The following is a 44,946-nucleotide window of genomic DNA, read 5'->3' on the forward strand; positions in this document are numbered from 1 at the left end:
GTCAGCTCGAACGTGCCCAGCGGCTTGTTGTCCCGGGTGAACTCGCGCTCGCCCTGGAACACCTGGATGGCCACCGACGGCTGGTTGTCCTCGGCCGTGGAGAAGATCTCGCTCCGCTTGGTCGGGATCGCCGTGTTGCGCTCGATGAGCTTGGTCATCACGCCGCCCTTGGTCTCGATGCCGAGGGACAGCGGGGTGACGTCGATGAGCAGGATGTCCTTGCGCTCACCGCCGATGACACCGGCCTGCAGGGCGGCGCCGACGGCGACGACCTCGTCCGGGTTGACGCCCTTGTTGGGCTCCTTGCCACCGGTGAGCTCGCGCACGACGTCGGCCACGGCCGGCATGCGGGTGGAACCACCGACGAGCACCACGTGGTCGATCTCCGAGATGGAGACGCCCGCGTCCCGGATGACCGCGTGGAACGGCTCCTTGGTGCGGTCGATGAGGTCCTGCGTCATCTGCTGGAACTGCGCGCGGGTCAGCTTCTCGTCCAGGTGGACGGGGCCGTTCTCGCTCATGGACAGGTACTGCATCGAGATGTTGGTGCTCGTCGCGGACGAGAGCTCCTTCTTGGCCTGCTCGGCCGCCTCGCGCAGACGCTGCAGGGCGATCTTGTCCTTGGACAGGTCGACGCCCGCGGAGTTCTTCACCTGCTTGATGAGGTGCTCGACGATGCGCTGGTCCCAGTCGTCACCGCCGAGGCGGTTGTCACCGGAGGTGGCGCGCACCTGGATCGTGGAGAAGTCGTCCTCGTCCTTGCCCACCTCGAGCAGGGAGACGTCGAACGTGCCGCCACCGAGGTCGAAGACGAGGATGAGCTCGTCCTCCTTGCCGCGGTCGAGCCCGTAGGCGAGCGCCGCGGCGGTCGGCTCGTTGACGATGCGCTGCACGTTGAGGCCGGCGATCTGGCCGGCGTCCTTCGTGGCCTGGCGCTCGGCGTCGTTGAAGTACGCCGGGACGGTGATGACGGCGTCGGTGACGGCCTCGCCGAGGTACTCCTCGGCGTCACGCTTCAGCTTGCCCAGGATGCGGGCGCTGATCTCCTGCGCGCTGTACTTCTTGTCGTCGATCTCCTGCGACCAGTCGGTGCCCATGTGGCGCTTGACCGAGCTGATGGTGCGGTCGACGTTGGTGACGGCCTGCCGCTTGGCGACCTCACCCACGAGGACCTCGCCGTTCTTGGAGAACGCGACGACGGACGGGGTGGTGCGGGCGCCCTCGGCGTTCGCGATGACGGTGGGCTCGCCGCCCTCCAGGACGGCGACCACCGAGTTGGTGGTACCGAGGTCGATGCCGACTGCACGAGCCATGGTGGTTGCTCTCCTTCGTGACGTGGATTGAGTCGTCTGCACTCAACTTAGGACGCGGAGTCGGAGGTGTCCAGCCAAGGCGGTCAAAGTTGAGTCTGCTTCACTCAACCTCCACCGCGCGGCGACTATTCCACCTGCTGGGAGCACGTGTTCGCTGTGAGCGAACTGCGGCGCAGCCGCAGGGGCCGAGGCCCGGCGTCGGCAGCCGAGTCCCGGCCGGAGCAATGGCACGGCGAGAGGTGTGCGCGCGGCGGTACTCGTGACGGCTGTGCGCACCTCAGATCACGCTGTGCATGAATCTCACGCGCAGCGCGATTGACGTGCGCTGCGCGTGAGCCAGTCACGCCGAGCGGACACCTCTGATCCGCACACCGACAACCCCGCGCCGCGGCACGGCGACGCGCCGGACCCAGTCACGCCGCGCCCGCGGTCCGGGCAGCGTCTGCCGCCACCTCAGGCGACGCTCACACCAGCTCGACGCCGTCGGCCTGCGGCCCCCGGTCGCTCTGCCGCACCTTGAAGCGGACGCGGTCGCCCTCCTCCAGGATCTCGTCGCCCCGCACGACCGACACGTGCACGAACAGGTCCGCGCCCCCCGAGTCGGGCGAGATGAAGCCGAAGCCGCGGTCCGCGTCGTAGCGCGCGACCGTGCCCTCGCCGCCGCGCACCGGCCCGCCGGACCGCGCGGGGCGGCTCGTGCGACCACGGTCCGCGGCCCGGTCGCCGCCACCGCGCCCACCGGAGCCACGCACGAGCCGCACGTTGCGGGCGTTCGGCCCCTTGTCGCCGTCGACGACGTCGTACGTCACGCGCGCCCCCTCGGTGAGCTCGCTCAGCCCGCCCGCGAGCGCCTTGGCGTGGACGAAGACGTCCTCCCCGCCCGCCTCGGGGACGATGAACCCGAAGCCCTTGGTGCCGTCGTAGAAGGTCACCGTGCCGTCCGCGCCGTCCGCGGGGGCGGCGTGCCGGGCGGCTCGAGCCCCGAGCGGGACCAGGTGGTCCGCCTGCGGCCCCTTCTCCCCGTCGACGACGAGGAACGCCACCTGCTGCCCCTCCGTGATCACGCCGCCGGTGACGATGGCCGAGCTGTGCACGAAGATCTCGCCGCGACCGTCGTCGGGCGTGACGAACCCGTACCCCTTGGCCGGCTCGTACCAGGAGACGGTGCCGAGCACGCCCACGGGCGCGTCGGCGGCCACGTCGCCCGTGACACGCACGCGGCGCGCCTGCGGGCCCCGGTCACCCTCGCCCACCTCGAACTCGACGACCTGCCCCTCACGGAGCACCTTCGGCCCGTCGTCGCCGACGATCTCGGACGCGTGCACGAACAGGTCGTCGCCCTCGTTCCCGAGGTCGATGAAGCCGAACCCTCGGTCGGCGTCGAACCATCGGACTGTTCCCTGGGACACCTGGGACTCCTCACATCGGCAGACATTGCTGTCTCCCAGTGTCCCCGACGGAACCGCGGCCAGGCGGCCCCAGCCCCTTCCCGGGGCGAGACACTTCCCACGGTGTCGCGGCAGGCGCGGGCGGTAGCATCCAGACCTGTCCGGTGCGCCACCCCGTGTCCTGCAGCCAGCCGAGGAGCCCCTCCCGTGTCCGACATCCTGGAGCACATGGCCGTGGCCGTGCAGGCCGCCCCCGAGAACGCGCCCCTGCGCGTCCAGTACGCCCGCCTGCTGCTGGAGCACGGCCGCCACACGGAGGCGCTCGAGAACGCCAGCACGGCCCTGCGTCTCGACCCGGCGGACGGCGCCGCGCTCGCCCTCGTCACCGAGGCCGCGACCGCGCTGACGACCCGAGCACCGGCGGACCCGCCGGCGCCGGCCGAGGACGCGACGTCGTCGGGCGCTCGTGGTTTCGACTGGGATCGGGTGGAGGCCGAGCTGGGCGTCGACGTGCCGCAACCGTTCGTGGACGACGCCGTACCCGCGGGCCCGGCCGACGAGCCGTCCCTCGTCCCCGCCCGCGACGAGACCCCCTCGGCCGACGGCCTGCTCGAGGTCTCCCACGAGACGATCACGCTGGACGACGTGGGCGGGCTGGAGTCCGTGAAGAAGCGCATCCGCGAGGCGTTCCTCGAACCGATGCGCCACCAGGCCATCGCCAAGGCGTTCGGCAAGTCGCTGCGCGGCGGGCTCCTGCTGTACGGGCCGCCCGGGACGGGCAAGACGTTCATGGCGCGGGCGATCGCCGGCGAGCTCGGCGCGCGGTTCCTCACCGTGACCCTCGCGGACGTCCTCGACAAGTTCCTCGGACAGAGCGAGCAGAACCTGCACTCGCTCTTCCAGCGCGCCCGGGCGCTGGCGCCCGCCGTCCTGTTCCTCGACGAGGTCGACGCGATCGGGGGCAAGCGCACCCAGTACACCGGGTCGTCGGGCATGCGGACGGTCGTCAACCAGCTCCTGCAGGAGATGGACGGCATGGGGTCGGACAACGACGGGCTGTTCGTGCTCGGTGCGACCAACCACCCCTGGGACGTCGACAGCGCCCTGCTGCGGCCCGGCCGGTTCGACCGCATGATCCTCGTGCTCCCGCCCGACGCGCCGGCACGCCGCTCGATCCTGCACCACTACCTGGAGGGCCGGCCCGTCGCGGGGATCTCGCTGTCCACGATCGTGGACCAGACGGACGGGTTCTCGGGTGCCGACCTGGAGCACCTCTGCGCCTCCGCCGCCGAGAAGGCGATGACCGACTCGATCTCCAGCGGCGAGATCCGCCCCATCTCCATGGACGACGTCCAGGCGGCCCTGACCGAGGTGCGCCCGTCGACGACGGCGTGGCTGCAGTCGGCGCGCAACGTCGTGTCGTTCGCCAACAACGACGGACGCTACGACGAGCTGGCGGCGTACCTGCGCTCGCGCCACATGCTGTGACCGCCGGGTCACCGCCCGGGCACGACCCGGTGGCCGGGCAGGTCACCCGTGCCGAGATGCTGGTCGACGCCGGCCGGCCCGAGCAGGCGCTCGACGGCATCACCGCGGCGCTGGCCGAGCACCCGGACGACGTCCGGCTGCACCTGACGTCGGGCTGGCTGCACCTGCGTCTGCAGCGCTCCGCGGACGCACGGCGGATCCTCGAGCAGGTCGTGGCCGGCGCGCCGGACCTCGCGCAGGGCCACGTGCTGCTGTCCGTCGCCCTGCAGAACTGTGGACGGCTGGCCGAGGCGCGTGCCGCCGTCGAGCGCGCGCTCGAGCTCCGGCCCGACGACGCCGCGACGCTCGTGCAGCACGCCGACGTCCTCCTGAGCGGCCGCGTGCGACACCGGGACCGTGGGCTGGCGAGGGACCGGGTCGCCCGGGCTCTCGAGCTCGAGCCGGAGAACCCGAGCCGGTTGCTCGGCGCCGCGTCGATCCACGTCCGGCTGGGGGAACGCGACCGTGCCCGCGCGCTCGTGCGCCACGGCCTGGCGGCGGCTCCGCAGCACGAGGGCCTGCTCTACGCCGACGCCCAGCTCTCGGTGGACGACGGGCAGCACTCCCGGGCGCTCGTCGGGATCCTCGCGCAGAACCCCGAGCACGCCGAGGCGGGCTACGTGCTGTTCCTGCGCGTCTGGCAGCGGCTGCTCGCACCGATGGACACCGCCGTCGCCGTGCTGACGGCCAGCGCGCTCCTCGTGGCGTGGTTCATGAGCGACTCGCTGCACGGCTCCCTGAGGGTCTGGGCCGTGGTGCTCGCCGTGGCACTCGGCGTCTCCGCGCTGCGGTCCTGGTCGGTGCTGCGCCACGTGCCCCGTGTGCTGGTGCGCCGCAGCCTGCTGGACGGCACCTGGTCCGGACGGCTCGGTGCGGCCGGGCTGGTGGTGGGCTGGGTGGGCTCGGTCCTCGCGCTGGCCGCCCTCGTCGGGCTGCGCGACGCCGTCGCCGTCCGGTGGTTCCTCGTCCTCCTCGCGCTCACCCTCCTGGTCGCGGGGACCGGGTCGGCCGTGCTGGCGGGCACCATGCTGCGGCACGCGCGGAGCTCCGGGTACCTCGCCGCCTCGGAGCTCGGCCTGGCCCGTACTAGCGCGCTGCGCGGCAGCTACCGCGCGGCCACGGTGCGCCGGGCCGTGGTGGTAGCGCTCGTCGCGCTGCTCAGCGCTGCCGCCGCGGCGGGAGCTGCACGGCCGGACGCCCTGCCCGTCGCGGCTCTCGGCGCCGTCGCGTGGCTCCTCCCGGGCGTCCTGGTCGTCTGGCGACTCCGTGCGCTCGCCACGGCGCTACGTCGGGAGGGAGCCGAACCCGTGGGCGCCGCGCGCACCGCGGTCGCCGGGCGTGCGCGCGGTGCCGGCGGCCTCGCGGTCCTCGCCCTGGTCACCGTGGCGCTCGGCGCGGCCGGGCTGGTCGCCGTCGCGCAGGTGCCCGTCCTGCCGAACGAGCACGACGCCGACGGGCGCTACGTCACGACGCCCGACTCCGGCGACTCGGACCCGACCTGCAGCGGGTCGCGCTACACCCGGATCAGCTGCGCCCTGCGGGACAACCGGGAGCAGATGGAGGACTGGGAGGATCGCGAGCCGATCGACATCCCGACCTTCGACCTGGAGGTTCCGGACATCCCGGAGCTCGACGTGCCCGACCTCCCGGAGGTCGAGGTCCCGGACATCGAGGTCCCGGAGGACACGACGAGCTGAGGCGGGCGCTCACCCGACGACGACGCGCCGGACGCGGGACGTGCCCCGACCGAGGGCAGGTGACATGTTGAGGACGGCGTCCGGACCCGCATCCCTCGACGAGAGGCACGCATGAGCACCGTCCTGTTCTGCCCGGTGATGTTCAACCTGGCCGAGACCACGCGGATGATCCAGGTCGCCCGCGCGCTCGACCCGGCACACTCGCCGATCTTCATGGGCTACGAGCACGACTACGTCGACCTGGTCCGCGACGCCGGCTTCAGCTACCGGGCGTGCGAGCCCGCCTGGACGCGTGCCGAGCGGGACCAGGCGCTCGCGTTCGACCAGGGGCGGTCGTTCCGCAGCCCGTTCACCACGGAGCTGGTGCGCGAGCGGGTGCGGGTCGAGCGGGCCCTCGTCCGCGAGACCGGCGCCCGAGCGGTGGTCACCGGCTCGAACCTCACGTCGTTCCTCTCGGCGACGGCGGAGGGCGTCCCGCTGTACTACCCCGTGCCGTTCGCGCTGACCGCTCCGCAGGTCCGGCAGACGCCGCGGATGGGGTTCGTCGCCGGTTCGAGCGGTCTGGCCAGGACCGCGGACCGGGCCGCGACGTCGGCCTTCCGCTGGGTCTACACGTCCGCACCACTCGCCCCGAGGGCGTTCGCCACCGTGGCGCGGGAGAACGGCGTCCCCGCGCCGCGCAGCGTCGCCGAGCTGATCCGCGCGGACCACAACCTGCTCACCGAGATGGACTGGGAGCTCGACGGCTTCGACCTGCCGGACGACTTCGAGCGGGTCGGCCCGATCTTCGCCCACCTCGACACCCCCGTGCCGCCCGTCGTGGAGGAGCTGGCCGCGGCGCCGGAACCCCTGGTGTACCTCGGGCTCGGCTCGTCGGCGAGCAGGTCGCTCGTGCTGCGGACGGCGCGGGCGCTCGGCGACCTGCCGGTGAACGTCGTCGCGCCGGTGCGGCACTACCTGCGGGACGACGACGTCCTGCCGCCCAACGTCCACGTCACCGACCTGCTGCCGGCCCACCGCCTCGGCGGTCTGGTCGGTGCCGCCGTGCTGCACGGCGGCCAGGGCACGGTGCAGACCGCGTGCGCGACGGGCGTGCCGTTCGTCGGCATGGGCCTGCAGCCGGAGCAGACCTGGCACGTGCGCCGGTGCGAGGAGCGCGGCAATGCGATCGCGGTCTCGCCGCGCCGGGTCGGCACCCAGGACTTCCGCACGGCACTTCACCGCGCGCTGTTCGACCCCGCCGTGCGGACGGCCGCCGCCGAGGTCAGAGAGGCCTACGTGGGCGAGGACGGCGCGGCGGCCACCGCCCGCGTCATCGAGCGGGATCTCGCCTGAGACCGGCCGCTCAGCGGACGCGCGCGATCGCGAACCCGTCCCAGCCCTTGGAACCGACGGTCTGCAGCGCCGTCGCCTCCAGCCTCGGGTCGGCACCGAGTGCGCGCAGGAACGCTCGTGCGCCCCGAACGCTCGGGTCGTCGCTCGAGGAATCGACGACGGCGCCCCGGCGCACCACGTTGTCGCCGACGACGACGCTGCCGGAGCGTGTCAGCCGCAGCGCGAGCTCGAGGTAGGCGGCCATGTTCGCCTTGTCGGCGTCGATGAAGACGAGGTCGTACGGCTCGTGCGCGGCGTCGGCCAGTTCGGCGAGCACATCGAGCGCCGGCCCCACCTGGATCCGCACCCGGTCACCGACACCGGCATGGTCGAGGTTCTCCCGCGCCACCTCCGCATGCCGCGGGTCCAGCTCGACGGTGGTCACGTGCCCCTCGGCGCCGACGGCCCGCGCGAGCCAGATGGTGCTGTACCCGGCGAGCGTCCCCAGCTCGAGGACGCGTCGCGCGCCCGCCATCCGTGCCACGAGCGCGAGGAAGGCGCCCTGGTTCGGTGCCACCTCGATCGGCGGCAGCCCCCGCTCCCGTCCCAGCGCACGCGCCGCGACCAGGGCCTCGTCCTCGGTGACCAGCTCACCGGCCAGGTAGTCGTCGACGTCGCTCCACTGCTCCCCGGTGTCCATGCCCCGATCCTGGCACGCGGCACGGCCCCGACGACGGCTCACCCCGATATCCGCTGGACCGGGTCTCGGCCCCGCCCTAGGGTGCCGGCCATGGGAACACTGTGCTGCGCGCCGTCGACGGCGCTGCTCTTCCGCGACCGCCGCGCCTGACGGCGCGTCCGCGGGTCCACCACGCCACGCGCCGTCGTCCGGGACGTCCTCGCACCCCGGCCGCGCGTCACCTCGTCATGTCCTGACGCCTGTCGGGGTGCTCCGTTTCTCTCGTTCGGAGCGCACCCGTGCCCACCCGTTCACACCATGGCGGCCGCCATGAGCTCGGCCAGAACTTCCTCGTCCACCGCCCCACGATCGACCGTCTCGTCGCCCTCGTCGCCGCCACCGACGGCCCCGTCCTCGAGATCGGGGCCGGGGACGGCGCCCTCACCGTCCCGCTTGCCCGGCTCGGCCGGGACCTGACGGCGATCGACCTCGACGAACGCCGCGTCCGGGCGCTGCGCCGTCGCCTCCCGACCGTCCGGGTCGAGCATGCCGACGTGCTGCGGCATCCGCTGGACCGACCCGTCGTCGTCGGCAACGTCCCGTTCCACCTGACCACACCGGTGCTACGACGGCTCCTCGGCCGCGACACCTGGCGCCACGCCGTCCTGCTCACCCAGTGGGAGGTGGCCCGCAAGCGTGCCGGTGTCGGTGGGGCGACGATGATGACCGCCCAGGCCGCCCCCTGGTTCACCTTCGCGCTGCACGACCGGGTCCCGGCACGGCACTTCCGGCCCGTCCCCGGGGTCGACGGCGGCCTCCTGACCGCGACGCGCCGCCCGGAGCCGCTCGTCCCGGCCCGCGACCGCCGCGCCTACGAGGCGTTCGTCCGTCGGGTCTTCACCGGGCGGGGACGCAGCCTGGCCGACGTCCTCACCGGTGCGGCCGGTCTGCCCCGTCGCGCGTCGTCCACGCTGCTGGCCGACTGCGGCGTGACCGCGAGGGCGCTGCCGCGAGACCTGCGCGCGGAGCAGTGGGCCCGTCTGTGGCGAGCCGTCCCGCGACGCTCCGGCGTGCCCCGTGCGTGACGACTGGGTGCGGCCTCGATCGACCATGCGGTGCGGATAGCCTGCATCTCGCCGGCCGAGGACGAGGAGACGGACATGGCGCGGGACATCGAGGACGCACAGCGGGCCGGACCTGCCGGAGCCGAGGTGACCGTCACCCCGGCCCGGCGGGCGCTCCGCCCCCTCGGCTACCTCCTGGTCGGGCTCGTGTGGACGGCGTTGAGCGTCCTCGTGCTGGCCCTGGGTCCGGGGATCCTGGTCTTCGTCGCCCTCGACGGCACCATGGAGGTCGGCGGCCTCTGGGGGGACCTGACGGCCCAGCCCGGCGAGATGACGGCGTTCGCGCTGAGCGTGCCGCTGCTGGTGGCGATCTGGGGACCCGGGGTGCTCTGGTACCTGCCGTGCGCCACCTGGCCGCTGGCCGCGCTGTCGTTCGTGTACGTCGGCCGCTCGCTACGGCCCCGCCACGCCGCAGAGCCGCTGTCCCGCACGCAACGGGTCGGGCGCGGCAACGCTCTGGGCCTGCCGACGGCGTCCGGCGTCGCGCTCTCGCTGCAGCCCGTGCACCCGTCGCGGACCACCCGCTCGCTCATGCGTTGGTACGCCTCGGGCTGGCTGCCGGACGGGCACATGTTCGTCGCGACGCTGCCGGCGGGCGGTGCCTGGTTGCTGACGCTGGTCGGTCTGGCCTCGGACGTCCCGGTGCCCGCCCGGACCGCCCTGCTGGTGAGCGCCGCGTGCCTGGCCGTGTGGAGCGTCGTGCTGGGCCGGCGGGCCTGGCGACGGCGCTTCTACGGCGTCGGTCCGGGCGACGGGCCGGACGTCGCGCCGACGTCGCTGAGCCCCGAGGAGCGCCGGGCCCGGATCGCCGAGCTCCGCGCGCGCCGGGACGCGCGAGCCCGGGTGGGCCCGCTCGGATAGGTTCAGGTCCATGCCACCTGCCGCCGCCTCCGCCGTCGGGCACGACGGGTCCACCCTCGAACGCTGGGGACGCCGCGCCTGGGCGTTCGTCGGGCTGGCCCTGGCCTCGGTCGCGGTGTACCTCGGCACGGCGATGATCTCCGGGCTGGTGATCCCGCTGGTCGTCGCCCTGGTGGTCGGCGCGCTGTTCGCCCCGCTGTGCTCGTGGCTCGGCCGGTGGATGCCGCGGCCGCTCGCCGCGCTCGTCGTGCTGCTCGGGCTGCTCGCGGTCGCCGCCGGGACCCTCGGCCTGGCCGTCCGCGGCGTCGTGCAGCAGGCCGCCGAGATCGGCCGGCAGCTCACCGAGGGGTTCGAGGCCCTCCAGGCGTGGGCGGCCGACCTCGGGGTCGAGCTCCCGGACGTCGGCGCCGGCGAGGCGACCGGCCTCCCCGAGTGGGGCACGATGCTGCTCTCCGGCTTCACCGCTCAGCTCGGCAACGTGTTCTCGGGGACCGCGGCGCTGGTGATGGGCACGTTCGTCGGCGTGTTCCTGCTCTACTTCATCCTGTCGGACTGGGACGTCCTCATGCGCTGGACGGCCCGCCATCTGGGGGTCGCCGAGGACGTCGGGGCCGGGATCATCGACGACGGCACCTGGGCGATGCGCCGGTACTTCCTGGCGCTGACCGCATCCAGCGTCGTCGTGTCCGTCATCGTCGGCGTCGCCGCCTGGCTGCTCGACCTCCCGCTCGCCTTCACCATCGCGGTCGTCACGCTCATCACCTCGTACGTGCCGTTCCTCGGCGCGATCGTCTCGGGCGCGTTCGCGGTGCTCATCGCGCTCGGGTCCGGCGGCGTGGTCCCCGCCCTCGTCATGCTCGTCGTCATCCTCGTCGCCCAGAACGGCGTGCAGACGATCATCCAGACCTTCATGACCCAGGGTGCCCTGAAGATGCACCCCATCGTCATCCTGGGTTCCACCATCGCCGGCGGTGCGCTGTTCGGACTGCTCGGGGCCGCGCTGTCCACCCCGGTGGTCGCCATCCTCATCAAGATCACCGAGCGGCTGCGCGCGCTCGAGAGCCCGCCGGCACCCGACTAAGATCGGTCGATGCTCACCACGTTGCGACGCGCCGTCGCCGGCCTCTTCTGGCGGCTCAGCCGGTGGACCCTGCGGAGCGAGCCGGCCCCCGACCGGGCCGGCATCCTCATCGGTGCGCCCCACACGTCCAACTGGGACTTCGTCCTGATGCTCGCCATCTCGTGGCGGCTCGGCCTGGACATCCGCTGGCTGGGCAAGCACACGCTGTTCAACGGCTGGAAGGGCCCGCTCATGCGGGCGCTCGGCGGCATCCCCGTCGACCGCCGTGACCCCTCGCGGGTGGTCGTCGACGTCCTGGACCACGTGTCCCGGGGCGAGGTGTTCCACCTCGTCGTCACCCCGGAGGGCACGCGCTCGGGCGACGGCTGGAAGTCCGGCTTCTACCGCATCGCCCGCGAGGCCGGCCTGCCCGTCACGCTCGGCTACGTGGACCGCACCACGATGACCACGGGGCTCGGGCCGACGCTCGAGCTCACGGGCGAGGTCGGCGCCGACATGGACCGGATCCGCGCGTTCTACGCCGACAAGTCCGGGTACAACCCGGAGCTGCGCACCGAGCCCCGGCTGCGCTCGGAGGAGGGCTAGCACCGTGCCCGACGACGTTCCTCCGGTCGCGCTGCCGGCCGGCGTGACGCTGCGGCTCCTGCACCGTGACGACGGCCCCGCCCTCGCCGCCGCCTACCGCCGCGACCGCGAGCACCTGGAGCCCTGGGAGCCGGCCCGACCCGCGGCGTTCTACGAGGCCGCGTACCACGCCGCACGCATCCCCGTGCAGCTGCTGGAGCACCTCAACGGGCGCAGCACGCCCTTCGTGCTGACCCGTGGGGCGGACGTCGTCGGGCGGGTCACGCTGAGCGACGTCGTCCGCGGGGCGTTCTGCAACGCCCACCTCGGCTACTGGCTCGCCTCCGACCTCACCGGACGCGGCGTGATGACCGCGGCGGTCGAGGCGGTCGCCGTCTTCGCCCGCGACGACCTCGGGCTGCACCGGCTGCAGGCGGCGACGCTCCTGCACAACACGGCCTCTCAGCGGGTGCTCGATCGCACCGGCTTCGCACGCATCGGTACCGCCCCGCAGTACCTGCGCATCGCCGGCCGCTGGCAGGACCACGCGCTGTTCCAGCGCATCCTGCCGGACGACGAGGCTCCCGCCTGACCGCGAGGCGGTAGCGGCCAGACGGGAGGTTCGTGGGCGCCGGGGCTAACCGTGCGCCACGATGACGGGGCAGGGCACGTCGCGGGTGAGCCGGTCGGCCACCGACCGCAGGACGCGGCCGGTCAGCGGCGTGTGCCGGCGCCCGCCCACCACCACCAGGTCGTGGCGGCTGAGGCGCGAGACCAGGACGTCGACGCACGACCCGTGCCCGAGCTCGACCGACCACTGCACACCGGGGTACTTCTCTCCCCAGCGCCGCATCTCGTCGTGCACGCTCGCGAGCGCCTCGTCCTGGTACTGGTGGACCCAGCCGCCCGCCGCGGCGTAGGGCCCCGCGACGAGGTCCCTGGTCAGCGCGTGCACGGCCGCCAACGGCGCCCCGGCGTGCCGGGCCTCGTCGAACGCCAGGTCCAGCACCCGGTTCAGGTGGTCGTCGAAGTCGACCGCGGCCACGACCCGCCACACCGGCCCGACGGCGTCGGCCGGGCACGCGGACTGCAGGGCGACGGGGTCGATCGGCACCACCGCGACCGGGCCACGGGCCATCGCCGAGACGGCCGACGACACCGAGCCCAGCACCAGCCGGTCCAGGGCGTGCCGCCCGCGCCGTCCCACGACGACCAGGTCCGCCACGGCCGACCGTTCGACCAGGACCCCCGCGGGCGCACCCTCGACGACCTCGGCGTCGATGTCGTCGGACTCCGGGACCGAGCCGGGCCGCAGGTGCCGCTTCTCCGCGAGGCGACGCAGCGCCGTGTCGGTCACGCCCTGCGCCTCCGCCCGCAGCGCTGCTGGGCCGAGGCCGTACCCGTCGGCGGAGGGCGTCGTCGTGACCTCGTAGGCGGTCACCACGGTCAGGCCCGTCCGACGACGCACAGCCTCGGCCGCCGCCCATTCCAGGGCCTGGTCACCGGCCGACGACCCGTCGATCCCGGCGACCACTCCGTACCGCGTGGTGCTCATGGCGTCCTCCTTCGCTCCTGGGACCAGTACGCCACGGCGCCGCAGGCCTCCGGCAGGGGCGCGCGCCCCCTGCCGGCAGGTCGAAGGTCCCGGGCCGGACAGCTCGCACGCCGCTACGGTGGGCCCATGACCGACGACGTGGACGTCCTGCTCGAGGCCGTGCTCTCCGTCGGTCGTGGACTCGAGCTCGAGGGCACCCTGCACCGCGTCGTGCAGACCGCCGCGGACGTGGCCGACGCCCGGTACGCGGCCCTCGGCATCATCGGTGAGGACGGCCGGATCGCCCAGTTCCTCACCGCCGGGCTCAGCGAGGAGGAGATCCGGGCCATCGGTCCCTACCCGCGTGGACGCGGGCTCCTGGGTGAGCTGATCCGGCACCCCGTCCCGTTGCGGCTCCCCGACATGAGCGCGGACCCTCGCTCGGTCGGGTTCCCGGCCCACCATCCCCCGATGCGGTCGTTCCTCGGGGTGCCGCTGCAGGTCCACGGCAGACCGTTCGGCAACCTGTACCTCACGGACAAGCGGCACGGCGGGGAGTTCAGCCCGCACGACCAGCGCCTCGTGGAGGCGCTGGCCTCCGCGGCGAGCGTCGCCGTCGAGAACTCCCGGCTGTACGACGAGGCGACGCTGCGGGAGCGGTGGGCGCACGGCAACGACGAGATCTCCCGGCGGGTGCTGGAGGGCGATCCCCCGGAGCTCGTGCTCGACGCCGTGGCGCAGGAGGCGCTGCAGGTCGCCGCAGCGGACGTGGCGGTCCTGGCGACCGTTGCCGTGGACCAGGACGACCACCTCCAGGTGCGTTCCGCCCACGGTCCCGGCACGGAGGGGCTGGTCGGCACTTTCGTGCCGCTGGAGGGCACGTTCGCTGCCGAGGCCTATACCGCGGGCCGTCCGGTCGTCACGCACGACGCCGCGTCGGACCGCCGCCAGACCCTCTCGTTCAACCCGCCGAGCGTCGTCGGTCCGTTGGCCGCGCTGCCGCTCGGCGGGCCGGGCCGGACGTCCGGCGTCCTGACCGTCGGGCGCCGGCTCGGCACGCCGCCCTTCCCGCGGGTGGTCATCGACGCGCTGGCGGCGTTCGCCGCGCAGGCAGCCGTGGCCCTCGAGCTCGCCGAACGACGCCACGACGCCGAACGGCTCGCGGTCGTGCGCGACCGGGACCGCATCGCCCGGGACCTGCACGACCTCGCGATCCAGCGTCTCTACGCCACCGGTCTGTCGTTGGAGGGTGTCGGCCGTCGCCTGCAGGACCGGTCCGACGCGACGGCCGACGCGGAGCGGGTGGGTCGCGCCGTGACCGACCTCGACGAGACGATCAGCCTGATCCGCACCACGATCCGTGGGCTGCAGCCGTCCACGGGCACGGTCCGGCGGGTGGGCCTGCGCGCCCGCCTCGTGGCCGAGGTCGACGCCGCGTCGCACGCCCTGGGCTTCACCCCGGCGCTCCACATGGCCGGCCCGGTGGACACGCTCGTACCACCCCCGACGGCGGACCACCTCGTGGCGGTGCTCCGGGAGGCGTTGTCCAACGTCGCCCGGCACGCCGGCGCCCAGCGGGTCGGCGTCGAGCTCGTCGCGGGCGACGACGTCGTCCTCACCGTGTCCGACGACGGCCACGGGATCCCCGCCGACGCCCGGCGCAGCGGTCTGGCGAACCTCGAGCGCCGCGCCCTCGAGCTGGGCGGGACGCTCACCGTCGCATCTGCGCGGCCGGGCACCACGCTGTGCTGGCGCGTCCCGCTGGACGGGTAGGGCCGTCGTCGGCGGGACCGTCCGTCGTCGGCGGGACCGTTCAGGGCCGCGGGCTCACGGGCGCTGCTCGAGGCGGGTGGCGAGCACCGCCGCCTGGACCCGGCGCTCCAGGCCGAGCTTCGCCAGCACGCTGGAGACGTAGTTCTTGACCGTCTTCTCGGCGAGGAAGAGCTCGGCACCGATCTGGCGGTTCGTCAGTCCCTGACCGATCAGCGCCAGCACGCGCCGTTCCTGGGCCGTCAGGTCCCCCAGCGGGTCGGCCGCGGGGTGGTCCTGCGCCCGCATGCGCTCCATGACGAGGCGGGACGCCCGCGGGTCGAGCGTCGACCCGCCCGCCGCGACCGTGCGGATCGCCGACAGCAGGTCGTGCCCCCGCACCTGCTTGAGGACGTAGCCCGCGGCGCCGGCGAGGATCGCGTCGAACAGGGCCTCGTCGTCGTCGAAGGAGGTGAGCATGAGGCAGGCGACGTCGGTGGTCGACCGCAGCTCGCGGCAGACGCTCACGCCGTCGCCGTCCGGCAGGCGGACGTCCAGCACGGCGACGTCCGGCCGCAGGGCCGGGATCCGGGCCAACGCCTCGGCGGCGGACCCGGCCTCGCCGACGACCTCGAGGTCGTCCTCCGCCTCGAGGAGGTCGGCGACACCGCGACGGACCACCTCGTGGTCGTCCACGAGGAAGACCCGCACGGCCCGTTCGCTCATGGTGACCACGCTACGCACCCTGCGCGGGATCGGGTAGCCCCGGGCCGGGCAGACCCTGCCCGCCTGACCGTCTCAGGGGGATTCACGGTCAGGCGGGAGGTGTGAGTCGTCAACGCTGTTCGTGCGCGACGAGGATCGGGCACTCGACGTCGCGACCGAGGCGGTCGGCGTCGGACCTGAAGATCCGACCGAGGATGGGCGCGTGCGGCCGGCCGCCGACCACGACGAGGTCGTGCCGGCTGAGCCGTCGCGTGAGCACGTCGACGATCGACCCGCGGGCCATCTCGATGGTCGTCGGCACCGTCGGGTACTTCTGCTCCCACCGGCTCAGCTCGTCGTGGAGGCGAGCCGTCGCCTCCTCCGCGTACTCGTGCACCCACGCGGTGTCCATCGCGTACGGCCCGGCGATGAACTCCGAGTGGAGCGCGTGGACGAGCAGCAGGGGGACCCCGGCGTGCTGCGCCTCTTCGAACGCGATGTCGAGCACCCGCTCGAGGTGGTCGTCGAAGTCGACGGCGGCCGCGACGCGCCACACCGCACCGACGACGTCGCCGGGGCAGGCCGTGGCCGCCGCGACGGGGTCGAACGGGACGATGGCCACCGGACCTCTCGCCCTGGCCGACAAGACCGCGGACACGGACCCCAGGACGACCCGGTCGAAGGCGTTCAGACCACGGCGTCCGACGACGAGCAGAGCGCTCGTCGCGGAGTGCTCGACCAGCACGCCGGCCGCTGACCCGCGCACCGTCTCCCAGCTGATGTCGTCGGCCTCCGGCACCTGGCCGGCACACTCCTCGCGGGCCTTCGCCAGCCGTTCGGCCGCCCGTCCGACGACGACGGTGGCCTCGTCCCGCATCGCGTCCGGACCGATCCCGTAGCCGGCGCTGCCCGGGACCGTCGTGACGTCGTACGTGGTCAGCACGGTCAGGGTGGTCCTTCGGCGGACGGCCTCCGCCGCCGCCCAGTAGAGCGCCTGGTCGCTGTCCGTCGAGCCGTCCACGCCGACGACGACTCCGTGTCGCTCGCTCATCACGTCCTCCTTGGTCCCTCTTCTCCATCGGACACGGCCGCCGGATCGGACCGGCAGTGCCGCATGTCCCGACCTCATGGGCCGAAAGTCCCGGTCCGGGCACCGCGAGCCGCGGTCCCCGAACCTGGCTCACCGACGGCCCCGAGGTCGGGGACGACCTCGAGGCGGTCAGCGGCACGGACGATCTCGCTGCCCGCTCAGCGCAGGATCGGGTAACGGCGGACCAGGTCGGTCGCCGCCCAGCGACGCCCGAGCCCGAACGTGTCCCCGGCCGCGACGGCAGCCAGACCGATCAGGACGACGGCTTCGATGAGGTGGTCGTCGAGGAACGGGTTGACGTCGATCGGCAGGGCGGCCATCCACATCATGACCAGCAGCAGCGCACCCGCGCCGGCGGCGATCCGCATCCCGATGCCGAGCGCGAGGGCCAGACCGATACCGAGCAGGCCGAGCATGAACAGCCAGTCGATGACGACGACCCCGGCCATCGCTCCGAAGAAGTCGGCGAACGGACCCTCGACATTGCTGAGGAAGCCCTCCGTCGGCGAGCCGCCGGAGATCCACGCGTTCTCGGCCGGCGTGGCCAGCCCCAGACCGAACGTCTTGTCCGCGAAGGCCCACAGGAACTGGAAGGCGATGAGCAGACGGAGCACCGCGAACGTGATCGCCGCGGTGGGCGACAACGCGGTGCGCTCCGGTGCGGTGGGTACGCTCTGCGCGCCCCGGACGGTGGTGGTCATGGCTTCCTCCTCCGGCCGGGGGGAGCCCGGCCCTCGCTGCCCGGTTCTCTTCCGGGCGACACGTTCAGCATCGCCGTCGGGCACCGCGCTTCGGCAGGGTGCAACGGTCCTGACCTGCGGGTACGTCGGCCCTGCCGCGAGGGCCGAAGGTCCCGATCGGGGCACGTAAGCCCCGTCCGGCCGGGGACACTACGTGGTGTGAGCACTTCTCCCCCCGGTGACCCGGCACCGGCCGACGGCGATCCTGCCGAGCGCCTCGCCGCGCTCTGGGACGCCCACGCGGTCCGCGTCCAGGCCTACCTGCTGCGCCACACCGACCCGGACACCGCTCAGGACCTGCTGTCCGAGACCTTCCTCGTCGCGTGGCGGCGTCTCGACGACGTCCCGGCCGAGGCCCTGCCGTGGCTGCTCGTCGTGGCGCGCAACCTGCGGTACAACGCGGCGCGGTCCCAGGCGCGCCGGCGGCTGCTCACCACCGAGCTGACCCGGCTCGAGAACGCGGCGCCGTCGGTGTCCGGGTCGCCCGAGTCCCTGGCCACCGAGCGCGACCAGCTGCTGCGCGGGCTCGCCACGCTCACCGACCGGGAGCGCGAGGCGATCCTCCTGGTCGCCTGGGACGGGTTGGCGCCGTCCCGGGCCGCGGACGTCGCCGGGTGCACGACGGCGGCCTTCCACGTCCGCCTGCACCGCGCGCGACGCCGCCTGGCCGCGTTCGTCGACGACGACTCTTCCGCGCTGCGCGCTGTCGGCAGCAGCACACCAGCCACCCGGAGGTCCGCATGAGCACCTCGAACATCGACGACCGGCTCGCCCGTCTCGCCCCGACGTCCTCCCCCGACCCGGAGCGTCTCGCGGCGGCGCGCTCCGCCGTCTTCGACACCACCGAGGACGAGCGGTTCGGCTCGCGTCGAGGCCGAGCGCACGACGGCGCCCACGTGGTCGACCTCCACGACGACGCGCCCGACGACGTCGTCACGCCGCTCGGCGCCGCCCGCCGGCGCCGGAACCGGCACCTCGGGGCCGCAGCGGCGGCTGCCGGGGTCGTCGGCGTGGTCAGCGTCGGGATCGTGCTCCTCCCCGGGGAGGCCGGGATCTTCCCCGCGTCGCCCGAGAGCACGTGCGAGGACCAGCTGCTGCGCCATCTCGGCCCGCTGCCCGAGGATGCCGAGGAGCCGGTCTGGCGCACCGTCGCGAGCGAGTCCACCGACACCACCCTCCTCGTGCTCGACGGCGGCGGGCTCGCCGGGGCGTGCTCCGAGATCCGGGGAGAGGGTGGCGGGTTCACCTCGACCGCCACCTGGTCGCTGCCCGACGTCGAACCGGCGGCGGACGAGATCCTCCCCCGCGGCATCACGACAGGCCGCGCCCCCGTCGTGTGGGGCGTCGCCGATGCGAACGTCACCGGCGTGGTGGTCACGCACGAGTGGGACCAGGGCACGTCCCGCAGCGTCGTCGAGGCGCGGGTGACCGACGACGGCTACTGGTCCGCGTTCTTCTCCCCGGAGGATCGCATCCCGCAGGACGCGGAGCCGAGGTTCACCTGGCAGCTCGAGGACGGCACCGAGCGATCGATGGCGCTCGACGAGGCCTGGCCGGGGGTCGACGCCACCACGCCGCTGGCCGAGGCGCGGCGCGAGGAGTGCCCGCGCACGTCGGAGTGGTCGGACCTCCGGCGGGTGCTCGAAGGGGTGCACGACGAGATCGGCGTGACGCTGCTCGCGGACGGTGACCGCAGCACGGTGCTGTGCGCCCAGGACGCCGCTCCGCCCTACACCCGATGGTTCACCACCAGCGGGACGAGCTCGGTACCCGCGCCTGCGGCCGACGAGGCGACGACGGATTCCGGTGGAGGGGGCGGCCGTGCCGCGGCACTCGTCGGCCGCGCCGGGGACGACGTGGCGCGCGTCCAGGTCACCACGACCGACGGCCTGCTGTTCGACGCGGAGGTCGTCGACGGCTACTGGGTGGTCTGGGGCGCGGCCCTGGGCAGCGAGGAGGGCGACGACCCGTGGCAGGACGCCACGCTCCGCTGGTACCTCACCGACGGGTCGCCGGGCGGCGAGCGCACCGTCTTCGAGTAGGCGCTCAGCCGCCGACGGGCGCCTTCGCGTCGTCCGTGCCGCCGTCGGCCGCGTCCTGCGTAGCGTCCTCCGGCATGGTGCCGTCCGGCGCCGCACCTGGCGCAGGGATGACCGCCACCACCTGGGGTGCCGTCAGCCCGGCCGCTCGCCGGCGACGACGGCGCCGGACCAGCAGCACCGGCACGAGCACGACGAGCGCGAGCAGGAGCAGACCGCCGACGATCACGGCCAGGCCGATCCACAGCGCGCGGTCGGCCTGCGCGGTGGTCTCCTCCGCGAGCGCCGCCGCCCGGTCGAGCTCGCCGTCCGCGAGGGCGGCCCGCGACCCGGCCGCCGTGGCGTCGGCGTCGAGCAGCGACTCGCCGAGCTCAGTGACCGGGTCGCTCTCTGCCGCCACCGCCGTCGAGGCGCGGCTGACCTGCTCCATCGTGGTGACGGCCTGCGGCAGCAGGCTGCCGAGCTCTTCGTACTCGGCGGGGGTCTCGGCGTCCTCGTACGCGGCGCGCACCGTGTCCGGGACGCCGAGGCCGGTGGTCTCCGCCGCCTCCTGGACGGCGACGGCCTCCGGTGCGAGCGCCTTGAGCGTGCCGACCTCGTCCGCGGCCTGGTCGAAGTTCCAGTTCGTCATGTCCCGCCGCAGCCCCAGCGGCACCTGCCACGCGCCGTCGGACTCGTCGAGCTCCACGTAGGCGTCGCGGGCGTCGGCGCGCTCGGCGAGGAGATCGGCCCCGTCGCCGTCGACCACCCACTTCTCGTAGGCCCGCGTGCCGTCGACGCCGCCCCGTTCGGCGACGAGGTCGAGGAACCGCTGCCAGTCGACCCGCCCGTGGTTGTTGCGGGTGCTGCCGGCCTCCTCGTAGGCACCCTCCCCCGCGTAGGCCGCGGAGACGACGGCGGTGAACGTCTCGTCGTCGAGGTCCCCGAGCAGCCGGTGCACCGCGGTGTACGCGGCGGCGTAGGCGTACGTCTCGGTGGCCGGGTCGCGCTCCGTCTCGGACCAGTCCACCAGCGGCACGGCGACCTTCGATCGGCGGCTCGGCGCCGGGCGCGGCTCACCCTCGCCGTCGACGGCGTCGATCACGCGGTACGCCGTGGTCTCGGTCAGGCCCTCGTAGAGCCAGCGGCCCTCGAACCGTCCGTCGTCGAACCAGGCGTGGCCGAGCTCGTGGAAGAGCGTGGCCTCGTCGAGCTCCTCGCCCAGGACGATCTCGTCACCGACGTCGTCGAACCAGGCGTAGCCGAGGACCTGCGGGGAGACGTCCTCGCGGATGACCTCGATGCGGCCCGGCCACGGTTCGCCGAGGAACGACTCCAGGACGGGCAGGCCCACGGTGACGCGGTCGGCGGCGAACTTCCGCCACGTCTTGTCCCCGGGGAAGCTCTGCAGGGTCAGGGCGGCGTCGCCGACGGTGACCTGCTTCTCCTCGGTCTTGGCGGGGTCGCGTACCGACACGGCGGCCCAGACGCCCCACTCGTCGGTGGCCTCGTCGAGCGTGTACACGGTCTTCTTGCCCCGCTGGTCGGGCGTGAAGTCGGCGGTGGCGTCGAACGTCATCGCCTTCGGCACCACGACCTCGACGCTGACGCTGCCGGGGTCGCCGGTCGCCTGCGCGGCGAAGGTGCCGTAGCCGGGACCGACGCGGGTCCACCGGTCGGAACGGATCGGTGCGCCGCCGATCTCGTACGTCCACACGATCGTGCGGCTGCGTCCGTAGCGCAGCGGCGCGAACCGGGCGGTGGCCCACTGGACGTTGGGGTCCTCGGGCTCCGCCTGGAAGCTCACCGTCAGCGACGACCCGCCGCTCGTGGCCCGCACGTTCTTGGCGCTCGCCGGCACGCCGATGCCGTAGGAGTCCCAGTAGTAGTACGTGTTGCCGCGGTCCGGGGTGACGTTGGTGATGGTGGTCGTGACCTCCGCCGTGACGCGGCCCTTGCCCTGGACGACGAACCGGGCGTGCGACTCCTCGGTGATCCCGTTCGCGGCGGCGGCGGGCACGACGGCGGCCGGTGCGACGAGCAACCCACCGAGCCCCAGCGCGAGGGCGAGCGCCGCCGTCGTCGTGCGGCGGAGCAGGCGCCCCGGCAAGCTCTGTCGGGTCCGGTCCGCGCGCGCCACGTCTGCTCCGTCGTGTTGTCCGTCCGACGACCCGGCGGTCGTCGGGCCGATCGTAGCGGTACCGGGTGACCGGTCGGTATCCCCGGGCGCCGGAGATCGACGTCCCCGGCTCGCGCCACGCTCGCGCGTGGGGTAGACCGGAGTCACACGAGACCCGGGGGGTCGTCATGTTCTCAGAGGCCGGATCTACCACCATCGCGCTGCTGACGGCGTGCACCGATCCCGACCTGGGCATCCGGTCACGGATCGTCCAGGAGCTGCTCGACGAGGCCAGCCAGGATCCCCGGCTCGCCCGCCAGGTGATGACGACGATGCTCACGGCGTCGGTCATGTCGCTGCGCGCCTACTCCGACGCCGCGGACCGCGACCCGCACGAGGTGCTGCAGGCGCTCGGCCTGTCCTGGTCCGCGCGGACGCTCGGCGTCTGAGCTCGCCGGCCGGCGCCCGGCGCCGGGGCTCAGTCCAGGCGCGTCGCGACGGCCTCCGCGTTGCGCATGACGCGCAGCATGTTGCGGCTGGTGAGCTGCCCGAGGTCGCTGTCCGTCCACCCGCGGTCCGCCAGCGCCTCCAGGAGCGCGGGATAGCCCGAGACGTCGGCGAGCTCCGGCGCGAACCCGTCCGCGCCGTCGTAGTCCCCGCCCAGGCCGACGTGCTCGACGCCCGCCACCTCGCGCACGTGCTCGATGTGCTCGACGACGTGTTCGAGCCGGGTGGGCGGCGCCGGGTTCGTCTCCCGCCACCGGGCCAGGAAACGATGGAAGGCCGGGTAGTCGGTGGCCCGGACACCCTCGGCCGCGGCGGCCTCGGCGGCCTGCTCCTTCCAGCGCGCCACCTCCGGCGTGACGAACTGCGGCACGAAGGTGACCATGCAGACGCCGCCGTTGTCCGCCAGGCGTGACAGGACGTCGTCGGGCACGTTGCGGGGCACGTCGCAGACCGCGCGGGCGCTGGAGTGGGAGAAGATCACGGGTGCCTCGCTGACGTCGAGGGCCGCGTGCATGGTGCCGACCGCGACGTGGGACAGGTCGACGAGCATGCCGAGGCTGTTCATCTCGCGCACCACCTCGCGGCCGAACCCGCTCAGCCCGCCGTGGTCGCCCGGCTCGTCCGTGGCGGAGTCCGCCCACGAGGTGCTGTCGTTGTGGGTGAGCGTCATGTACGACACGCCCAGCGAGCACAGCATCCGCAGCACGCCGAGGGAACCGTCGATCGAGTGGCCGCCCTCCGCGCCGAGCAGGCTGGCGATCCGGCCGTGCGCCCACGCCTCCTCGACGTCGGCGGCGCTGGTGGCGAGCTGGAGCTGGTCGGTGTTGCGGGCGACCATCCGGTGCACCGCGTCGATCTGCTCGAGCGTCGCGACGACGGCCTCCGCACCCGGCAGGTTGGTGGGCACGTAGACGGACCAGAACTGGGCGCCCACGCCCCCGGCACGCAGCCGTGGGATGTCGGTGTGCGTCCGACCCTTGGTCGAGCCGGAGATGTCGAGCCGGTCCCAGTCGTAGGCGACCTGCTCGCGGGCCTCCCACGCCAGGTCGTTGTGCCCGTCCCACACCGGTTGGTCGGCCAGGAGGTCCCGCACTCGTTCACTCACCATGCTGGCGACACTAGCCCTCGCGGGCTCCCGGCGTCGGCCGGGGGCCCGACAGCGCCCGTCGCCGAGGTAGTGGCTCGCGCGCCGAGGTAGTGGCTCGCGCGCCGAGGTAGTGCGGCCGGGCTACCGCCGTCGTCCGCGGAGCTTGTCGATCTCCCGCCGCTCCCGCTTGGTGGGCCGGCCGGCACCGCGTTCCCGCAGCCCGACGGCGGCACGCTCCTCGCGCGTCGGCACCGGCGGGCTCTGGTCCTCGTAGGCCTTGACGGCGAGGGGCGCGCCGACCCGCTTGGGGATCAGCTCGCGGACCACGACGACGCGTTCCCGCAGGGGGTCGCGCCAGGTGATGCGGTCGCCGACCGCCACCGACGTCGCCGGCTTGGCGACCGTGCCGTTCACCCGCACCCGGCCGGCACGCAACGTGGAAGCCGCGACGGAGCGGCTCTTGAAGAGCCGCACCGCCCACAGCCAGATGTCGACCCGCATCCGTCTACTCTCCCACGACCCCTCGCCCGGCCGCCCTCCCTCGGTGGCGACGCCACTACCTCGGCGCGCGAGCCCCTACCTCGGCGGGAACCGCACTACCTCGGCGACGGCGGCACTACCTCGCGACGGCGGCAGTAGCGATCCGCTCGTCCACCGCCGTCACCGGATGGACCGGCCCGGTCAGGGTGAGCGTCGCCCGCGGCGTCGCCGTCCCGGGCAGGTCCTGGCGGGTGACCACCTTCTCGTTGGTGATCGCACCGCCCGTGGCCTCCTCGAGAACCTCGCGACCGGCGCCGTCCGTCGCGGCGGCGTGCGAGCCGACCCACACCTGGAACTCGCCCGGCTCGACGACGCGCTCGAGGCTGCGGTCGGTGAACGCGAACCGTGCGGTCGGCACGGCGAACGCGACGACCACCGACTCTCCCGGCGCGAGCTCGACTCGTTCGTAGGCCAGCAGCTGGGCCACCGGCCGCGGCAGCGAGCCGACGACGTCGCGCCCGTAGAGCTGGACGACGTCGGCGCCCGCCACGGCTCCCGTGTTCGTCACGCGGACGGACGCCGTGAACGAGCCGCCGGTCGGCGCGGAGGCGTCGACCGCCAGCTCCGAGTAGGCGAACTGCGTGTACGACAGCCCGAACCCGAAGGGCCGCACCGGCGTGGAGTCGGTCGACGTGACGTCGCTCGGCCCGCCGAGGATCGGGTGCAGGTAGGTGTACGGCTGCGCCCCGGCCGAACGCGGCAGGGACACGGGCAGCCGTCCGGACGGGACGACCCCTCCTGCGACGGCACCGGCGATCGCCGTGCCGCCCTCCTCGCCGGGGAAGAACGCCTGGAGCACCGCGGCCGGCCGACGGTCGCCGTCGAGCGCCCAGTCGATGGCGTACGGACGGCCGGAGACCACGACCATGACGACGGGCGTGCCGGTGGCGACCAGCTCCTCGACCAGCCGGCGCTGCGCACCCGGCAGGTCGAGCGACTCGACGTCGTTCCCCTCGCCCACGGTGCCCCGGCCGAACAGGCCGGCCTGGTCGCCGACGACGACGATCGCGACGTCGGCGGACCCCACCGCCGCGACGGCCTCGCCGAACCCGGACGTGTCCGTCCCCTCGACCTCGCAGCCGCGGGCGTGCACCAGCGTGGGCTGCTGCACACCGGCGTCGGCGAACGCCCCGCCCAGCGCCTCGAACACCGTCGGGATCTCGAAGCCCAGGGGCTGCTCCGGGTGGTGCGCCAGCACGTGGTTGGCGAACGAGTAGCACCCCATCAGGGCGTCGGCCCGGTGGGCGTTGGGCCCGACGACGGCGACGCGGCGGGGCGCCTGGGCCCACCCGCTCAGCGGGAGCACGCCGTCGTTGGACAGCAGCACCACGGACTCCTCCGCGAGCCGGCGGGCCACGGCGCGGTGCCGTGGCGAGTCCAGCTCGACGGTGCGGGGCGGCTCACCCGTGAACGCGTCCAGGTCGAGCAGCCCGAGCTCCTCCTTCTGCACGAGGGCCCGCAGCACGGCCCGGTCCACGAGCGCCTCGTCGACCCGGCCGTCCCGCACCGCCTCGGCGAGCGGGGCGAGGTAGGCGTCACCCGTCGGCAGCTCGACGTCGAGCCCGGCGGCGAGCGCCTGCCCGGCCGCGTCACCGCGGTCCGCCGCCACGGCGTGCATCACCTGCAGGAACGCGACGCCGAAGTAGTCGGCCACGACGACGCCGTCGAACCCCCACCGCTCCCGGAGGATCCCGGTGAGGTACTCGTGCGCCGCGTGGTTCGGGACGCCGTCGAGATCGTTGTACGAGGCCATGACGGAGCGTGCACCACCGTCGCGCACCGCCATCTCGAAGGGCGGCAGGTACGTGTCGGCGATCTCGCGCGGTCCGGCGGAGACGGGCGCGTGGTTGCGCCCCGCCCGCGAGCCGGAGTACCCGACGAAGTGCTTGAGGGTGGCGTGCACCCCGGCACCCTGGAGGCCCTTGACGTACGACGTCCCGACGGTGCCCACCAGGTACGGGTCCTCGGCGATGCACTCGTCGACGCGCCCCCAGCGGGGGTCCTGCACGACGTCGAGCACGGGCGCCAGGCCCTGGTGGATGCCGAGCGTGCGCATCGACCCGCCGATCACGGCGCCCATCTCCTCGACGAGCGCCGGGTCGAACGAGGCGCCCCAGGCCAGCGGCGTCGGGAACGTCGCCGCCTGCCACGCGGCGAGGCCGGTGAGGCACTCCTCGTGGACCAGCGCCGGGATCCCGAGCCGGGTCTCCGCCTTGAGGCGGCGCTGCTCGTCCCACAGCCAGCGGGCGCGCTCCACCGGGTCCACCGGGCGGGTGCCGTACACCCGCGTGTAGTGGCCGATCCCGTGCCGGGTGACCTCGCCGAGCCGGTCGGACCCCGCCTGGCCGGCCGCCATCTCGCCCTGCATGGGCGCGACGACCTCACCGCCCTGGTCGAGCCAGTAGCCGACGATCTGGGCGAGCTTCTCCTCGAGGGTCATCTCCGCGTGGAGCGCGGCGACCCGGTCGGAGACCTGTGGGCCGACAGGGGCCGGCCCGGGCGCGCCCTCGATCACGGTCTCGGTCGCCATGCGGTCCTCTCTCTGCGCGGTCATCCCTTCACCGCGCCCTGCAGTCCGTTGACGATGCGCTTCTGCATCGCCAGGAAGAACACGAGCGCCGGGATCATGGCGAGCGTGGTGAACGCGAACACACCGGCGGTGTCGGAGGAGTGTTCGGAGGAGAAGTCGGCGACGCCGAGCGGCAGGGTCTTCATGTCGCCCTGCAGCAGCAGCAGCGGCAGCAGGTAGGCGTTCCACGACCCGACGAACGCGAGGACGCCGACGGTGACCATGCCGGGCCCGGACAGCGGGATGAGGATCCGCCAGAAGAACCCGATCCGGCTGGTGCCGTCGAGCTGCGCCGCCTCCTCCAGCTCCTGGGGCAGCGCCTTGAGGAACGGCCGCAGGATGACCACGGTCATCGGCAGGGCGAACGCCGCCTGCGGCAGCGCCACGCCCCACCAGGTGTTGCCCAGCCCGAGGTTCTGCGTGAGCAGGATGAACAGCGGGATGACGGCGACCGTGGCCGGGAACAGCAGGCCGGCCACGAACACCATGAACAGCGCCTCGCGCCCCTTGAACGTGTAGCGGGCGAGCGGGTAGGCCGCCATGACGCCGAAGACGACGACGATCGCGGTCGTGACGACGGCGACGACCACCGAGTTGAACGTGTACTGCCAGAACGACGGGTTGGCGATCACGCCGGCGTAGTTGCTGAAGATCCACGGGTCCGGCAGGGCTGCCGGGTTCTGCGTGAGCTGGCCGTTGCTGCGGAACCCGCCCAGCACGCCGTAGACGACGGGTCCGAGCGTGGCGCAGACGACGACGAACGCGATCGCGTAGACGAGCGGGTTGCCGCCCTGGAACTTGCCCGCGCTGCCCCGGCGACGCCTGGCCGGCGGGTTCGTCGGGGTCACGGCGGGCATCTGAGTCGACGTGGTCATCACGCCACCCCCTTGGCGTCTCGACGCAGGATGAGTCGCTGGTAGAGCACCGCCATGACGAGCGCGATCAGGAACAGGATCACGGAGGCGGCACCGGCGATCCCGAAGTTGTTGCTCCGCGTGCCCTCGTTGACGAGGAACACCGCCATGGTGCTGGTGGCGTTGGCGGGACCGCCCTTGGTGAGGATCCAAACCATGTCGAAGAGCTGCAGCGACCCGATCATGGACAGGAACCCCCAGGTCCGGATCGTCGGGCCGAGCAGCGGGATGGTGATCCGGCGCTGCACCTGCCACCACGAGGCGCCGTCGAGCTGGGCGGCCTCGTAGAGCTCCTCCGGGACACCCTGGAGCCCGGCGAGGAAGAGGATCACTGCCAGGCCGAGGTACTTCCACGTCAGGATGGCGACGACGGTCCACAGCGCCAGGTCCATGTCGCCGAGCCAGCCCTGTGCGGGCGGCTCGATGCCGACCGCGAGCAGGATCGTGTCGATCACGCCGTACTGCGGCTGGACCAGCTGGAACCAGATGACGCCGGCCACGACCTCGGCGAGGACGTACGGCACGAAGATGATCGTCCGCAGCGCGCCCTGGCCCCACATCTTGCGGTTCAGCAGGAGGGCGATCGCCAGCCCCAGCGGGAGCTGGATGGCGATCGACGTCACGACGATGATCAGGTTGTTCACGAGCGAGCCGACGAACACGTCGTTGCCCAGGATCGAGACGTAGTTCGCGAGCCCGACGAAGTCCACCAGGGGACCTCGCCCGTTCCACCGGAACACCGACATCTGGACGGCCGTGATGACCGGCCAGACGACGAAGAGGAGGAGCATCGCGAGAGCCGGCGTCACGAAGAACGCGATCTCGAGGTACTTGCGTCGTTGTGAGCGCTTCGCCCGTCGCCCCCCAGCCGACGGTCCGGCGGCCGGGCGACCCTCGCGGGTCGCACCGGCTGCCGGACCGGAGGAGGTGACAGGCGAGGCGGCCGTGGTGACGGGCGCGTCGTCTGTCATCTCGATCACCCCTGCGCTGCCGCGGCTTCTTCGATGGCGGCGACGATGTCCTGCGGGGTCGCCTCACCGGCGAACATCAGGGCGATCTCGTCGTTCATCGCGTTACCGACGGACTGACCCAGGCGGGTGTCCAGGTAGAGCTGGGTCTCGCCACCGCCGTCGCGGACGGGGATGAGCTGGGCCAGCGTCTCGTTGGCCACCGAGCCGGTCGCGGCCGGGTTGGTCGGCAGGCCCATGTCGAGCTCGGCGAACCCGGTCTGGACCTCGTCGGACAGCAGGTACTCGGCGAAGTCGACGGCCGCGTCCGGGGCGTCGTTGGACACCGCCCAGGCGTCACCGCCGCCCATCTGGTCGCTGGGGTCGCCGGCCTGGCCTTCGAACGTCGGGAAGGCGAACCAGCCGAGCCAGTCCGGGACCTTCTCGTCCTCGCGCAGACCGCCCACGACGCCGGGCTCCCAGTGGCCGGCGAGCTCCATGCCGACGCGCTCGCTGGCCAGCAGACCGGAGGCCGACGTCGGACCCTCCTGCGCTCCCGTGGCCAGGAAGCCGGGGTTGAACGGCTCCTTGGCGAGGATCTCCTGCACGTCCTCGCCGGCCTTGACGAAGCACTCGTCGGAGTAGTCGCCCGACTCGATGGCGGCCTCGACGGTCTCGAACTCGCACTCACGGACGACGCCGTAGTACCAGTAGTGCGCGGCGGGCCACTTGTCACCGGCGCCGACGGACAGCGGGTCGACCCCGGCGGCCTTCAGCTGGTCGATGTAGCCGTAGAACTCGTCGATCGTCGGGCTGTCCGAGACGTCGTCGATCCCGGCCTGCTCGAAGAGGTCCTTGTTGTACCAGAAGCCCACGAGGCCCATGGAGAACGGCAGCGCGTAGACGCTGTCGTCCACCGTGTACTGCCCGGTGAACGCGGAGATCGTCTCGACGGTGTCCGACGCGTCCTCGGTGAGGTCGCGCAGGAGCCCGGCGTCGACGTCGTTCTGCAGCTCGCCACCACCGCGGCTCATGAAGACGTCGGGGATGCCCGAGCCGGCCTGCATGGCGGCCTGGAGCTTGGTGAGCATGTCCTCGTGCTGCATGGCCTCGACCTGGACCGTCACGCCCGGGTTGGCCTCCTCGAAGTCGGCGGCGACCTGGTCGTAGTACTCCTTGCCCTCGCCGGTGTTGGAGTTGTGCCACCACTCGACGGTGGCGTCGCCACCCTCGGCGGTGGTGGACTCGCCGTCCGTCGTCTCCTGGTCGGCCGTCCCCTGACCGGCGCAGGCGCCTGCCAGCAGAGCGACGGTCGCCCCGAGCGCGACGGCGGTCGCGCCTCGCATCTTCCTCGTCATCGTGGAACCCCTTGGTCGTCGTCGACAGTGGTGCTTCGGTGGTGCGGCTACGGGCGGTCGGCAGGTGCACTCGGCGCTGCGGCAGCCCGTCCGATCTCTACCTTGGCAGGCCACCCGCGAAACCGTCAATCGTTTTCGATAACGGTTTCGACACGGCCCGGCCACGGCCTGGCGACGTGCGCCGCGGGTCCTCGGTGCCGGATACTGTCGTCCTGTGAGCACCGCCGCCGACCCGCCGCCCGCGGGAACCCAGTCCGGACCCATCGTGGGTCGCGTGACGATCTCCGACGTCGCGCGGGTCGCGGGCGTCTCCGTCGCCACGGTCTCCAAGGTCGTCAACCACCGCTACGGCGTCTCGCCGTCGACGGCGGAGCGCGTCCTCGGCGTCGTCGCCGACCTCGGCTACGAGTCCTCGCTGGTCGCCCGCAGCCTGCGCCGGCAGTCGACCAACGTCGTCGGGGTCCTGGTGGCCGAGTTCGAGCCCTACTCCACCGAGCTGCTCAAGGGCATCTCGTCCGCCGTCGACGGCACCGGGTACGAGCTGCTCGCCTACTCCGGAGGCACCGACGGCGGCGCCATCACGGGGTGGGAGCGTCGGTCGCTCTCCCGGCTCGCGGGCACCCTCATCGACGCCGCGATCGTCGTCACCCCCACCATGGTGCTCTCCGAGGCCAACGGCATCCCGGTGGTGGCCATCGACCCGCACACCGGGCCCGAGGGCACGCACACCGTCGACTCGGACAACACCACGGGTGCCCGCGAGGCCGTCGAGCACCTGCTCGCGCTCGGGCACCGCCGCATCGCCCACCTCGGCGGGCGCCCCGACCTCGAGTCCGCCCGGCTGCGCGAGCTCGGCTACCGCCAGGCGCTCGAGGCCGCGGGGATCACCGTCGACCAGTCGCTCATCCGCGTGGGCGGCTACCGCCCCAACACCGCGGACACCCCGGCCCGCGAGCTGCTCGCGCCGTCGCGCGGCGAGCGCCCCACCGCCGTCTTCGCGGCGAACGACCAGTCCGCGATCCACGTCGTCGAGGTCGCGCACGACCTCGGCCTGCGCGTGCCCGAGGACCTGTCGGTCGTGGGGTTCGACAACGTGCCCGAGTCCATGACCACCACCCCCGCCCTCACCACCGTGTCGCAGCCGCTGCACGAGATGGGCACCGAGGCGCTGCGCATGGTGCTCGACCTCCTCGAGGGCTCGCCGCGCGAGCAGCACCTGCGGCTGCCGACGTCCCTCGTGGTCCGCGGCAGCACCGGCCCGGTCGGGGGCTGACGCTCAGGCCGGGCGCCCGCTGAGCCAGCGCTCCACCGCGTCGAGGCGCCGCGAGGTCTGCCGGGGCCAGTCCACCTCCTGGACGCGGTGCGGTCCCGTCGCCAGGGACAGCAGCACCCCGGCCGTGCGGGCCGAGAGCTCGTCCGCGTCGACGACGTCGGCGAACCCCTTCGCGTAGTCCAGCGCGAGCCCGTGCAGGCGGTCCGCGTCCCAGCCGCGCAGCAGCGAGAGCGTCTCGACGTGCGCGACGAGGCACGCCAGGTCGTCCGCGCGCCGGCCCGGCCCGGCGGAGTCGACGTCGAGCAGACCCGTGATGCGCCCGTCCCGGCCCAGCATGATCTGCGACTCGTACAGGTCGCCGTGGGTCGGTTCCGACGCCGGCTGGCCCGCGATGCGGCCGGCGACCACGGCGGCCAGCTGCGCCGCCCGCTCGGCCTCGGCGGGCAGCGCCGCCCCGATCACCGACGCGTAGTGGGCCGCGTTCTCGCTCCAGGAGGCCCGGTACGGCAGCTCCGTGACGCCGTCGGGCAGCTGTTCCAGGAGGTCGACGACGTCGCCCGCCGCAGGGACCGGGCCGCCGTCGCGCACGGCGTGCCGCATCGACTCCCCCGCCAGCGGGGCGATCACCAGCAGCCCGTCCGTGTTGCGGCCGAGCGGCTTCGGCACCGGGAGGCCGGCGCCGGCCAGCAGCGCGTGCCGCGCGTACAGCTCGTCGCCCTTCTCGGGGCGCACCACCTTGAGGAAGACGCGGGCGCCCGGCGTGCTGGCCTCGATCACCGCCCGGCGCGTGGGCCGGTACGCGCGCACCCGCAGCGTCACCGGCCCTCGCGCCACCTCCGGCACGCCCAGGTCCCCGAGCAGCGTGCCGACCGCCTCGACGTCGTAGGCGGTGGCCAGCGCCGGCAGCCCCGGGTCGCCGGGGAACCGCCACACCGCGACCGCGTGCTCGCCGTCGTCCAGGGTCAGCACGCCGGGCACGTGCTGGTCGCCCGGCCGCCCCAGGGACGCCCCGAGGGTCTCGGTGCGCACCTGCGGCTCCATGCCGCCGATCGCCCAGCGCACCCGCGCCCGGTAGGCGACGGTCGTGGAACGGCCCGGGCGGTGGTCGACCTGGCGGACCGACCAGTCCACGAGCTCCCCGCCCGCGGTGGACACGGCCGTCGCGAGCAGCTCGGTGGCGTCGTCGCCGGTGAGGAGCTCGAGGTTGCTGGTTCCCATCACCCCATCCTCACCACGATCGGCCCGGAGCGCGCGGGCGCCGGGCGGCCCGGACGGCCGCCCGTGCGCAGCACCGGTGCTCAGCCGCCGAACATCTCCTTGAGCTCACGGCTCTCGGCGTCCGACAGGTTGGTGCTCACCAGCGTCGCCTTGATGCCGTGCAGACGCTCGCGGAAGCGGTCCACGTCGCCCTGCTCGGTGATGATGAACAGGCCCGACGTCCCGGGGACCACCTCGTCGCGGATCTTCTCGAGGTCCTCCTTGCGGATCCCGACGTCCGAGAGGGCGCGGCTGAGGCCACCGATCGCCGCGCCGGCGACGGCACCGACGACGGGGATGAAGAAGAGCGCGCCGATGAGCAGGCCCCACAGCGCACCCCAGCCGCCGGACTTCGCGGCGTCGTCGTTCACGCCATGGGTCTTCGGGTGCTTCTCACCCTCCGGCCACTCGACGACGGCGTAGTCGACGAGCGTGACCAGGCCTTCTGACGCGGCGTTCTTGACGATGTCGGCAGCCCTGCCGGCACCCGCGGGGTCGTCGAACTTCCAGACCGTGAACGTGGCCATGTGGCGTCCTTCCTCCGTGCGACGTGTCCGGGACCGTCCCCGGCGCTTCGATCCTGGCACCGCGCACCCGGGACCGCCACAGGGGGACAAACCGCCACGGAACGCGGCGCGCGCGGACAGCCGCGCACGCGCTCGCCGCGATCACTACCGTAGGCACCATGACGACCTCTCCTGTCGACGCCACGACCACGTCCGCCTGGGGCGAGCTCCTGCAGCACCACCGTGACTTCCGGGGGGACCTGCGCGGCTGGTTCGCCACCGACCCGGGGCGCGCCGAGCGCCACAGCCATACGGCCGGCGACCTGTTCGTCGACCTGTCCAAGAACCTCGCCACCGACGAGACGTACGACCTGCTGGTCCGGCTCGCCGGCGAGGTGGACCTGCCCGGCCGCGTCGAGGCGATGTTCACCGGCGAGCACATCAACGTCACCGAGGACCGCGCCGTGCTGCACACCGCGCTGCGCCGCGCGCCGGGGACCCAGCCGCCGCTCGTCGTCGACGGCCAGGACGTGGACGCCGACGTCGCCCGCGAGCTCGACCGGCTGAGCGCGTTCGCCGACAAGGTCCGCTCCGGCGAGTGGACGGGAGTGACCGGCAAGCCGGTCGAGACCATCGTCAACATCGGCATCGGCGGCTCGGACCTCGGCCCGGTCATGGTCTACGAGGCCCTGCGCCCGTACCTGCGCGACGGCCTCGAGGCCCGGTTCGTCTCCAACATCGACCCCACCGACGTCGCGCAGAAGACCGCCGGGCTCGACCCGGAGACGACGCTGTTCATCGTCGCCTCCAAGACCTTCGGCACGCTCGAGACGCTCACCAACGCCCGCCTCGCCCGGGCCTGGCTGTGGGAGGCGCTCGCCGCGTCCGGCGCGATCGAGGACACCGACGCCGCGCGGCAGGCCGCCGTCGGGCAGCACTTCGTGGCCGTGTCGACGGCGCTCGACAAGGTCGCGGCGTTCGGCATCGACCCGGACAACGCCTTCGGGTTCTGGGACTGGGTGGGCGGCCGCTACTCGGTCGACTCGGCGATCGGCCTCTCGTTGGCGATCGCGTTCGGCCCGGACCGGTTCCGCGAGCTGCTCGCCGGGTTCCGCACGATGGACGAGCACTTCCGCACCGCGCCGCTCGAGCGCAACGTCCCCGCGCTGATGGGTCTGCTGAACGTCTGGTACACGAACTTCCTCGACGCGCACACCCACGCCGTGCTGCCGTACGCCCAGCAGCTCCACCGCTTCCCCGCGTACCTGCAGCAGCTCACCATGGAGTCGAACGGCAAGTCGGTGCGCTGGGACGGCTCCCCCGTGACCACCCAGACCGGCGAGATCTTCTGGGGCGAGCCCGGCACCAACGGCCAGCACGCGTTCTACCAGCTCATCCACCAGGGCACCCGCACCATCCCCGCGGACTTCATCGCGTTCGCGACGCCCGCGTACCCCCTCACCGACCCGCAGGGCGACGGGAAGGCGGTGCAGCCCGGCGCCGACGTCCACGAGCTGTTCCTCGCCAACTTCTTCGCCCAGACCAAGGCGCTGGCGTTCGGCAAGACGGCCGACGAGGTCCGCGCCGAGGGCACGGACGAGGCGATCGTCCCGGCCCGCGTGTTCTCCGGCAACCGCCCGACCACCTCGATCATGGCCCCCGCCCTCACCCCGTCCGTGCTCGGCCAGCTCGTCGCGCTCTACGAGCACATCACGTTCGTCCAGGGCGTCGTGTGGGGCATCGACTCGTTCGACCAGTGGGGTGTGGAGCTCGGCAAGAAGCTCGCCCTGGAGATCGCCCCGGCCGTCTCGGGCGACGACGCCACGCTGGCCGACCAGGACGCCTCGACCGCCGCGCTGATCCGCTACTACCGGGAGCAGCGGGCCTGAGGCCGCGGGCGGCCGGGACGGGCCGGGCCGAGCCCTCAGTAGGGTCTGGGCCATGCCTCCACTCGATCCGCGGGCCATCCTGGCCGGGCGACCGACCGCCCGCCCGTCGGTGGGCACGGTCGTCACGATCGCCGTGTCGTCGTTGTGCCTGGTCGTCGCCCTGACGATCATGCTGCACGACGGCGCCACGGGCGTCCCGGCGGCCGTCGTGCTCGCGCTCGTCCCGCTGCCCCTGCTCCTCGCGGGGATCCTGGCGCTCGACCGGCTGGAGCCGGAGCCGCCGGACGCCCTGGTCGCCGCCTTCGGCTGGGGTGCCGGGGTGGCGGTGCTGCTGGCCATGCTCCTCAACACCGCGGGGCTGGACCTGGTGTGGGCCCCGATGCTCGGCAGCGAGCTCGGGACGTACGCCATGGCGGCGATCACGGCACCGGTGGTCGAGGAGGTCCTCAAGGGGGCGGTGCTCGTGGGGCTGCTCTGGTTCCGCCGCAGCGAGCTCAACGGGCCGACCGACGGCATCATCTACGGCTCGATGGTGGCGCTCGGGTTCGCCGTCGTGGAGAACATCAGCTACTACGCGTTCGCCCCGCCCGGCACGCTGGCGCTGACCTTCACCGTCCGGGGGATCGTCTCGCCGCTCCTGCACCCGCTGTGCACGTCGCTGACGGGGATCGGCGTCGCCGCGGCGGCCCTGCGCGGTCCCGGCCGGAGCCGGGCGCTGCCCGTGCTCGCCGGGCTGGCGGGCGCCGTCGCCCTGCACGCGGCGTGGAACGCGTCGTCGGCGCTCGGGCTGGCGGGCCTCGGAGCGGCCTACCTCGCCGGCGTCGGCGTGCTGGTGGCCCTCGCGGTCGTGCTGCACCGTGACCGGCAGCGCATCGTCGCACTGATCCAGACCCACCTGCCGCAGTACCAGGAGGTCGGCGTGGTGACGCCGGCCGACGTCTGGATGCTGTCCTCGCTGCACCGCCGCCAGCGCGCCCGCGAACGGACCCGGGCCACCCGCGGGCGGGGTCCCGCCCGTGCCCTGGCGGACTACCAGCAGGCCGCCACCGAGCTGGCCATGCTGCACCGCCGCCACGGCCTCGGCCTGGTGCCCGACGACGCGTTCGTGGCGCGCCGCGATCCCCTGCTGCTGCTCATGCACCACGCCCGCGCGGCGTTCGCCTGACCTCTCGCCGGAGGCCGAGAGCGATCGTCGCGCCGACGGCGACGTGCTCCGCCACGAGGAACCCCGCCGCCTCCCGCGTCGCCGCACCCAGCGGGCCGGCCAGCGAGACGAGCAGCACCGCACCGCACAGCACGAGCCACGTCCGCTCGCCGTCACCGGTCGTGCGCCGCAGCAGCGCCCGCGCGGCCCAGCCGAGCAGGCCGACCACCAGCCCGGCCACGACGACGTCGACCAGCCCCACCTCCCGCAGGCCGCCACCGGTCCGGGCCGTCAGCTCCGCGCCGCTCGCGGTCGCCACCGCCCACACCACGGCCGCCACCACCGCGGCCAGCGGCGGGACGCCCCACGCCGGCGTCCGACGGCGGAACATCCCCCCTCGCCGGGACGGCCCTGCCCCGGACCCTCGCGGTGTCGTCCGCCCTGCCTGCTGATCCATGGTCATCGTGTCTCCTCCCGCCGGCCGTCCCGGCGCGTCCCTGGTCGCTGTCGGGACCCAGCCTGCGAGCGACGGGGCCACCCGCGCCCCGGCCGGAGGTACATGCCGGCCCCGACCTTCGTCGTCGGGCACCCCGACCACCGCCGGGGCGACCCCCGACCTTCGTCGGTGTCGCGAGCCGGCGGACCGCCGTAGCGTTCCCGCCATGCACGTCCCGACCGTCCCGAGCCGCCTGCTCGCCGGCGCCTGGCTGGCGATCGCCGCGCTGACCGTGCTGGTGGTCGTGACCGCGCACCTCGACGCGCCCGACGGCCTGCTCCTCGACGTCGCGGTCGGGCTGGCGGCCCTGGGCCTCTGCGGGCTGCTGTTCACCCGGCACGCCGTCGCGGCGGCCCTCGGCCTCGCCGTCCTGGCCGCTCTCTCGCCGGCCGCGACACCCGCCGCCACGGCCGCCACGCTGCAGGTGGCGCGCAGCCGCCCGCTCCGCACCGCGCTGCCCGTGGCGGTCGCGGGAGCGCTCGGGCACGCCGTCCAGGCGCTGTGGCACCCCGTCCCCCTGCCGCTCGAGTGGTGGCTGCTGTGCGACGTCGCGGTGCATGCGGCGCTGCTCGGCTGGGGCGCGTTCTGGCAGGAACGCGCGCTGGTGCTGTGGTCGTTGCGCGACCGCGCCCGGCGCGCCGAGGCCGAGCAGGAGCAGCGCGTGACCGAGGCCCGCACGGCCGAGCGCACCCGGATCGCCCGCGAGATGCACGACACCCTCGCCCACCGGCTCTCCCTCCTCGCCGCGACCGCCGGGGCGCTGGAGTACCGGCCCGACGCCGACCCGGTCGCCCTGGCCGCGGCGGCCGGCCGCGTGCGCTCCGGCGTCAGCGACGCCCTCGAGGACCTCCGTCAGGTGATCCGGCTGCTGCGCGCGGACCCGCAGGACCTCGGCCACGCACCCACGCTCGCCGACGTCGCCCGCCTCGTCGAGGAGGCGAGGTCAGCAGGCAGCGACGTCGCCTACGACGCGCCCCCGACCGACGTCGCCGACCAGGTGCCACCGGGCGTGCGGCGAACCGTCTTCCGCGTGGTCCAGGAGGGGCTCACCAACGCCCGGCGGCACGCGCCGGGTGCGGCCGTCCGGGTGGACCTGGAGCTCGCTGACGGCGCGGCGCGCGTCCGGGTGACCGACGACGGCGCGGGCCCGGGCACGCCCGGCGTCCGGCCGCGCAGCGGCACCGGGATCGGCCCGGGCAGCGGCACGGGGATCGTGGGCCTGCGCGAGCGCGTGACGCTCCTCGACGGCCGGCTGGACGCCGGAGCACGTGCCGGCGGAGGCTTCGTGCTCGAGGCCTGGCTACCGTGGGAGCGATGACCGAACCGCTGCAGCCCGGGGTGCGCGTCGTGCTCGTCGACGACGACGCGCTGGTGCGTGCCGGCCTGCGCCTCATGCTCGACGGTGCCGACGGCATCCGGGTCGTGGCCGAGGCCGCCGACGGCGGCGAGGTGCCCGGGGTGCTGGACGCCCACCCCACGGACGTCGTCCTCATGGACCTGCGCATGCCCGGTGTCGGCGGCATCGCCGCGACCCGAGCGGTGCGCGCGCGCTCCGCACCACCCGCCGTCGTCGTCCTCACGACGTTCGACAGCGCCGAGGAGGTCGGGGGCGCGCTGCACGCCGGGGCCGCCGGCTACCTCCTCAAGGACATGCCGCCGGCGCGGATCGCCGCCGCGGTCCGTTCGGCCGCGGCCGGCGAGCCCGTGCTGGCGCCCGACGTCGCCCGGCGGCTCATGGCGACCGTCGCGAGCGCGGGTGGTGCCCAGGAGCGGGCGCGGGCGGCCCTGGACGTCCTGACGGCCCGCGAGCGCGACGTGGCCGCGGAGCTCGGCCGCGGTGCCTCCAACGCCGAGATCGCGACCCGCCTCTACCTGAGCGTGCCGACGGTCAAGGCGCACGTCTCCCAGCTCCTGGACAAGCTCGGCCTGGAGAACCGCACGCAGGTGGCGCTGCTCGTGCACGACGCCGGGGGCGGGGCCGTCGGCCCGCCGACGGGCCCCGCATGGGGTGACTAGCGGTGCTGTCCCGAGACGACGGCGCAGCCGCGGGGGTCCAGCACCACGCCCACCTTGTCGTCGACAGCGGGCACGCCGCCGTCGGCCAGGGCGACGAGCCGTTCCTCGCCCGCACCCAGGTCCGCGTCCACGGTGACCTCCGTGCGACCGCGGCGGAACGTGGTGGCGACGACGACGCCGTGCCGGACCTCACCGCCCGTGGCTGCGCCGGAGGCGCCGTCGACCACCCGCAGGCCGGCCGGCCCGACGGCGAGCAGCCCGTCGTCGTGCGGCAGGAACGTCTGGTACCCGAGGAACTCCGCGACCTGGCGCGTCGCGGGGGCACGCCACAGCTCCTCCGGCGCCGCGACCTGGGCGAGCCGGCCGGCCGACATCACCGCGACGCGGTCGGCCACCGTGAAGGCCTCGTCGTGGTCGTGGGTGACGAACACGGCCGTGGTGCGGGTCGCGTGCAGCACCGCGCGGATCTCCACGGCCAGCCGTTCGCGCAGGCCGCGGTCCAGGGCGGAGAGCGGTTCGTCGAGGAGCAGCAGCCGGGGCCGTGGCGCGAGGGCCCGCGCGAGCGCCACCCGCTGCTTCTCGCCGCCGGACAGCTCGGCCACCGGCCGGGCCCCGAACCCGTCGAGACCCACCAGCGCCAGGAGCTCGCCCACCCGCTCGGCCCGCTCCGCCCGCGGCCGGTCGGCCAGCCCGTAGGCCACGTTCCCGGCGACGTCGCGGTGCGGGAAGAGCTGGCCCTCCTGGAACAGCAGGCCGAAGCCCCGCCGGTGCACGGGCACGCCGGCCAGGTCGGCACCGTCGAACGCCACGGTGCCGGCGGCCACCGGCTCGAGGCCGGCCACCGCCCGCAGCAGGGAGGACTTGCCGCACCCGCTCGGCCCGAGCAGCGCGAGCACCTCGCCGGCCGCGACGTCGAGCGAGACGCCGTCGACCGCCGTCGTGCCCGCGTGCCCGCGCCGCTGCCCGTAGCGCACGACGACGTCGCGCACGGACAGCCCGGTACCCGGCTCTCGACGGCCCGCCATCAGAACTCCCCTCCGCCGCTGTCGCCGCGCATCCGTTCGGCCACCATCATGACGGTCGCGGTGAGCACCGCGAGCACCACCGACGCCGCGAGCGCCATCCCGTAGTTCTCCGCGCCGGGCTGCCCGACGAGCCGGTAGATCACCACCGGCAGGGTCGCCGCGTCCGGGCGGGCGAGGAACGACGTGGCGCCGAACTCCCCCAGCGAGACCGCGAAGGCGAACCCGACGGCGAGCCCCAACGAGCGTGCTCCGAGCGCGAGGTCCACGCTGGCCAGCACCCGGCCCGGGGGCGCCCCGAGCACCGCCGCGGCCTCGCGCAGTCGCGGGTCGATCGCCCGCAGCACCGGCAGCATCGTACGGACCACGAGCGGGATCGCCACGACCGCCTGCGCGATCGGCACCAGCAGCCCCGACGTGCGCAGGTCGACGTCGAGGCCGAGCGGCCGGTCGAGCGTGAGCAGGAACCCGAACCCCACCGTCACGGCCGACACGCCGAGCGGCAGCATGAACACCGCGTCCAGGCCCCCGACGGCCCGCCGCAGCCCGTGCGAGCGGGGCCGGCGCGAGACGACCAGCACCACGAGCCCGCCGACCACCACGGCGATCAGCGTGGCGACCGCCGCGATCCGCAACGAGTTGGCCGTCGCCTCCCACACGGTCACGGTCAGCGCGTTGCGCCCGCCCGTGGTCCCCAGCGCGGCATAGTTCGCGAGCGACCAGGCGCCGTCGGGCCCCCGGAACGACCGCAGGACGAGGCCCGCGAGCGGGAGCACCACGAGCCCGCCGACGACGACGGCGGTCACCGCGGCCGGCAGCGCGTCCCGGACGGAGCGCAGGTCCAGCGGATGGGCGCCCGACCGTTCACCGGTGAGCTGGAGAGCACGTTCGCGCCGCGTGCGCAGGCGGGCGCTGACGAGCAGCGCGGCCACGACGACCACGAGCTGCAGCACGCTGAGCACGGCGGCCGCCCGCAGGTCGAGGAACTGGGTGGTGCGGATCCAGATCTCCGTCTCGATCGTGCCGTAGCGCATGCCGCCGAGCACGAGGACCACGCCGAACGCCGTCGAGCAGAACAGGAAGACTACCGACGCCGCCGAGGCGATCGCCGGGCCGAGCGCCGGCAGCGTCACCGTGCGGAAGGCCCGCCACGGCGTGGCACCCAGCGCCCGGGCGGCCTGCTCGGCGCGCGGGTCCAGGCGCTCCCACAGCCCGCCCACCGTGCGGACCACCACCGAGTAGTTGAAGAAGACGAGCGCGACCACGATCCCGGCGAAGCTCTCCTCCCACCCGAGCCACCCGAGCGGCCCGGACGGGGTGAAGAGGTTGCGGAACGCGACGCCGACGACGACGGTCGGCAGCACGAACGGGACCGTCACCAGGCCCCGCAGGAACGTCCGGCCGGGAAACCGGCACCGGTACAGCAGATAGGCGCCCGGGAGGCCGAGCAGCACGCTGAGCACCGTCCCGGCCGACGCCTGCGCGAGCGTCTGGCCGACCACCCGCCAGGTGCGCGGCTGGCTCAGGACCTCCGCGAAGCCGGAGAGGTCGAGCGTGCGCCCGCCCCCGCCGTCGTCCGCGAAGAAGCCCTGGACGACCAGCGCGACGACCGGCCAGGCGAAGAAGACGGCGAGGAAGACCAGTGGGACGCCGACGGCGACCCCCCAGCCCAGCCACGCCCACCGGGGCCGGTGTCGCAGGCTCAACCGATGACCGTGGCCGTCCACTGCTGGATCCACTCGTCACGGTGCTCCGCGATCTCCTGCACCGAGACCTCGTAGGGGTCCTCGGCGAGCGGGGCGAACTCCTCCCACTCGGCGGGGAGCTCGACGCTCTCGTCGGCGGGATACATGTACATGCTGGCCGGGATGTCGGCCTGCACCTGCTCCGAGGCCAGGAAGTCCACCAGGGCCCGGGCACCGGCCGGGTTGTCGGTGCCCGCGAGGACCCCGGCGTACTCGACCTGGCGGAAGCAGGTGTCCAGCAGCGCGGCGGTGGTGGTCTCGCTGCCGTCCTCGGTGACGGTGAAGGCCGGCGACGTCGCGTACGACAGCACGACCGGGCGCTCACCACCCTCGCCGGCACCCGAGAAGTCGACGTAGTAGGCGTCCGACCAGCCGTCCGTGACCCGCAGGCCGTTGTCCGCGAGCTCGGCCCAGTAGTCCTGCCAGCCGTCCTCGCCGAACGCGCTGATGGTGGCCAGCAGGAACGCGAAGCCGGGCGACGACGTCGCCGGGTTGGTGACCACGGTCAGGTCCGCGTAGGTCTCCTGGGTGAGGTCCTCGAAGGTGCTCGGGGGCTCGATGCCCTCCTCCTCGAACCAGGCGGTGTCCACGTTGAGGCAGACGTCACCCCGGTCGATCGGCGTCAGGCCCTCCAGACCCTCCTCCACCGGGGTGCTCACGGACGGGTCGAGGTCTGCCGGCGTGTAGGGCTCGAACACCCCGGCCTCCACGGCGCGCGACGCGAACGTGTTGTCCACCCCGTACACCACGTCCCCGAGCGGGCTGTCCTGCGTGAGGACGAGCTGGTTGACCAGCGCGCCCGCGTCACCGGCGGCGACGTGCTCGACCTCCAGCCCGGACTCCTCCTCGAAGGACTCGAGCAGCCCGTCGCTGAGCGCGAAGGAGTCGTGGGTGACCAGCGTGACGGTGCCGGACAGCTCGCCGCCGGCCGACGACTCCGCCGGGACCGGCGTGCTGCCGGCCTCGCCCGGGGCGTCGTCGCCGCTGCAGGCGGCCAGCGCGGGCACGAGCCCGACGACGGCGAGGGCCGCCAGGGTGCGGCGGGTACGGATGGTCATGCGTCCTCCTCAGACGGATCTGAAGGGGGGCCGTCGTCCGTGGGAACGGACGACGGGATCGAGAAGCCCGACTTCCTCCACCGGTGCTAACCGGATCAGGTTCGAGGGTCTGCGGAGATCCGCACTCTCAGCGCTCGTGGCGCTCCCCTGTCGTTCCCTCCGAGCCTACACACCGCACGCACGCTACGGTGGTGGCGTCCGTCGGGCGGACCGTTCGCGACCGCCCGATGCCGCCGTCTGCTACTGGAGGATCCGTGGAGCACTCTCAGCTTTCCGAGCCGTCCGAGCCCTCGCTGGGGCTCAAGATCGGGACGGTCGCGGCGACGTTCGCGGCCGGCTGGGTCGCGCAGAAGCTCATCAAGGTGATCTGGGAGAAGGCCACGGGCAGCGACGCCCCGATCGACCTGGACGCGGACGACATCCCGATCGTGCAGGCGATCACGTTCGCCGCCGTGACGGGCGGGGTCGCCGTGCTCGCCCGCCGGCTCGCCCGGCAGGTTGTGACCAAGGCCGTGGACAAGCGGGCCAAGCACGTCTCGGTGGTCTGAGGGAGGTCCCTGAGAGCCTGCGGCCACACGCCTCAGCCGCGGCTCCGCTGCCGCCGGCGGGCCAGCTGCGCCTCGTGCCCGCGGGGCCGATCCTCGGTGTGGACGGCGTCCAGCGCTGCTGCGAGCCGCTGGGCCGGGCTGCCGTCCGCGCCGGCCATCCCGGCGACGATCTGCGCGGCGGCCGACTGGAGCGGGATGCCCGCCCGGGCGGCCACCTCGCCGACCTTGTCCCCCGCCTCGGCCTCCGCCATGCCGTGCACCACCATGAAGGCGCCCTTGGCCTGCTCGACCGCAGCCGCCGACACCATGGCCCGGCCCACGGCACGCTGCGACTCGCGGTCGAGCGCCTCACGGGTGACCGGGCTGACGTCCAGCACGTAGCCGGCGACGTGGGTGATCTCGCCGTCGTCGCCGACGTGCGCCTGCCCGGTCACGACGACGGTGCGCGCCTTGCCGTGCGCGTCGACGATGCGGTGGGCGCTGCTGAACGGCCTGCCCGCACGCAACGCGACCACAGCAGTTCGCGACACGCGCCCGCGATCGTCCGGGTGCGTGCGGGACCTCAGCGCCTCCATGCTCGGCTCGATCTCGCCCGGCTCACGGCCGTGCATCCGGTACACCTCGTCGGACCACCAGGTCCGGCCCGAGTCGAGCTCGACCCGGTAGCGACCGACGACGAGCTGGACACCGGCTGCCAGGGCCTCGGCGGCACCGGCGAGGCCGGCGCTCCCGACGGTGCGGTGCGACGACGGACCGCTCATGACATCTCCCCGGGTGTCCGGGCAGAGCACCCGGTCAGGACTCGTGTGCCGCCCACCGTACTCCCGGGCCCCGGAACTGCCACCTGAGAACGGCCGCTTCACCCGGCAGATCACCCGATCGAGGCCGGGTCCCGTACCTCCTCGTCACCGGTCAGGGACGCCTGGGCCGTCCGCTCGGCGCGGTGCGCGCGGACCGAGTAGATGACGGCGCCGGCCCAGACAGCGACCACGACGGCGTAGACCGCCGTCGCGGCACCGCCGCTCACGGCGACGAGGTCCGTCCCGAGCAGCGTCCGGGTGTTCGTCAGCACGATGACCCCGCCGACGGCCGACCCGAGGACGCGCGGTGGCACCCACCGCACGATCCACGCGGCGATCGGTGCCGCGATGAGCCCACCGATCAGGAGAGCGACCGCCCAGGACGCATCGATCCCGGACGTCCCGAGCCCGACGAGGAAGCCGAGGCTCGCCGCCACGGCGACGAAGAACTCGCTGGTGTCGATCGACCCGATGACCTTGCGCGGCTCGAGCCGCCCGCTGGCGAGGATCGCCGGGGTACCGACAGGGCCCCAGCCACCACCACCGGTGGCATCCATGAAGCCGGCCACCAGCCCGAGCGGCGTGAGGAAGCGTCGACGCAGAGGCTGCCCGAGCCGGTCGGTGCGCAGACCACGGAACGTGAACCGGAACAGCACGTAGAGGCCCAGGCCCAGGAGCAGCACGGACATCAGCGGGCCGGCGATCTCCGTCGAGAGCCACGACAGGAAGGTGGCACCGGCGAACGCACCGACGGCGCCCGGGACGCCGATGCGCGCCACGACTCGCCAGTCGACGTTGCCGAACCGCCAGTGGGACGCGCCGGACGCCAGCGTGGTCCCGATCTCGGCGAGGTGCACCGTGGCCGAGGCGGCCGCCGGGTTCGTGCCGATCATCAGGAGCAGGGTGGTGGACGTGACGCCGTAGGCCATGCCGAGGCTGCCGTCGACGAGCTGTGCGCCCAGTCCGACGAGAGCGAGGAGTACGAGGGTGTGCACGAGAGCCTCCGAGGTGAGAACCGATCGGTACCCAACATACCCTATTGGCCTAGTCGGTTTTAACGACGCGCCGATGCGGGACCATCCCCGCCAGGGGGACCCGTCAGGGGTTCTCCCACGCTTCGTCGTCATCCACCAGCAGGCGCACCTCGGCCGGGACCGTCCCCGATGCGAGGTCGGCGAGCGTCACGCGCGCCAGCACGGCACGAACGTTCGCGCGCAGCGCCACCCAGACGTGCAGCAGCGACGCCGCGGTCCCGGAGTAGTCCAGGTCGGAAGGACGCTGGTCGCGCACGTACACGAGGGGGCCGTCCACGGCCCGGACGACATCGGCCACGGAGATCTCGTCCGCCGGCCGGGCCAGCACGTATCCGCCGCCCGCCCCACGCCGGCTGGACACGATGCCCTCGCGCCGCAGGTCGCGCAGGATCGCCTCGAGGAACCGGTGCGGGACCTGCTGAGCCGAGGCGAGCGCCTCCGCGGACACGGGATGCCCCTCCGTCGCGGCCGCGAGCTCCACGGACGCGCGGACCGCATAGTCCGCCTTCGCCGAGATCCTCACCCGTGCCGCCTCTCCCTGCCTGGTTCGTCATCGGCCGCGCCACGGCGAGAATCCGTCGACGGCGGCCTGGTGTCCACATGATAGTTCCGCCCACCGTGCGCTCCGGTGGGGAAATGCAGCGAGGCCCCCCGCACCGTGTGGTGTGGGGGGCCTGCTGTGAAGGGTGTCCGGCGGCGTCCTACTCTCCCACCCCGTCTCCAGGGCAGTACC

Annotated in this window: 41 protein-coding genes and 1 riboswitch (1 of these 42 running past the window's edge); of the genes, 18 read left to right on the plus strand and 23 right to left on the minus strand. The window is 73.6% G+C overall.

Annotated features, from left to right (window positions below; all coding sequences use genetic code 11):
* Positions 1 to 1,313, minus strand: the 5' portion of a protein-coding gene (gene dnaK, locus MWU57_RS05655) for a molecular chaperone DnaK (protein WP_246907894.1). It extends 574 nt beyond the left edge of the window; only the first 1,313 of its 1,887 coding nucleotides appear in the window; its start codon is at positions 1,311 to 1,313; its stop codon lies off the left edge, out of view.
* Positions 1,314 to 1,777: 464 nt separating this feature from the next.
* Positions 1,778 to 2,722, minus strand: a complete 945-nt coding sequence (locus tag MWU57_RS18035; protein ID WP_308221140.1) for a cold shock domain-containing protein — start codon at positions 2,720 to 2,722, stop codon at positions 1,778 to 1,780.
* 186 nt (positions 2,723 to 2,908) lie between these two features.
* Between MWU57_RS18035 and MWU57_RS05670 the strand changes: the two genes are divergently transcribed.
* From MWU57_RS05670 to MWU57_RS05680, 3 genes are all read left to right on the plus strand, one after another.
* A complete protein-coding gene (locus MWU57_RS05670; RefSeq protein ID WP_246907897.1) occupies positions 2,909 to 4,189 on the plus strand; it encodes a 26S protease regulatory subunit in 1,281 nt (426 codons plus the stop codon).
* The gene (locus MWU57_RS05675; protein WP_246907899.1) at positions 4,186 to 5,925 is read left to right on the plus strand and encodes a tetratricopeptide repeat protein; all 1,740 of its coding nucleotides are present in this window, start codon (positions 4,186 to 4,188) and stop codon (positions 5,923 to 5,925) included. Before MWU57_RS05670 ends, MWU57_RS05675 begins: the two co-directional genes overlap by 4 nt.
* A 111-nt stretch (positions 5,926 to 6,036) precedes the next feature.
* Positions 6,037 to 7,260, plus strand: a complete 1,224-nt coding sequence (locus MWU57_RS05680) for a glycosyltransferase (protein ID WP_246907901.1) — start codon at positions 6,037 to 6,039, stop codon at positions 7,258 to 7,260.
* A 10-nt stretch (positions 7,261 to 7,270) separates the two neighbouring features.
* On the opposite strand, the gene MWU57_RS05685 is transcribed toward MWU57_RS05680, so the two are convergent.
* Positions 7,271 to 7,939, minus strand: a complete 669-nt coding sequence (locus MWU57_RS05685; protein WP_106269651.1) for an O-methyltransferase — start codon at positions 7,937 to 7,939, stop codon at positions 7,271 to 7,273.
* Between the two features lie 278 nt (positions 7,940 to 8,217).
* Between MWU57_RS05685 and erm the strand changes: the two genes are divergently transcribed.
* From erm to MWU57_RS05710, 5 genes are all read left to right on the plus strand, one after another.
* Entirely contained in the window at positions 8,218 to 9,003 is a 786-nt protein-coding gene (erm, locus tag MWU57_RS05690; protein ID WP_246907903.1) for a 23S ribosomal RNA methyltransferase Erm, read from the plus strand.
* Between the two features lie 75 nt (positions 9,004 to 9,078).
* Positions 9,079 to 9,903, plus strand: a complete 825-nt coding sequence (locus MWU57_RS05695) for a hypothetical protein (RefSeq protein WP_246907904.1) — start codon at positions 9,079 to 9,081, stop codon at positions 9,901 to 9,903.
* 10 nt (positions 9,904 to 9,913) lie between these two features.
* The gene (locus MWU57_RS05700) at positions 9,914 to 10,984 is read left to right on the plus strand and encodes an AI-2E family transporter (RefSeq protein ID WP_246907906.1); all 1,071 of its coding nucleotides are present in this window, start codon (positions 9,914 to 9,916) and stop codon (positions 10,982 to 10,984) included.
* 9 nt (positions 10,985 to 10,993) lie between these two features.
* Positions 10,994 to 11,569: a 1-acyl-sn-glycerol-3-phosphate acyltransferase gene (locus MWU57_RS05705; RefSeq protein ID WP_106269655.1), complete on the plus strand. Its 576-nt coding sequence runs from the start codon at positions 10,994 to 10,996 to the stop codon at positions 11,567 to 11,569.
* A 4-nt stretch (positions 11,570 to 11,573) separates the two neighbouring features.
* Positions 11,574 to 12,140 (plus strand): GNAT family N-acetyltransferase, encoded by a 567-nt coding sequence (locus tag MWU57_RS05710; RefSeq protein ID WP_246907908.1) that lies wholly within the window; start codon positions 11,574 to 11,576, stop codon positions 12,138 to 12,140.
* A 45-nt stretch (positions 12,141 to 12,185) separates the two neighbouring features.
* Here the strand turns inward: MWU57_RS05710 and MWU57_RS05715 are convergent, their stop codons facing one another.
* Positions 12,186 to 13,103: a universal stress protein gene (locus MWU57_RS05715; protein WP_246907910.1), complete on the minus strand. Its 918-nt coding sequence runs from the start codon at positions 13,101 to 13,103 to the stop codon at positions 12,186 to 12,188.
* A gap of 126 nt (positions 13,104 to 13,229) precedes the next feature.
* Here MWU57_RS05715 and MWU57_RS05720 point away from each other — a divergent pair, with 126 nt between their 5' ends.
* Complete coding sequence (locus tag MWU57_RS05720) at positions 13,230 to 14,855, plus strand: GAF domain-containing sensor histidine kinase (RefSeq protein WP_246907911.1); 1,626 nt, start codon at positions 13,230 to 13,232, stop codon at positions 14,853 to 14,855.
* Between the two features lie 54 nt (positions 14,856 to 14,909).
* Here MWU57_RS05720 and MWU57_RS05725 read toward each other — a convergent pair whose 3' ends face one another.
* The 3 genes from MWU57_RS05725 to MWU57_RS05735 all read right to left on the minus strand — a co-directional run bounded on the left by MWU57_RS05725 (position 14,910) and on the right by MWU57_RS05735 (position 17,327).
* Complete coding sequence (locus MWU57_RS05725; protein WP_246907912.1) at positions 14,910 to 15,557, minus strand: response regulator transcription factor; 648 nt, start codon at positions 15,555 to 15,557, stop codon at positions 14,910 to 14,912.
* 109 nt (positions 15,558 to 15,666) lie between these two features.
* The gene (locus MWU57_RS05730) at positions 15,667 to 16,587 is read right to left on the minus strand and encodes a universal stress protein (protein WP_246907915.1); all 921 of its coding nucleotides are present in this window, start codon (positions 16,585 to 16,587) and stop codon (positions 15,667 to 15,669) included.
* A gap of 197 nt (positions 16,588 to 16,784) precedes the next feature.
* The gene (locus tag MWU57_RS05735; RefSeq protein WP_106269660.1) at positions 16,785 to 17,327 is read right to left on the minus strand and encodes a hypothetical protein; all 543 of its coding nucleotides are present in this window, start codon (positions 17,325 to 17,327) and stop codon (positions 16,785 to 16,787) included.
* Positions 17,328 to 17,525: 198 nt separating this feature from the next.
* On the opposite strand from MWU57_RS05735, the gene MWU57_RS05740 reads away from it, so the two are divergent.
* Together MWU57_RS05740 and MWU57_RS05745 are read left to right on the plus strand one after the other, a co-directional pair.
* The gene (locus MWU57_RS05740) at positions 17,526 to 18,110 is read left to right on the plus strand and encodes an RNA polymerase sigma factor (RefSeq protein WP_246907917.1); all 585 of its coding nucleotides are present in this window, start codon (positions 17,526 to 17,528) and stop codon (positions 18,108 to 18,110) included.
* Complete coding sequence (locus MWU57_RS05745) at positions 18,107 to 19,408, plus strand: hypothetical protein (RefSeq protein WP_246907919.1); 1,302 nt, start codon at positions 18,107 to 18,109, stop codon at positions 19,406 to 19,408. The genes MWU57_RS05740 and MWU57_RS05745 overlap by 4 nt, the downstream gene beginning before the upstream one ends.
* Before the next feature lie 4 nt (positions 19,409 to 19,412).
* Here MWU57_RS05745 and MWU57_RS05750 read toward each other — a convergent pair whose 3' ends face one another.
* The gene (locus tag MWU57_RS05750) at positions 19,413 to 21,524 is read right to left on the minus strand and encodes a hypothetical protein (protein WP_246907921.1); all 2,112 of its coding nucleotides are present in this window, start codon (positions 21,522 to 21,524) and stop codon (positions 19,413 to 19,415) included.
* 167 nt (positions 21,525 to 21,691) lie between these two features.
* On the opposite strand from MWU57_RS05750, the gene MWU57_RS05755 reads away from it, so the two are divergent.
* Complete coding sequence (locus tag MWU57_RS05755) at positions 21,692 to 21,952, plus strand: hypothetical protein (protein WP_106269664.1); 261 nt, start codon at positions 21,692 to 21,694, stop codon at positions 21,950 to 21,952.
* Between the two features lie 29 nt (positions 21,953 to 21,981).
* Here the strand turns inward: MWU57_RS05755 and MWU57_RS05760 are convergent, their stop codons facing one another.
* The 6 genes from MWU57_RS05760 to MWU57_RS05785 all read right to left on the minus strand — a co-directional run bounded on the left by MWU57_RS05760 (position 21,982) and on the right by MWU57_RS05785 (position 29,425).
* A complete protein-coding gene (locus tag MWU57_RS05760; RefSeq protein WP_246907923.1) occupies positions 21,982 to 23,118 on the minus strand; it encodes a dipeptidase in 1,137 nt (378 codons plus the stop codon).
* 120 nt (positions 23,119 to 23,238) lie between these two features.
* Complete coding sequence (locus MWU57_RS05765; RefSeq protein WP_106269666.1) at positions 23,239 to 23,598, minus strand: RNA-binding S4 domain-containing protein; 360 nt, start codon at positions 23,596 to 23,598, stop codon at positions 23,239 to 23,241.
* Positions 23,599 to 23,713: 115 nt separating this feature from the next.
* Positions 23,714 to 26,167, minus strand: coding sequence for a glycoside hydrolase family 3 N-terminal domain-containing protein (locus MWU57_RS05770; RefSeq protein WP_246907971.1), 2,454 nt, complete (start codon positions 26,165 to 26,167; stop codon positions 23,714 to 23,716).
* Between the two features lie 20 nt (positions 26,168 to 26,187).
* Entirely contained in the window at positions 26,188 to 27,081 is an 894-nt protein-coding gene (locus MWU57_RS05775; protein ID WP_246907926.1) for a carbohydrate ABC transporter permease, read from the minus strand.
* Positions 27,081 to 28,091, minus strand: a complete 1,011-nt coding sequence (locus tag MWU57_RS05780) for a carbohydrate ABC transporter permease (RefSeq protein WP_106269686.1) — start codon at positions 28,089 to 28,091, stop codon at positions 27,081 to 27,083. The genes MWU57_RS05775 and MWU57_RS05780 overlap by 1 nt, the downstream gene beginning before the upstream one ends.
* A 5-nt stretch (positions 28,092 to 28,096) precedes the next feature.
* The gene (locus MWU57_RS05785) at positions 28,097 to 29,425 is read right to left on the minus strand and encodes an ABC transporter substrate-binding protein (RefSeq protein WP_106269669.1); all 1,329 of its coding nucleotides are present in this window, start codon (positions 29,423 to 29,425) and stop codon (positions 28,097 to 28,099) included.
* A 214-nt stretch (positions 29,426 to 29,639) separates the two neighbouring features.
* Here MWU57_RS05785 and MWU57_RS05790 point away from each other — a divergent pair, with 214 nt between their 5' ends.
* On the plus strand, positions 29,640 to 30,698 hold the full coding sequence (locus MWU57_RS05790; protein ID WP_243401135.1) for a LacI family DNA-binding transcriptional regulator: 1,059 nt from the start codon (positions 29,640 to 29,642) through the stop codon (positions 30,696 to 30,698).
* A 3-nt stretch (positions 30,699 to 30,701) separates the two neighbouring features.
* Here MWU57_RS05790 and MWU57_RS05795 read toward each other — a convergent pair whose 3' ends face one another.
* Both MWU57_RS05795 and MWU57_RS05800 read right to left on the minus strand, forming a co-directional pair.
* The gene (locus tag MWU57_RS05795) at positions 30,702 to 31,916 is read right to left on the minus strand and encodes a phosphotransferase (RefSeq protein ID WP_246907930.1); all 1,215 of its coding nucleotides are present in this window, start codon (positions 31,914 to 31,916) and stop codon (positions 30,702 to 30,704) included.
* A gap of 80 nt (positions 31,917 to 31,996) precedes the next feature.
* On the minus strand, positions 31,997 to 32,482 hold the full coding sequence (locus tag MWU57_RS05800) for a DUF1269 domain-containing protein (protein ID WP_106269671.1): 486 nt from the start codon (positions 32,480 to 32,482) through the stop codon (positions 31,997 to 31,999).
* Between the two features lie 158 nt (positions 32,483 to 32,640).
* Here MWU57_RS05800 and pgi point away from each other — a divergent pair, with 158 nt between their 5' ends.
* Together pgi and MWU57_RS05810 are read left to right on the plus strand one after the other, a co-directional pair.
* Entirely contained in the window at positions 32,641 to 34,350 is a 1,710-nt protein-coding gene (gene pgi / locus MWU57_RS05805) for a glucose-6-phosphate isomerase (RefSeq protein ID WP_246907933.1), read from the plus strand.
* 52 nt (positions 34,351 to 34,402) lie between these two features.
* Positions 34,403 to 35,515, plus strand: coding sequence for a PrsW family intramembrane metalloprotease (locus MWU57_RS05810; protein ID WP_246907937.1), 1,113 nt, complete (start codon positions 34,403 to 34,405; stop codon positions 35,513 to 35,515).
* Here the strand turns inward: MWU57_RS05810 and MWU57_RS05815 are convergent.
* The gene (locus MWU57_RS05815) at positions 35,484 to 35,957 is read right to left on the minus strand and encodes a DUF6069 family protein (protein ID WP_246907939.1); all 474 of its coding nucleotides are present in this window, start codon (positions 35,955 to 35,957) and stop codon (positions 35,484 to 35,486) included. The genes MWU57_RS05810 and MWU57_RS05815 overlap by 32 nt on opposite strands.
* Before the next feature lie 199 nt (positions 35,958 to 36,156).
* Here MWU57_RS05815 and MWU57_RS05820 point away from each other — a divergent pair, with 199 nt between their 5' ends.
* Together MWU57_RS05820 and MWU57_RS05825 are read left to right on the plus strand one after the other, a co-directional pair.
* Positions 36,157 to 37,308: a sensor histidine kinase gene (locus tag MWU57_RS05820; RefSeq protein WP_246907941.1), complete on the plus strand. Its 1,152-nt coding sequence runs from the start codon at positions 36,157 to 36,159 to the stop codon at positions 37,306 to 37,308.
* Complete coding sequence (locus MWU57_RS05825; protein WP_246907942.1) at positions 37,305 to 38,006, plus strand: response regulator transcription factor; 702 nt, start codon at positions 37,305 to 37,307, stop codon at positions 38,004 to 38,006. The genes MWU57_RS05820 and MWU57_RS05825 overlap by 4 nt, the downstream gene beginning before the upstream one ends.
* Here MWU57_RS05825 and MWU57_RS05830 read toward each other — a convergent pair.
* From MWU57_RS05830 to MWU57_RS05840, 3 genes are read right to left on the minus strand one after another with little or no spacing between them, the layout of a single operon-like run.
* Positions 38,003 to 39,031, minus strand: coding sequence for an ABC transporter ATP-binding protein (locus MWU57_RS05830; protein WP_246907944.1), 1,029 nt, complete (start codon positions 39,029 to 39,031; stop codon positions 38,003 to 38,005). The genes MWU57_RS05825 and MWU57_RS05830 overlap by 4 nt on opposite strands.
* Positions 39,031 to 40,734, minus strand: a complete 1,704-nt coding sequence (locus MWU57_RS05835) for an iron ABC transporter permease (RefSeq protein ID WP_246907946.1) — start codon at positions 40,732 to 40,734, stop codon at positions 39,031 to 39,033. Before MWU57_RS05835 ends, MWU57_RS05830 begins: the two co-directional genes overlap by 1 nt.
* Positions 40,731 to 41,831, minus strand: coding sequence for a thiamine ABC transporter substrate binding subunit (locus tag MWU57_RS05840; RefSeq protein WP_246907948.1), 1,101 nt, complete (start codon positions 41,829 to 41,831; stop codon positions 40,731 to 40,733). The genes MWU57_RS05835 and MWU57_RS05840 overlap by 4 nt, the downstream gene beginning before the upstream one ends.
* Positions 41,832 to 41,886: 55 nt before the next feature.
* Positions 41,887 to 41,990: riboswitch (TPP riboswitch) on the minus strand.
* A 95-nt stretch (positions 41,991 to 42,085) separates the two neighbouring features.
* Here MWU57_RS05840 and MWU57_RS05845 point away from each other — a divergent pair.
* Positions 42,086 to 42,379 carry a DUF4235 domain-containing protein gene (locus MWU57_RS05845; RefSeq protein ID WP_246907950.1) on the plus strand — a complete coding sequence of 98 codons (294 nt, stop codon included), beginning with the start codon at positions 42,086 to 42,088 and terminating at the stop codon, positions 42,377 to 42,379.
* A 32-nt stretch (positions 42,380 to 42,411) separates the two neighbouring features.
* Here MWU57_RS05845 and MWU57_RS05850 read toward each other — a convergent pair whose 3' ends face one another.
* The 3 genes from MWU57_RS05850 to MWU57_RS05860 all read right to left on the minus strand — a co-directional run bounded on the left by MWU57_RS05850 (position 42,412) and on the right by MWU57_RS05860 (position 44,736).
* Positions 42,412 to 43,140, minus strand: coding sequence for a PAS and ANTAR domain-containing protein (locus tag MWU57_RS05850; RefSeq protein ID WP_246907953.1), 729 nt, complete (start codon positions 43,138 to 43,140; stop codon positions 42,412 to 42,414).
* Positions 43,141 to 43,250: 110 nt separating this feature from the next.
* On the minus strand, positions 43,251 to 44,174 hold the full coding sequence (locus MWU57_RS05855; protein ID WP_246907956.1) for a sulfite exporter TauE/SafE family protein: 924 nt from the start codon (positions 44,172 to 44,174) through the stop codon (positions 43,251 to 43,253).
* 103 nt (positions 44,175 to 44,277) lie between these two features.
* Positions 44,278 to 44,736 carry an Rrf2 family transcriptional regulator gene (locus MWU57_RS05860; protein ID WP_106269681.1) on the minus strand — a complete coding sequence of 153 codons (459 nt, stop codon included), beginning with the start codon at positions 44,734 to 44,736 and terminating at the stop codon, positions 44,278 to 44,280.
* Between the last annotated feature and the right edge of the window lie 210 nt (positions 44,737 to 44,946).

The organism is Isoptericola sp. S6320L, assembly GCF_023015685.1.
Taxonomy (GTDB): domain Bacteria; phylum Actinomycetota; class Actinomycetes; order Actinomycetales; family Cellulomonadaceae; genus Isoptericola; species Isoptericola halotolerans_A.

Excerpts from the sequence above, each read along its gene's own strand:
- MWU57_RS05680 (WP_246907901.1), top strand. The coding sequence starts at position 6,037 with ATGAGCACCGTCCTGTTCTGCCCGGTGATGTTCAACCTGGCCGAGACC.
- MWU57_RS05685 (WP_106269651.1), bottom strand. The coding sequence starts at position 7,939 with ATGGACACCGGGGAGCAGTGGAGCGACGTCGACGACTACCTGGCCGGT.
- MWU57_RS05695 (WP_246907904.1), top strand. The coding sequence starts at position 9,079 with ATGGCGCGGGACATCGAGGACGCACAGCGGGCCGGACCTGCCGGAGCC.
- MWU57_RS05700 (WP_246907906.1), top strand. The coding sequence starts at position 9,914 with ATGCCACCTGCCGCCGCCTCCGCCGTCGGGCACGACGGGTCCACCCTC.
- MWU57_RS05705 (WP_106269655.1), top strand. The coding sequence starts at position 10,994 with ATGCTCACCACGTTGCGACGCGCCGTCGCCGGCCTCTTCTGGCGGCTC.
- MWU57_RS05715 (WP_246907910.1), bottom strand. The coding sequence starts at position 13,103 with ATGAGCACCACGCGGTACGGAGTGGTCGCCGGGATCGACGGGTCGTCG.
- MWU57_RS05720 (WP_246907911.1), top strand. The coding sequence starts at position 13,230 with ATGACCGACGACGTGGACGTCCTGCTCGAGGCCGTGCTCTCCGTCGGT.
- MWU57_RS05725 (WP_246907912.1), bottom strand. The coding sequence starts at position 15,557 with ATGAGCGAACGGGCCGTGCGGGTCTTCCTCGTGGACGACCACGAGGTG.
- MWU57_RS05730 (WP_246907915.1), bottom strand. The coding sequence starts at position 16,587 with ATGAGCGAGCGACACGGAGTCGTCGTCGGCGTGGACGGCTCGACGGAC.
- MWU57_RS05735 (WP_106269660.1), bottom strand. The coding sequence starts at position 17,327 with ATGACCACCACCGTCCGGGGCGCGCAGAGCGTACCCACCGCACCGGAG.
- MWU57_RS05745 (WP_246907919.1), top strand. The coding sequence starts at position 18,107 with ATGAGCACCTCGAACATCGACGACCGGCTCGCCCGTCTCGCCCCGACG.
- MWU57_RS05755 (WP_106269664.1), top strand. The coding sequence starts at position 21,692 with ATGTTCTCAGAGGCCGGATCTACCACCATCGCGCTGCTGACGGCGTGC.
- MWU57_RS05760 (WP_246907923.1), bottom strand. The coding sequence starts at position 23,118 with ATGGTGAGTGAACGAGTGCGGGACCTCCTGGCCGACCAACCGGTGTGG.
- MWU57_RS05765 (WP_106269666.1), bottom strand. The coding sequence starts at position 23,598 with ATGCGGGTCGACATCTGGCTGTGGGCGGTGCGGCTCTTCAAGAGCCGC.
- MWU57_RS05770 (WP_246907971.1), bottom strand. The coding sequence starts at position 26,167 with ATGGCGACCGAGACCGTGATCGAGGGCGCGCCCGGGCCGGCCCCTGTC.
- MWU57_RS05775 (WP_246907926.1), bottom strand. The coding sequence starts at position 27,081 with ATGACCACGTCGACTCAGATGCCCGCCGTGACCCCGACGAACCCGCCG.
- MWU57_RS05780 (WP_106269686.1), bottom strand. The coding sequence starts at position 28,091 with ATGACAGACGACGCGCCCGTCACCACGGCCGCCTCGCCTGTCACCTCC.
- MWU57_RS05785 (WP_106269669.1), bottom strand. The coding sequence starts at position 29,425 with ATGACGAGGAAGATGCGAGGCGCGACCGCCGTCGCGCTCGGGGCGACC.
- MWU57_RS05795 (WP_246907930.1), bottom strand. The coding sequence starts at position 31,916 with ATGGGAACCAGCAACCTCGAGCTCCTCACCGGCGACGACGCCACCGAG.
- MWU57_RS05800 (WP_106269671.1), bottom strand. The coding sequence starts at position 32,482 with ATGGCCACGTTCACGGTCTGGAAGTTCGACGACCCCGCGGGTGCCGGC.
- pgi (WP_246907933.1), top strand. The coding sequence starts at position 32,641 with ATGACGACCTCTCCTGTCGACGCCACGACCACGTCCGCCTGGGGCGAG.
- MWU57_RS05810 (WP_246907937.1), top strand. The coding sequence starts at position 34,403 with ATGCCTCCACTCGATCCGCGGGCCATCCTGGCCGGGCGACCGACCGCC.
- MWU57_RS05815 (WP_246907939.1), bottom strand. The coding sequence starts at position 35,957 with ATGACCATGGATCAGCAGGCAGGGCGGACGACACCGCGAGGGTCCGGG.
- MWU57_RS05820 (WP_246907941.1), top strand. The coding sequence starts at position 36,157 with ATGCACGTCCCGACCGTCCCGAGCCGCCTGCTCGCCGGCGCCTGGCTG.
- MWU57_RS05825 (WP_246907942.1), top strand. The coding sequence starts at position 37,305 with ATGACCGAACCGCTGCAGCCCGGGGTGCGCGTCGTGCTCGTCGACGAC.
- MWU57_RS05830 (WP_246907944.1), bottom strand. The coding sequence starts at position 39,031 with ATGGCGGGCCGTCGAGAGCCGGGTACCGGGCTGTCCGTGCGCGACGTC.
- MWU57_RS05840 (WP_246907948.1), bottom strand. The coding sequence starts at position 41,831 with ATGACCATCCGTACCCGCCGCACCCTGGCGGCCCTCGCCGTCGTCGGG.
- MWU57_RS05850 (WP_246907953.1), bottom strand. The coding sequence starts at position 43,140 with ATGAGCGGTCCGTCGTCGCACCGCACCGTCGGGAGCGCCGGCCTCGCC.